This is a genomic window from Cupriavidus sp. 2SB, assembly GCF_005503625.1.
GTDB lineage: Bacteria > Pseudomonadota > Gammaproteobacteria > Burkholderiales > Burkholderiaceae > Cupriavidus.
Genome location: NZ_SCMX01000008.1, coordinates 1 through 51,446, shown reverse-complemented (window position 1 = coordinate 51,446; position 51,446 = coordinate 1). Strand labels below are relative to the sequence as shown.

General features: G+C 62.3%; 68 protein-coding genes, 1 tRNA gene and 1 pseudogene (1 of these 70 running past the window's edge). 25 read left to right on the top strand and 45 right to left on the bottom strand.

The genetic code is table 11. The features are described 5' to 3' along the window. The 38 genes and pseudogenes from FFS21_RS05785 to FFS21_RS05610 form a co-directional block, all read right to left on the bottom strand. Window positions 1-3,122, bottom strand: partial view of a phage tail protein gene (locus FFS21_RS05785; protein WP_137923957.1) — the 5' portion only. The gene continues 52 nt to the left of window position 1, outside the view; the window shows 3,122 of its 3,174 coding nt (coding positions 1-3,122); the start codon lies at window positions 3,120-3,122; its stop codon lies off the left edge, out of view. 9 nt (window positions 3,123-3,131) lie between these two features. Further along, on the bottom strand, window positions 3,132-3,533 hold the full coding sequence (locus FFS21_RS32840; RefSeq protein WP_502705154.1) for a DUF6950 family protein: 402 nt from the start codon (window positions 3,531-3,533) through the stop codon (window positions 3,132-3,134). Further along, window positions 3,533-4,084 carry a hypothetical protein gene (locus tag FFS21_RS05775; protein ID WP_137923955.1) on the bottom strand — a complete coding sequence of 184 codons (552 nt, stop codon included), beginning with the start codon at window positions 4,082-4,084 and terminating at the stop codon, window positions 3,533-3,535. Before FFS21_RS05775 ends, FFS21_RS32840 begins: the two co-directional genes overlap by 1 nt. Next, window positions 4,081-4,674, bottom strand: a complete 594-nt coding sequence (locus FFS21_RS05770) for a hypothetical protein (RefSeq protein ID WP_137923954.1) — start codon at window positions 4,672-4,674, stop codon at window positions 4,081-4,083. Before FFS21_RS05770 ends, FFS21_RS05775 begins: the two co-directional genes overlap by 4 nt. Before the next feature lie 3 nt (window positions 4,675-4,677). Continuing rightward, on the bottom strand, window positions 4,678-7,434 hold the full coding sequence (locus FFS21_RS05765; protein WP_137923953.1) for a phage tail tape measure protein: 2,757 nt from the start codon (window positions 7,432-7,434) through the stop codon (window positions 4,678-4,680). Next, window positions 7,424-7,867, bottom strand: coding sequence for an HK97-gp10 family putative phage morphogenesis protein (locus tag FFS21_RS05760; protein ID WP_137923952.1), 444 nt, complete (start codon window positions 7,865-7,867; stop codon window positions 7,424-7,426). Before FFS21_RS05760 ends, FFS21_RS05765 begins: the two co-directional genes overlap by 11 nt. Beyond that, a pseudogene (locus tag FFS21_RS05755) lies at window positions 7,867-8,124 on the bottom strand (phage tail assembly protein T); the annotation flags it as partial. The gene FFS21_RS05760 and the pseudogene FFS21_RS05755, both read right to left, overlap by 1 nt. Before the next feature lie 32 nt (window positions 8,125-8,156). Beyond that, a complete protein-coding gene (locus tag FFS21_RS05750; protein WP_212745218.1) occupies window positions 8,157-8,561 on the bottom strand; it encodes a hypothetical protein in 405 nt (134 codons plus the stop codon). Window position 8,562: 1 nt separating this feature from the next. Further along, a complete protein-coding gene (locus FFS21_RS05745; RefSeq protein WP_171020328.1) occupies window positions 8,563-9,204 on the bottom strand; it encodes a phage tail tube protein in 642 nt (213 codons plus the stop codon). A gap of 56 nt (window positions 9,205-9,260) precedes the next feature. After that, on the bottom strand, window positions 9,261-9,611 hold the full coding sequence (locus FFS21_RS05740) for a DUF3168 domain-containing protein (RefSeq protein ID WP_137923950.1): 351 nt from the start codon (window positions 9,609-9,611) through the stop codon (window positions 9,261-9,263). Beyond that, complete coding sequence (locus FFS21_RS05735; protein ID WP_137923949.1) at window positions 9,604-9,939, bottom strand: phage head closure protein; 336 nt, start codon at window positions 9,937-9,939, stop codon at window positions 9,604-9,606. Before FFS21_RS05735 ends, FFS21_RS05740 begins: the two co-directional genes overlap by 8 nt. Beyond that, entirely contained in the window at window positions 9,936-10,280 is a 345-nt protein-coding gene (locus FFS21_RS05730) for a head-tail connector protein (RefSeq protein ID WP_137923948.1), read from the bottom strand. Before FFS21_RS05730 ends, FFS21_RS05735 begins: the two co-directional genes overlap by 4 nt. Window position 10,281: 1 nt before the next feature. Continuing rightward, window positions 10,282-10,833, bottom strand: coding sequence for a hypothetical protein (locus FFS21_RS05725; protein WP_137923947.1), 552 nt, complete (start codon window positions 10,831-10,833; stop codon window positions 10,282-10,284). Between the two features lie 63 nt (window positions 10,834-10,896). Then, window positions 10,897-12,090 (bottom strand): phage major capsid protein, encoded by a 1,194-nt coding sequence (locus FFS21_RS05720; RefSeq protein ID WP_137923946.1) that lies wholly within the window; start codon window positions 12,088-12,090, stop codon window positions 10,897-10,899. A gap of 10 nt (window positions 12,091-12,100) precedes the next feature. After that, complete coding sequence (locus tag FFS21_RS05715) at window positions 12,101-12,970, bottom strand: head maturation protease, ClpP-related (RefSeq protein WP_137923945.1); 870 nt, start codon at window positions 12,968-12,970, stop codon at window positions 12,101-12,103. A 4-nt stretch (window positions 12,971-12,974) separates the two neighbouring features. Then, on the bottom strand, window positions 12,975-14,255 hold the full coding sequence (locus tag FFS21_RS05710; protein WP_137923944.1) for a phage portal protein: 1,281 nt from the start codon (window positions 14,253-14,255) through the stop codon (window positions 12,975-12,977). Further along, complete coding sequence (locus FFS21_RS05705; protein WP_137923943.1) at window positions 14,252-15,949, bottom strand: terminase large subunit; 1,698 nt, start codon at window positions 15,947-15,949, stop codon at window positions 14,252-14,254. The genes FFS21_RS05710 and FFS21_RS05705 overlap by 4 nt, the downstream gene beginning before the upstream one ends. 2 nt (window positions 15,950-15,951) lie before the next feature. Beyond that, entirely contained in the window at window positions 15,952-16,467 is a 516-nt protein-coding gene (locus FFS21_RS05700; protein WP_137923942.1) for a terminase small subunit, read from the bottom strand. Window positions 16,468-16,731: 264 nt separating this feature from the next. Continuing rightward, the gene (locus tag FFS21_RS05695) at window positions 16,732-16,986 is read right to left on the bottom strand and encodes a hypothetical protein (protein WP_137923941.1); all 255 of its coding nucleotides are present in this window, start codon (window positions 16,984-16,986) and stop codon (window positions 16,732-16,734) included. Further along, complete coding sequence (locus tag FFS21_RS05690) at window positions 16,983-17,354, bottom strand: HNH endonuclease signature motif containing protein (RefSeq protein ID WP_249359174.1); 372 nt, start codon at window positions 17,352-17,354, stop codon at window positions 16,983-16,985. Before FFS21_RS05690 ends, FFS21_RS05695 begins: the two co-directional genes overlap by 4 nt. A 34-nt stretch (window positions 17,355-17,388) precedes the next feature. Continuing rightward, a complete protein-coding gene (locus tag FFS21_RS05685; protein WP_137923939.1) occupies window positions 17,389-17,769 on the bottom strand; it encodes a hypothetical protein in 381 nt (126 codons plus the stop codon). A gap of 271 nt (window positions 17,770-18,040) precedes the next feature. Beyond that, window positions 18,041-18,340, bottom strand: a complete 300-nt coding sequence (locus tag FFS21_RS05680) for a hypothetical protein (protein WP_137923938.1) — start codon at window positions 18,338-18,340, stop codon at window positions 18,041-18,043. Then, window positions 18,333-18,710 carry a hypothetical protein gene (locus tag FFS21_RS05675; protein WP_137923937.1) on the bottom strand — a complete coding sequence of 126 codons (378 nt, stop codon included), beginning with the start codon at window positions 18,708-18,710 and terminating at the stop codon, window positions 18,333-18,335. The genes FFS21_RS05680 and FFS21_RS05675 overlap by 8 nt, the downstream gene beginning before the upstream one ends. Window positions 18,711-18,759: 49 nt before the next feature. Then, complete coding sequence (locus tag FFS21_RS05670; protein WP_137923936.1) at window positions 18,760-19,092, bottom strand: hypothetical protein; 333 nt, start codon at window positions 19,090-19,092, stop codon at window positions 18,760-18,762. Then, a complete protein-coding gene (locus tag FFS21_RS05665) occupies window positions 19,089-19,283 on the bottom strand; it encodes a hypothetical protein (RefSeq protein ID WP_137923935.1) in 195 nt (64 codons plus the stop codon). The genes FFS21_RS05670 and FFS21_RS05665 overlap by 4 nt, the downstream gene beginning before the upstream one ends. After that, a complete protein-coding gene (locus FFS21_RS05660) occupies window positions 19,280-19,903 on the bottom strand; it encodes a DNA-binding protein (protein ID WP_137923934.1) in 624 nt (207 codons plus the stop codon). Before FFS21_RS05660 ends, FFS21_RS05665 begins: the two co-directional genes overlap by 4 nt. Window positions 19,904-19,918: 15 nt before the next feature. Further along, window positions 19,919-20,188, bottom strand: coding sequence for a hypothetical protein (locus FFS21_RS05655; protein ID WP_137923933.1), 270 nt, complete (start codon window positions 20,186-20,188; stop codon window positions 19,919-19,921). Then, on the bottom strand, window positions 20,185-20,751 hold the full coding sequence (locus FFS21_RS05650; RefSeq protein WP_137923932.1) for a hypothetical protein: 567 nt from the start codon (window positions 20,749-20,751) through the stop codon (window positions 20,185-20,187). Before FFS21_RS05650 ends, FFS21_RS05655 begins: the two co-directional genes overlap by 4 nt. A gap of 79 nt (window positions 20,752-20,830) precedes the next feature. Further along, entirely contained in the window at window positions 20,831-21,088 is a 258-nt protein-coding gene (locus tag FFS21_RS05645; protein WP_137923931.1) for a hypothetical protein, read from the bottom strand. After that, window positions 21,085-21,432, bottom strand: coding sequence for a DUF1064 domain-containing protein (locus FFS21_RS05640; protein WP_137923930.1), 348 nt, complete (start codon window positions 21,430-21,432; stop codon window positions 21,085-21,087). The genes FFS21_RS05645 and FFS21_RS05640 overlap by 4 nt, the downstream gene beginning before the upstream one ends. Further along, the gene (locus tag FFS21_RS32835) at window positions 21,432-21,614 is read right to left on the bottom strand and encodes a DUF7696 family protein (protein WP_502705153.1); all 183 of its coding nucleotides are present in this window, start codon (window positions 21,612-21,614) and stop codon (window positions 21,432-21,434) included. Before FFS21_RS32835 ends, FFS21_RS05640 begins: the two co-directional genes overlap by 1 nt. A 24-nt stretch (window positions 21,615-21,638) precedes the next feature. Continuing rightward, window positions 21,639-22,622, bottom strand: a complete 984-nt coding sequence (locus FFS21_RS05635) for a phage replication initiator YdaU family protein (protein ID WP_137923929.1) — start codon at window positions 22,620-22,622, stop codon at window positions 21,639-21,641. Further along, window positions 22,619-22,978, bottom strand: coding sequence for a nuclease domain-containing protein (locus FFS21_RS05630; RefSeq protein ID WP_137923928.1), 360 nt, complete (start codon window positions 22,976-22,978; stop codon window positions 22,619-22,621). Before FFS21_RS05630 ends, FFS21_RS05635 begins: the two co-directional genes overlap by 4 nt. Beyond that, window positions 22,975-23,847 (bottom strand): DNA adenine methylase, encoded by an 873-nt coding sequence (locus FFS21_RS05625; RefSeq protein ID WP_137923927.1) that lies wholly within the window; start codon window positions 23,845-23,847, stop codon window positions 22,975-22,977. Before FFS21_RS05625 ends, FFS21_RS05630 begins: the two co-directional genes overlap by 4 nt. Then, complete coding sequence (locus tag FFS21_RS05620; RefSeq protein ID WP_137923926.1) at window positions 23,847-24,143, bottom strand: hypothetical protein; 297 nt, start codon at window positions 24,141-24,143, stop codon at window positions 23,847-23,849. Before FFS21_RS05620 ends, FFS21_RS05625 begins: the two co-directional genes overlap by 1 nt. 10 nt (window positions 24,144-24,153) lie before the next feature. Next, entirely contained in the window at window positions 24,154-24,321 is a 168-nt protein-coding gene (locus FFS21_RS31940) for a hypothetical protein (protein WP_171020327.1), read from the bottom strand. A gap of 12 nt (window positions 24,322-24,333) precedes the next feature. After that, entirely contained in the window at window positions 24,334-24,522 is a 189-nt protein-coding gene (locus tag FFS21_RS05615; RefSeq protein ID WP_137923925.1) for a hypothetical protein, read from the bottom strand. Continuing rightward, window positions 24,515-24,913, bottom strand: a complete 399-nt coding sequence (locus FFS21_RS05610; protein ID WP_249359172.1) for an XRE family transcriptional regulator — start codon at window positions 24,911-24,913, stop codon at window positions 24,515-24,517. Before FFS21_RS05610 ends, FFS21_RS05615 begins: the two co-directional genes overlap by 8 nt. Before the next feature lie 197 nt (window positions 24,914-25,110). On the opposite strand from FFS21_RS05610, the gene FFS21_RS05605 reads away from it, so the two are divergent. From FFS21_RS05605 to FFS21_RS05510, 20 genes are all read left to right on the top strand, one after another. After that, window positions 25,111-25,422 carry a helix-turn-helix domain-containing protein gene (locus FFS21_RS05605; protein WP_137923924.1) on the top strand — a complete coding sequence of 104 codons (312 nt, stop codon included), beginning with the start codon at window positions 25,111-25,113 and terminating at the stop codon, window positions 25,420-25,422. Window positions 25,423-25,695: 273 nt separating this feature from the next. Then, on the top strand, window positions 25,696-26,121 hold the full coding sequence (locus FFS21_RS05595; protein WP_137923922.1) for a helix-turn-helix domain-containing protein: 426 nt from the start codon (window positions 25,696-25,698) through the stop codon (window positions 26,119-26,121). A gap of 160 nt (window positions 26,122-26,281) precedes the next feature. Continuing rightward, on the top strand, window positions 26,282-26,746 hold the full coding sequence (locus tag FFS21_RS05590; protein WP_137923921.1) for a hypothetical protein: 465 nt from the start codon (window positions 26,282-26,284) through the stop codon (window positions 26,744-26,746). Window positions 26,747-26,956: 210 nt separating this feature from the next. Further along, window positions 26,957-27,163: a hypothetical protein gene (locus FFS21_RS05585; RefSeq protein ID WP_137923920.1), complete on the top strand. Its 207-nt coding sequence runs from the start codon at window positions 26,957-26,959 to the stop codon at window positions 27,161-27,163. Between the two features lie 178 nt (window positions 27,164-27,341). Continuing rightward, window positions 27,342-27,791: a hypothetical protein gene (locus FFS21_RS05580; RefSeq protein WP_137923919.1), complete on the top strand. Its 450-nt coding sequence runs from the start codon at window positions 27,342-27,344 to the stop codon at window positions 27,789-27,791. Then, window positions 27,788-28,021 (top strand): hypothetical protein, encoded by a 234-nt coding sequence (locus tag FFS21_RS05575; protein ID WP_137923918.1) that lies wholly within the window; start codon window positions 27,788-27,790, stop codon window positions 28,019-28,021. The genes FFS21_RS05580 and FFS21_RS05575 overlap by 4 nt, the downstream gene beginning before the upstream one ends. A gap of 97 nt (window positions 28,022-28,118) precedes the next feature. Next, window positions 28,119-28,700: a hypothetical protein gene (locus FFS21_RS05570; protein ID WP_137923917.1), complete on the top strand. Its 582-nt coding sequence runs from the start codon at window positions 28,119-28,121 to the stop codon at window positions 28,698-28,700. Then, window positions 28,697-28,909, top strand: a complete 213-nt coding sequence (locus FFS21_RS05565) for a hypothetical protein (RefSeq protein ID WP_137923916.1) — start codon at window positions 28,697-28,699, stop codon at window positions 28,907-28,909. The genes FFS21_RS05570 and FFS21_RS05565 overlap by 4 nt, the downstream gene beginning before the upstream one ends. Continuing rightward, window positions 28,906-29,034, top strand: coding sequence for a hypothetical protein (locus FFS21_RS32670; protein WP_283205136.1), 129 nt, complete (start codon window positions 28,906-28,908; stop codon window positions 29,032-29,034). Before FFS21_RS05565 ends, FFS21_RS32670 begins: the two co-directional genes overlap by 4 nt. A gap of 133 nt (window positions 29,035-29,167) precedes the next feature. Next, entirely contained in the window at window positions 29,168-30,262 is a 1,095-nt protein-coding gene (locus tag FFS21_RS05560) for a beta clamp domain-containing protein (protein ID WP_137923915.1), read from the top strand. 13 nt (window positions 30,263-30,275) lie between these two features. After that, the gene (locus FFS21_RS05555; protein WP_137923914.1) at window positions 30,276-30,590 is read left to right on the top strand and encodes a hypothetical protein; all 315 of its coding nucleotides are present in this window, start codon (window positions 30,276-30,278) and stop codon (window positions 30,588-30,590) included. Between the two features lie 9 nt (window positions 30,591-30,599). Continuing rightward, window positions 30,600-30,911: a hypothetical protein gene (locus FFS21_RS05550; RefSeq protein ID WP_137923913.1), complete on the top strand. Its 312-nt coding sequence runs from the start codon at window positions 30,600-30,602 to the stop codon at window positions 30,909-30,911. Then, window positions 30,908-31,603 (top strand): hypothetical protein, encoded by a 696-nt coding sequence (locus tag FFS21_RS05545; RefSeq protein WP_137923912.1) that lies wholly within the window; start codon window positions 30,908-30,910, stop codon window positions 31,601-31,603. Before FFS21_RS05550 ends, FFS21_RS05545 begins: the two co-directional genes overlap by 4 nt. Beyond that, complete coding sequence (locus tag FFS21_RS05540) at window positions 31,600-32,115, top strand: hypothetical protein (RefSeq protein WP_137923911.1); 516 nt, start codon at window positions 31,600-31,602, stop codon at window positions 32,113-32,115. The genes FFS21_RS05545 and FFS21_RS05540 overlap by 4 nt, the downstream gene beginning before the upstream one ends. Then, window positions 32,112-33,080 (top strand): hypothetical protein, encoded by a 969-nt coding sequence (locus FFS21_RS05535; RefSeq protein WP_137923910.1) that lies wholly within the window; start codon window positions 32,112-32,114, stop codon window positions 33,078-33,080. Before FFS21_RS05540 ends, FFS21_RS05535 begins: the two co-directional genes overlap by 4 nt. A gap of 189 nt (window positions 33,081-33,269) precedes the next feature. Continuing rightward, entirely contained in the window at window positions 33,270-33,770 is a 501-nt protein-coding gene (locus tag FFS21_RS05530) for a hypothetical protein (RefSeq protein WP_137923909.1), read from the top strand. Window position 33,771: 1 nt separating this feature from the next. Beyond that, window positions 33,772-34,281, top strand: coding sequence for a hypothetical protein (locus FFS21_RS05525; protein WP_137923908.1), 510 nt, complete (start codon window positions 33,772-33,774; stop codon window positions 34,279-34,281). 376 nt (window positions 34,282-34,657) lie between these two features. Beyond that, window positions 34,658-35,041, top strand: coding sequence for a hypothetical protein (locus FFS21_RS05520; protein WP_137923907.1), 384 nt, complete (start codon window positions 34,658-34,660; stop codon window positions 35,039-35,041). Between the two features lie 295 nt (window positions 35,042-35,336). Continuing rightward, window positions 35,337-35,549: a DUF4224 domain-containing protein gene (locus tag FFS21_RS05515; protein WP_171020326.1), complete on the top strand. Its 213-nt coding sequence runs from the start codon at window positions 35,337-35,339 to the stop codon at window positions 35,547-35,549. After that, on the top strand, window positions 35,546-36,595 hold the full coding sequence (locus FFS21_RS05510; protein ID WP_137923905.1) for a site-specific integrase: 1,050 nt from the start codon (window positions 35,546-35,548) through the stop codon (window positions 36,593-36,595). Before FFS21_RS05515 ends, FFS21_RS05510 begins: the two co-directional genes overlap by 4 nt. Before the next feature lie 107 nt (window positions 36,596-36,702). On the opposite strand, the gene FFS21_RS05505 is transcribed toward FFS21_RS05510, so the two are convergent. From FFS21_RS05505 to FFS21_RS05480, 6 genes are all read right to left on the bottom strand, one after another. Further along, a tRNA-His gene (locus FFS21_RS05505) sits at window positions 36,703-36,778 on the bottom strand. Window positions 36,779-36,882: 104 nt separating this feature from the next. Then, window positions 36,883-37,143 (bottom strand): hypothetical protein, encoded by a 261-nt coding sequence (locus FFS21_RS05500; RefSeq protein ID WP_137923904.1) that lies wholly within the window; start codon window positions 37,141-37,143, stop codon window positions 36,883-36,885. 784 nt (window positions 37,144-37,927) lie between these two features. Further along, entirely contained in the window at window positions 37,928-38,995 is a 1,068-nt protein-coding gene (gene dusA, locus FFS21_RS05495; RefSeq protein ID WP_137923903.1) for a tRNA dihydrouridine(20/20a) synthase DusA, read from the bottom strand. Between the two features lie 604 nt (window positions 38,996-39,599). Then, window positions 39,600-40,157 carry an NADPH-dependent FMN reductase gene (locus tag FFS21_RS05490; protein ID WP_137923902.1) on the bottom strand — a complete coding sequence of 186 codons (558 nt, stop codon included), beginning with the start codon at window positions 40,155-40,157 and terminating at the stop codon, window positions 39,600-39,602. Between the two features lie 156 nt (window positions 40,158-40,313). Then, complete coding sequence (locus FFS21_RS05485; RefSeq protein WP_137923901.1) at window positions 40,314-41,435, bottom strand: enoyl-CoA hydratase/isomerase family protein; 1,122 nt, start codon at window positions 41,433-41,435, stop codon at window positions 40,314-40,316. A gap of 161 nt (window positions 41,436-41,596) precedes the next feature. Further along, on the bottom strand, window positions 41,597-43,165 hold the full coding sequence (locus tag FFS21_RS05480; protein ID WP_137923900.1) for a methyl-accepting chemotaxis protein: 1,569 nt from the start codon (window positions 43,163-43,165) through the stop codon (window positions 41,597-41,599). Between the two features lie 242 nt (window positions 43,166-43,407). Here FFS21_RS05480 and FFS21_RS05475 point away from each other — a divergent pair, with 242 nt between their 5' ends. Then, window positions 43,408-44,337, top strand: coding sequence for a sterol desaturase family protein (locus FFS21_RS05475; protein WP_137923899.1), 930 nt, complete (start codon window positions 43,408-43,410; stop codon window positions 44,335-44,337). A 65-nt stretch (window positions 44,338-44,402) separates the two neighbouring features. On the opposite strand, the gene typA is transcribed toward FFS21_RS05475, so the two are convergent. Next, entirely contained in the window at window positions 44,403-46,223 is a 1,821-nt protein-coding gene (gene typA / locus FFS21_RS05470) for a translational GTPase TypA (RefSeq protein WP_137923898.1), read from the bottom strand. Between the two features lie 195 nt (window positions 46,224-46,418). Between typA and FFS21_RS05465 the strand changes: the two genes are divergently transcribed. From FFS21_RS05465 to FFS21_RS05450, 4 genes are all read left to right on the top strand, one after another. Beyond that, on the top strand, window positions 46,419-46,922 hold the full coding sequence (locus tag FFS21_RS05465; RefSeq protein WP_137923897.1) for a MarR family winged helix-turn-helix transcriptional regulator: 504 nt from the start codon (window positions 46,419-46,421) through the stop codon (window positions 46,920-46,922). Window positions 46,923-47,027: 105 nt separating this feature from the next. After that, window positions 47,028-48,551: an AdeC/AdeK/OprM family multidrug efflux complex outer membrane factor gene (locus FFS21_RS05460; RefSeq protein WP_137923896.1), complete on the top strand. Its 1,524-nt coding sequence runs from the start codon at window positions 47,028-47,030 to the stop codon at window positions 48,549-48,551. Window positions 48,552-48,614: 63 nt separating this feature from the next. Then, window positions 48,615-49,847 (top strand): HlyD family secretion protein, encoded by a 1,233-nt coding sequence (locus tag FFS21_RS05455; protein WP_137923895.1) that lies wholly within the window; start codon window positions 48,615-48,617, stop codon window positions 49,845-49,847. Window positions 49,848-49,869: 22 nt separating this feature from the next. Next, on the top strand, window positions 49,870-51,446 hold a 1,577-nt coding region (locus FFS21_RS05450; RefSeq protein ID WP_137923894.1), incomplete at its 3' end, for a DHA2 family efflux MFS transporter permease subunit.

Genomic DNA, 51,446 nt, shown 5'->3' with positions numbered 1-51,446 from the left:
GCGTTGTAAAAGGTGACGGTAAATCCGGATTCGGTCTTCGGCGTCAAGACGAAGTAGTCGCCCTGTGCCATGTTTTGAGCAGTGATGCCCATCACGGGGACTACGCGGAACGGCTTGTTGAAGGTGATCGACTTCGCGCCCGCGCCGGAGATCACGTCGCGACCGGACTCCCTTCTGTCCGGCATGTCAACACCGACGCTCAAGCCCGTGACCACCAGGTTGTGCGTAGCCGATCCACTTTCCAGAACTACCTTCCATTGGAAGGCGCGGGCTTCGTAATCCCCCATGGCGAACCGCTGCCAGTCGGACCAGACCGGCGCGCCGGCCGGGTTGTCGTTGGTCGCGCGCACGTACAACGACACCGCTGTATCGCTGATCCTGTCGCCATCGATGGATTCCCAACCGTCGATCAGGTCATACCGATAGTCGATCATGTCGCCCGTGTCGAACGACAAAGCGTCGATCGTGGCAGTCAGCCGCGACTTCTCGACCGTCCCGAGGTCGAGCGCACCGGCGAACGTATAGGTCCCGCTGCCGACGATCCCGCCAAGCGAATCGATCAGTCCCCACCCCCCTGCGCCGACAACGGCATCGATCGGCCCAAGGCTGTCGATCGCACCCTGCGCATCCCACAAGCCACTGGCATCGATCAGCCCCTGGTCGTCAATCAGCCCGGCACCGATCAACTTGATGCCATTCAGTGCTGGGTCAAAAACAACATTCGATTTTGCCCCTGAGAAAGCCGGCTGCTCCGTGATGGTGGCCACCACGTTTAGGGTCTCCAGAGACGGCGCAGTCGTGATGACCATCGCGGCGGCGGCCGACTCGTGGCCGGTGGAGTCGATCCACTTCCCCAAGTAGACGCCAGCCAGCAGCGGCAACTGCGCGGAGTTTGCGGCGCCGGAGATCAGGCCCCCAATGTCGATGGCGCTGCCCCAGCTCGGTTGCACTAGATCCGTGGTGTGACGGATGCGAGCCTGCCCCCCATTCCGAACGTCCAGATCGGTGGCCGCATCCCACGTCATGTTCGCGAAACCATTCAGCACTGTCATGGACAGCCCAGTCATGTTCGCCGGCGGAGCAAGCTTGCCCACTACGACATGCACTGGCGAGTATGACCAGGCGCGGCTTCGCACACCTAGCGCCGAGACCAGCCGGCCCCGCACGACGTACGGCATGCCGTCCTCGACCGGGGAAAGATAGAAGCTCGTCGTGTCACCCTGTACCGGCGCGAGGCTCTGCCAGTCGACGGCGTCCGCGCGCTTGTACTGCAATTCGATCTTTCCGGTGACCGAGATCGCGGCATCTGTAACAGCCGGCCAAGTCGCCAGGACGCGCGTTACGATCTGACCGTTTCCGTTGAGGATCAGGTGCTGCTCTCCCGAGTCCAGGGCGATTGCGCCCAGCTCCGGCACAACATAAGGGCTCGGCAGGTTCGTATCCGGAGCCGGATCGAGAGTGGTGGCGTTGCCATAGTTCCAGTCGTAGACGGCCGCCGCTTCCTCATTGAGGACCAAGTCGACACCGCCGTCCTCGCTCATCTTCCACGACATGACGCGGAAGACCTTGTTCGTCCAGCCAAACTTTGCCAGCGTGAGATAGACGGTGCTGTAGGCAGTCAGCTGGAAGGCCGTCATCTTCGCCGGGACGTCGACCACGATTCCCTGGCGCGACCTTTCAAGGATGATCTTCGCCAAGCGCTGCGCCTGAACTGCATCTGTCGTGAACGGCAGCTCGATGTCGCGGTCGATGACTTCCCCGTCCTGACCCGAGTACAGAGAGTTGCCAACGGCCGGAAAATCGCTGGGTTGCCAACTATTGGCCGGGCTCACATACGTGCCCTTTACCCGATTGAACAGATCCTTTCGGGAAGTCCTAGCCTGCACCTTTACCGGCCCGCGCAGGTCGCTTTCCGTAAGCGTGACGGTCGGAATGTCGTAGGCGCCCGCAAAGAGCCGGAACACCCCTCCCGTGATCGTGACGGTCCCGCCACCGGCCGTGATCAGCTCGGCCAAATTGTCGCGCGGCGACTTGTCCAGCATGACGATGCCGTTGCACAGATACCGCTGGTCAAACTGGCCAGGCGCCACCTCGATGTACTCACTGCAGATGTTCGCGGCATTGATCACGGACGGGATGTCGATGTCCGAGTCATCGCAACCGAATCCGCGCGTATCGCGGAGGTAGTCGTACGTGCAAATTGCCCAGTTCGCCGACCAGGCAGTGATGCCGTGCCGAGGGTCATATACCGGCTTCCCACGAACGAGCGCCTTGATGTTTGGCAGGCCGTTGGGGTACAGATCCGCGTCGTACTCGAGCCGCACATAGATGTAGCAGACACCGCGCAGCCGGTGATCCCATGTCCAACCGGCACCGGCCAGTTCCGCGACCATATCGCTGTCTGCAGACTGATTCTCCCCCCCCAGATGCTTCTTGATCCGCACCAACGAGCGACCGACCTTCGCCTCGAACTCCAAATCGAGCCACGTGGTATTCGGGTCCATGTTGGTGATCGTCACCAACGACGCGCCCGGTGTGAACGTATAGGTTGGATAGGGATTTTCGACGAGACCACCGCCGCTGGTGGCAATCAGCGAAATGATGCGAGTAATGGGAACGCCCGGGTCCAGCGCGAAGGTAGTCTGGCCGGGCGCCACCGCAGATGAAAAGCGCCGCGTGTCGCTCCAAGACTTCGAATAGCGTCCGCTTGTCGCGTTGCCATTGGCATCAAGCGGGCCAACTGCGTCCTCCCCGAGATACACCTCCTCGATCGCGTCGCACTCGTGGTCAGCCAAGACCACAACCAGGTGCATGAACTGGTTTTTCTTCTCCCCGTCTGTGCTACCGGCGAACACGAGCGGGCCCGACGTCATGGCGCGCCCGTAGATCATGTTGCGGGGTTGCACGTTGGAGCGGACGATCTGCGTCCGACCTTGAGCCTCCGAGGCGAAGCCATTGTTGGTGCGAGGCTTGAAGATCGCACCCATCAGGGAGCCGATGGCGAAAGAGATCCCGATAGCGGTGACGGCGTAGACGGCAGCTCCGATGAGGTTCGCAACGAGAACCGACGAGCCAGCGCCCAGAATCCACGCGCCAACTGCGGCTGCGGCTGCTGCGGGCATGCGCTTCTCCTATACCTTCCAAGCGGCCTTTGCTACCGCCATTTCCATGTATTCGATGCCACCGACTGCCTGCGCTGCAATGGCGGCACCTACGCACAGCGCAAGGGCTTCCCCCGCCGGCGTGTCGATCAGCACGACGTCCCCGCGCCCCGCCGTGGCCGGCGGCACAGGCGGCCCAAGCACCAGGGCGGCGATGCCGACCACCCCCCCGTTGTCGCGCAACACGCGACGGGCGCCCTTCTCGGTTGCGTACAGGCCTCGCCAACGAGCCCCGGGATCGGTGCCAGTGATTGCCTCAATGGCATCGCAGACGAAAAGGCAACAGTCGGACTCGCCCCATGAAAAAGCCCGCTCTCGGCGGGCTTCGATGAATGCGGCCAGGCGACTCGGCCAATCAGGAAATCGCTGCATCATCGCCCCCAAAGCAGTTGCTTCTCGACCATCTGCGGCACGAACTCGAACCCCCGATCTCCCGGGTATCGAGTTTGCTGGTCGTCGTTGTTGTAGCGCCTTGTGCGTGCGCGATCCCACGACACCATGCGGGACTCCGCTGAAACAGAGATGGTGGCGGTGTCGCCAACCTCGGTGTCCATTGTGTCCATGCGCCCGGAAAACAGCCGAACCGGCTGCACGACCAGTTGCATATCGTCGCGCAGCGGGGCAAACCAGATTTGGCAAGGCCGGCCCTGATATTGCTCGCCCAGGGAAATTGCGATCATTTCCGTGGGAACCCCCGTCAGGGTTAGACGGACGCCGGTGGCCTCCAGCGCCGCCTGTTCCTGGATTGGCTCAAGGGATCCCAGCGTTCCGAGTCCCAACCATGTGTATCCATTCCATACGATGTCGTAGGCCGCGCTACTGACCCTGAGGGGGCTAGTGAACGACAATTCCACCAAGAATAGATATGGCACATGGGCCGCCCGCAGTGCGGCGACTGTGCCGCTGTCAATGCCTCGGCTCATGCGAACGCCTCCACAGCGTTAATGACAACCGAGTCTGCGATCCGACCCGGCAGCATCCTGACCGCAAACTTGTCAGTCGCCAGCATCATGATCGCGCGCGGCCTGTCCAAGGTGATCGCGGCGTTGTTCGCAGGCGCGTTCCGGAAGGCGGGGGCCACCGGAACGCTCGCCAGCCCTGCCCCGTCGCTGGTCACATCGGCCGTAACCATCTTCAGCTCGCCACCCACGGCCAGGTAGTCCCCTGCCCGCAGCACCTTCGTGCTGGCAGGCCATGACTTGGTCGGAAGCGACTTGAAATTGCTCATCGCTCCGTTCACCTGAGGCGCGTACGTAGCGCTGCCGGGCCTCGCGTGCGGCCATAGGGTGAAACGTCCCGCCATGCCGCCAAGCGACGCGAGGAAGCCCTGCAGCCTCCCCGTCATGATCGAATCCATCGGCGGGAACTCCAGCGTTACTTCCCACCTGGCGCCCGGCCGCTCCACCGTTTGCGTGGACCGGTTAAGGGGCGACGTGAAGGTCTCCGTATTCGATTGGATACCCCATGTCACGTTGGATGGAATCAGGTCGTCTGGCCAGTCCAGCGTTGCCATGTGTTATCTCCCGCTGCTCGCCAATCTGCTGATGTCGCCGCCGCGCGCGAAGTTCTTCTTCACCTCGGCCACGGCGGCATCTTTCGCCTGCTTCATGGCCTGGAGGATCGAAGCCTGATCCGAACGACTGTCGACGTTGATGTTCTGAATGATCGTCACATCCCCGCCACCGGCCGCCCCGGCGCCGCCCAGCGCACTGTTCGGCACGATGTTTCCCGACGCCGGGGGCACGAACAGTTCCGGACCGACCTCGCCGACGATGTACGGCTGTCCGGCACTCACCGGCCCGCCCGCCGCACGCAGCCCAATGCCAGTTACGGTGCTCATATCGACGGGCGAGGTGGTGGAAATGCCCGGAGTACCGGTATCCATCCCGCCGCCTCCACCCAGGGCACCGGTGGCAAGCCCAACGATCTGGCCGAACAGCCCAGACAGCGCCGATCGCGCCTGAATCCGGATCAGGTCTGCGATCACCGCCTGGGCAAAGTCGCCGAACTTGAACTTGCCCGTGGTGGCGAATGCCACAATGCCGTCCTCCATCCGTTTGAACGCATTGGTTGCAGCACCGCTGGCCTGCGCCATGGCGTTACGCGACGAATCCGCGTAGTTGGCCATGGCTTCGGTCGCACCATTCACCCAGTCCGACTGCTTCTCCCGGAGCGTGGCGTAGTAGGTGTCATAGTCCGCCAGCGATTGCTGGAGACCGTCCCGGATGTCCTGCTGCGCTTTCATGTACGCCTCAGAACCGCGCGCGGCCTCCGGCGTGGCCTTCTCCAGCTGCAACTGCAGGTTCTGATACTGGGTGTAGATCGACTTGACCTGCTCCGCCTGGCGCTGCGCATCGCTGCCGCGCCCGATGGCGTCGAGCTGGCGCTGGTACTGCTCGGCCTGCGACTTTTGGTAGTTGCCGATCTGGGCGTTCACCGCGGCGGACCGCTCTTCCAGCTTGGCGATCTCTTCCTTGTACTTCAGCGCCTTCTCGTGCTCGACGTTCTGCGCGAGCTGGACCTTGATGGCGTCCTGGTTGGCCAACAGACTCTTCTGGTCCGCCGTCAGGATGTCCTTGCCCTTCAGGTCGGCGATCTTCTGCAGGAATTCAGCCTGCTGCTTCTCGGCGCCCGTCAGCTTCTCCGATGAGTCTAGGGCGGCGCGCGTGGCGGCATCCTGGTCACGCAGCTGCTGCAGGAACCGGGTGGCGGCGTCGTCCTGGTACGCCTTTTCCTTCTTAGGCTTGGCGACCTTGGGGTCCTTGTACTTGTCGTTGATGCCACTGACCAGCTTGGCATAGTCCTCGTCCGAGAACTTGCCGCCCGCCGCCAGAATGTCCTGGCGGTCCTTCTGCAGCTTTTCCAGCTCCTTCTGGCGCCGCTGTGCGTTCGACATGACCGTGTCGGCCATCTTGTCGATGCGCTGCTGCGCGGAGATCGCCGCTTCCTGCCGGCGAGCATTGGCCGCCGATGTCTCGGCCGCGCGCTGCTCCATGCGCTGCTGTTCCTGCAGCAGGGCCACCTGCTGGTCGATCTGGGCGACACGGCCAGACGCCAGCGGGTTGTGCTGGATTCCGCCGCGCTCGCCCATCAGCGTGTCGATGCGGTCCTGCAGCGTCGGGCCGGTCGAAAGACCCTTCTTCGTCTCTTCCCAGAAGCGCGAGACCGTCTGCGTCAGGTCGCGCCAGGCCTGCCCGGCGACCGACAGGTTCTTGACCGACGCGTTCGCCACCTGAGCGGTCGCCGCCTCGATTACCGCCTGGATGGCAGCATGCTTGTCGCCGGCTTCCTGCAGCGCGGTGATGTGCTGGTAGGTGGCCACGTCCATGAAGTGCATGGACTGGTTGTGCTCTGCCGCCCACTTCGCCGGGTCTTCGGCCAGCTTGGCGTAATCCTTGCTGACGTTCTCCAGAGACTCGCCGCTCAGCTTCGACGTGCGGATGATGACGTTGCCCAGGCCCTCGATCTCGCTGGCGGTGTAGCGCCCGCTCTTCGAGAGGTCCATCAGCACGTCGCGCGCGTCGCCGAAGGACGAGTTGGCGTCGACGGAGACCTGCTGCGCAAGCGCCTGGAACGACGAGGCCGTCTGGCCGGCGTAGTTGCCCGTCAGCGCCAGGGTGTTGTTGAACTCCTTGGCTTCCTTGTTCCCCGCGTAGAAGGCATAGCCCAGCGCAGCTGCTGCCGCGGCGGTCAGCGTGAACGGATTGATCAGACCGACGACATACGTGCCAAGCGCGCGCACGGCCGGCACGACGCCGCCGAACATGTCTTTCAGCTGACCGCCCTGCTGCGTCAGGATCAGCAGCGGGCTCTGGCCACCGGCGAGCTGCGTCACGATGTCGGTCATCTGGGCCGGCACCATCCGCATGGCAGCGGCGGTCTGGCGCGCGGACGCGCCGACGTTGTCCAGAGCTTCCTGCACCTTTTTGCCGCCGGCGGCGTTTCGGTCGATCTCCTTCAGCTTGTTCAGGTAATCGGCCACCGCTTCGGTAACGCCGAGCTGCGCGGCCTTCTGCTCGAGCAACTGGGTGCGCGTCTTGCCTGCGGCGTCGGAGATACCGGCCACCTTCTGCACGAATGCATTGATCGCGCGCGCGCTGGCCTCGGAGCCGTTGCGCGCCGCCTCTGCAATGGCGTTCTGTGCTGCCTGGGTGCGGCGATTCGCCTCTTCCTGCTTTGCCATGAAGGCGTCGGCGCTGCTGCGCGCCTTGTCGAGCGCGGCCGTATAGCCACTGGCGTCGGCGGTGACGCGGACAACGGTTTCATCTGCCACCGGTAAGCTCCTTCGCCTTTTTCTGGATTACTTCGCCAACCGCTGCGGCGGCGGCCTTGCGCTTTGCCTCGAACCCGGGGCGCAGAAACGGCTGTGCCGCCATCTTCGAGGTGCCGTATTCGAGGTAGCGCCCATAGAACGCCTCCTTCGACCAGGTCACGAGATAGGAAGCCAGCCGGCCGGGGACGGACTGCTCGTCGTCATACGCGACGATGATGTGCTCGCGTAGGAAGCCGAACGGGCGCTTTCCCTGTTTGCCCTCGTAGACGCCTTTGGCCACCGGCGCGCGAAGCTTCACCTCGGCGTGGATGACGCGCGCGCCGGCGACAGCGGCCTGTCGGAGCACCGATTCGCTGGCGACTTCGTCCAGCGCATTCAGCGCAGCCTTCAGGCCGCCCGGGTTCTCCACGGTCACTGATCGGGGCTTGGCCATCACGTCCTCGTCGGGAACATCACGCGGGCAATCAGGTCCGACTGCGCATCCGCATCTTCCAAAAGGACCGGTTCAGCCGCGCGGCCGGCCCGAGAATGCTCATTCCACGGGGTGAAGTCGAGGTCGCCGAACGGCTGCGGGTGCTTCTGGCGGTCGCGGTGCACATTGCCGATCATCGACGCCACTGCGCCGGCCCGGAGGTCGTCGTAGTGGCTGCCCCATGGTTCGAGCCGGTAGAACGCCATCCACTCGTTGAACTCCGCCGCTGAGACGGTCGCCTGCGCTTCGGCTACTGACTTTCCGAGGGCGAGGGCGAGGCGGAACCAGAATCGCCGCTCGGGGCGGCGCCGGAGTTTTTTTCCGCTTCCTCGGTGGCCTTCGGACCGATTCCGTTCAGCCGCATAGCCACGGTCAGAACGCGATCGAGCGCGTCAGGGCTCTTGGCGCGCAGGGCGTCGATGTCGGACTCGTCGAACACGGTCTTGCCGGACTCGTCGACAATCGTGGCCACGAGCACCGTCGCCGAGAACTGGCTGATCGGCAGACCGCCCTCGCCTTGGCGCGCGAAGAACTCGTCGCGCGCCTTGCCGGACATCATGGCGACACGCACGGTGCCGCCCCATTCCGCAACCTCGACGTCTTCTGTCTTGAGGTCCAGCGCGCCCAGGATTGCTGCTTTCGACAGGAGCGTCATGTTATGCGTCCACCACGTCGCCGGTGATGCGCAGCGTCACGCCGGACGTCTTCAGCACCTGATCGACACCGCCTTCCAGCGGGCTGTTTTTGACGTAGCCGTTGAAGGTCTTCGTCTTGAGGTTCGGCAGCGTCAGCTTGAACGACTTCTGCGAACCCGCGCGCTTGGCCGCATCGACCGCCTGCTGGCCGGCATCGTTGAAGTCGCGGTTCACGTCGAAACTGAAGGTGCCCCAGTCCTGCAGGCCCAGCATGAATTCCTTGGCCGTCGAGTCTAGGTCGGTGACGTCCAGTTCGCTGGCCTGGCCGTCGAAGCCGTTGAACGAGACCAGGTTCTCGATCTTCGTCCAGTTCAGCGGCGTGGCCGAGCCGGCTGCCGTGATCGTCTTGCCCACCGTGTTGATGTCCACGGCGAACGTGTTGGTGGTGACGTTCTTGATGGCCACCGTCTGGCCGTTCAGCGTCGCCGCATCGGCGCCAGTCAGGCCGGCGAGGGTCACGACGTCACCGTTCGCCAGGCCGTGGGCGGCGGACGTCAGGATCGTCGGAAAGCCCAGCGCGATGGCGGTGAGCGTCTTCGCCGAGCCTGCGGTGCTGGAGATTTCCAGTTTCGAGCCCTGCGCGGAGATTGCGGTAGATGGCATGTTGACCTCTTCAGATGAAAAAGCCCGCGCAGGGCGGGCGAGGGAAAATCAGTGAATCAGGGCCGGAACCAGACCGAGAAATCCAGCCGGCTACCGTACAGCTTGGTGTCTTCCTCGTACTGGCTTACGGCGGCGCCGATCGGAATGCCGTCGGCCTCGACCAGCGCCGTACGTGCGGCCCGCATGGTCTGCGAGGTCTCCAGGCGCGTGCCAGACCACACGTTGATCTGCATGCGCTGGTTCTCCAAGTCGGCTGGGCCGTCCAGTCCGTTCACATCCTGACCGCCGACGGCCTGATAGGTGACGTACGGCCCGGCCGCGCCGCTCGGCGCCACGTCGGGGTAAATCTTGAGCCCGGTGATGGTCTTCAGGGCGGCCACCACGACCTTCTCTGCGGAGTTAGCCATCAGACGCCCCTGTCTCGCACACCAGATCCACGAATTGGCGCTTCACGCGGTCCGGCAGAATGGCCTTGATGCCGTACGCCGTGCCGTCGGCGCACAGCACGCGCATCGCAGTGGTCACGCCCTCGGCTGCCCGCCATGGAATCCTGACGCTGGCCTGCACGATCGAGGTCGGCGCGTCCGCGCGAATGGCTTCTATCCCGCTTCGGTGCAGGATGTTGGCCCACGCCGGCCGAACTGTCTCCCAGCCCGGGAGAGGACCGCCGAGTTCGTCCTGCCCGTCAATCGGCCGCTGGATTTGAACCAGCTCGCTGCGCTGGCCGGTCCTCATACGCCCAGCCCCACGCGGTATGGCTGCAGCAGATCGCGCGCGCCGCGTGGCAGTTCGGCTACCGTGGCGCCCACCACGACGTCTTCGCGGTTGCTGTACAGGTGGCCAGTAGTCAGCAGGACGGCGGCCTGAATCTCGGCGTTGGCCACCATCGGGTCGTCGCCAGCCGTGCCCGCCAGGACGGCCGCGGCCATTTCCTCGGTAGTCTTGTAGAACTGACGGTTCAGGAACGACGCGGCGGCGCCTTCAGCCGCTGCCAGGTAGAGGCCGATCAGCTGATCCTCGTCCGACCACGTCACCCGCAGGTGCGACTTCACCATGTCGAGAGCGAGGATCGGCATGTCAGGCTCCCTTGCCCTTGGCCTTGGTCTTTGCCTCGGCCGCAGCCTTTTCCTTCTCGGCGGCAGCTGCTGCTTCGGCTGCAGCACGCTCTTCGGCTTCGCGACGCGATGCCTCCTCGGCGGCGAGACGCGCTTCCTCGTCCTTCGTGGCCTGCGCTTCCGCAGCAGCCTTGTCGCGCGCCGCCTGTTCCTCGGCTTCCTGCTTTGCCTTCGCATCGGCGGCGGCGCGCTCTTCGGCCTCCTGCTTCGCCCTTGCTTCGGCCTGCGCAGCGGCATTGGCGGCCACCGCCTCTCTCACCTTCGCCTCGTCGGCATCGGTGAAGGCGCCCTTAAAGTGCGCGCGCATCGCGCCCACAAGGTAGTCGGCATCCGTTTCGTCGTGCGGGATGCTGGCCAGCGCCTTGTCCAATTCGGCGCGCGCCACGGCTGAGCGGTGATCGTCTTCCTTCACCAGCACGGCAGCGCCCGTGTCGATGAAATGCTGTGCGCGGCTGCTGTCCAACTGGACGACCGCGCCGGCGCGCGGGTCCGGCGCCTTGAACTTAATCTTCATGATGATCTCCAGGGGGTGACAAAAGCCCGCCGAAGCGGGCCCCTTCTGGTCGGCTGACGCCGATCAGGTCACGTTGCCGAAGTCGCCGTAGATGAACGCCTCGGGGCGGTACACCGCCAGCGCCAGACGCTCTTCCGCCAGGATGGTGACCATGTTCTTCACGAAGTCGTCTTCGTTCTCGGTGGCCACCTCGACGCGAGCCAGCCAGCGGTCGAAGACTTGGGCACCCAGCTTGAAAGCGCCGGTGAGGAACTTGTCCACCGGGATCGCCTGCGTCTCGACAACCGGCAGATTCCACAGCGTGGCGCCGATGCTGCCCTGCGGGTTGCCGATGATGTAGCGGCCCGTGGTGTCCTTCAGCAGCTCGATGCGCGCCCAGTCGATGGGGTTCATGACGTGGCCGGTGGCCGGGTATTCGGCGAGGAACGCCTGCAGCATCGCCAGACGGATGTTGTCGATGTTCGTCTCGGTGCCCGCCGGATCGAACGGCGCGACGAAGGCGGACGCCTGCGGGATGATGCCCAGCAGGTTCTGGCCTGTGCCATCGCCATTCAGCAGCTGCTGCTCTTCCTTGAAGGCCAGGCCGTAGCGCAGGCGGCCATCGATGATGCTACCCAGCTGCGAGGCATCGCTCAGGATCTGGCGCGATGCCTTCACGAAGTGCGCGATGACCTTCGCCGACGTACTGACCAGATCGAACTTGATCGAGGACTCGGGCTTCTTCGCGCCTTCTGCCACCATCCCAGCGTTGTTCGTGAAGCCCGTTTCCTTCACGTATTCCAGCGTGTTGCCGTCCATCGTGCCCGGGGTGATCAGGTCGCGCACCGTCATGCGACGCTGGGGCAGCGGCAGCACACCCGGCAGACGCGTCGGGCGAACCAGATCACCCGCCGAGCCGTCGGCGTCCGTCGTAAGACTGGTGATCGCCGCGTTGAAGGTCATGTCCACGCGACCGCGCGGCGTTGCTTGAGCAGCGAAATCCTTGAACTTCTCGCCCTCGACGAACTGAGCGCCGAACGACAAGTGCTGGACGTCACCGCCCGCGCCGTTGGCTTCCAGCTTTGCCAGTGCCTGCTGCGTTGCCGTCAGGCTGTTCTGCAGCTCACCGTGCTTGTTCAGCAGATCGTCGACCTTGGCGACGGCGTCTTCGCTCTGCTTCGCATTCTTGGCGAACGCTTCGGCCTGGGTCTTGATCTGGTCGCTGACCTTGGTCAGGCTGGCGTTGATGGACTCGATGTCCTTTTCGATTTGCGACATATTGTGCCTTTCAAGCGTTGATAGAGATGAGGGATGCGGCGAGAGCCGCGGCACTGCTGAGGGAATCGGGCCGAGGCTCGACTCGTTCGGTGGGATCTCCCTCACCGCTGCCAGCCGGATCGCCCGAACTGGACTTAAATTCGCTGATGAGGCGCAGGGCCTCCGACTTCGGCATGCCGCTGGTGCGAAGCGCGGCCTCGATGCGGCGGATTGCCGAGGCGCTGGCTTTGCCTTCGCCTTTCTTGACTTGGTCGGACGGCAAAAGCTCGTCGGCGAAGCCGTCGTCGACTGCCGCCTGCCCACCGATCCACGTCTCGGCGTCCATGAGCTTGGCCATGGCCTTGATGTCCTGACCGGTGCGAGCCGAATAGATGCTGGCCATCGCATCATCGAAAGGCTGCAGCGTCGCGGCCACTTCGATCAGATCATTCCGGTTGCCGATCGCCATTACCCAGGCGTTGTGGATCATCAGAAAGCCAGCGCGGGCAATCTGCACGGTGTCACCGGCCATCGCGATGATCGATGCAGCCGAAGCGGCCAGGCCGAGCACCTTCACGGTGACTTCGCCGTCGTGCTCGCGCAGCAGGTTGTAGATGGCCAGGCCTTCGAACATGTCGCCACCCGGCGAGTTGACATTGACCGTCACCGGGCCAGCACCCATGCCACGCAAAGCGCCGGCAATGCGTTTTGCCGTCACCCCATCACCTGACCAGTAGTCGTAGCCGATGACGTCGTAGACGCTGATCGTCCGGTCGGCGTCGTTGTCGGATGCGGCGCGTACATTGGCGTGCCAGCGATCAAGCGCACGCGGTTGCAGTTGGCTCGAAATTCCGGCGCAGGGGCGCCCCTCCGGCGCACCCGGAAGCGTCTTCTTGCTCATGGGATCAGTCCCTCTTTTGGTCGTCGAGGCCGAGAAAGGCCCGAATGGATGCGCGCGCCTGGTTAGCGTCGGTCTGCGTGCCCAAGGCGTCCAGGGTGGTCATGGCCGACTGCACGGTCAGCACCGCCGCGTTGCCGCCCATCGGCTCCCGATCTTCCAACTCCCGCACCTCATCGCGGGTCAGGATGCCGTTGTTCACCATCGCACCGTAGAACGCCGAACGGCCCGCGCTATCGGCGCGGAGCAAGCCCTCAACGGCAAACTTGGGGTAGTACCGAACCCTCTCGCCAGGCTTCAACAGGTCTTTGCTGATCGCCTGCTCGATGCGGCGCAGCCAAGGGCCGAGCGTGAACGTCAGGAATCCGATCATTTGCTGCTCGATGCCAGTCCCCCAACTGGTGGACTTCTCGGTGTGCCCCACCATCCACGGCGGCACACGAAACCAGCGGCATACTGCTTCGACTGAGAACGCGCGAGATTCCAGCAACTGCGCGTCCGATGGCTTGATGCCAAGCGTGTTGGCTTCCGTGCCACCTTCCAGCAGCGGAGCCTCTCCACGCTCGATAGTACCGGCCAAGTTTTTCTTGAACTCGGCGCGCTGCCCCGGCTTAAGGAAGCCCGCCATCTTGTAGTAGATGGTCTGCAACAGACCGTTCTTGAAGGTCTGCGCCGCCGCCTTGTCGGCTGCGATCGCGGTACCGAAAACCTTGGCGCCGTACTCGATCACTGATACGCCATTCACGCCATCGAGGGTGAATCCAGGCACCGTCCAAATGCGAGACTCTGGGATGTCTCTCATCTCGCCGTTGGGCTTGGGGTAGCTGAATCGCTTTTTCCCGGACGCGTCGCGGTAGCAGCGCAGCTTGCATGGATCCAGAAACGCAAGGCCGACCAACTGATCGCCCACATACTGCTTTTCTGCTCGTCCGGCGCCGCGCAGCAACATCGCCGCCACCATCGCCTCCCAGAACACTGAAGCGGTCGAGTCCGCGTTCGGCTGATCGTGAATAACGAAGTGCAGCCGGTGCTGCGGCGAAACGCGCTTGCCGCTTGCCGCACGCTCATACATCGAGAGCGGAAGCGTGGCGATCGTCTCGGAGATCAACCGCACGCAGCTCCAGGCTGCATCCAACTGCATCACCGCCTTGGGCGTCACCTCCACACCAGCCTCGCTTGCCGGCACGCGGTCGTACAAGTCGCGATCCGTTAGTGAGAAGGATCGGACCCAACCGTCGATCGCTGCGCGCACGCGGCCCGCGATACTTTTTGGTGTTTGATTTTTCATGCGTGGGCCGCCACTACGGGATTGCTCAGCCAGTCATCCAGCGAGCCTCTCCCTTCAGGGTTTAGCGCCATGAGCGTCACGGCGTTGAAAAGGGCCATCAGCGGATCGATCTTCGCGGTACCGCTGGCCTGCTTTGTGATCAGGATTGCGTTGCCGCGCGGCTCGACTTTGGCATTGCCGACGCACCAGTTCATCATCGCGGTACCGCCATGCCAAAGCGTTCCTTCGGCAAGCTTCCGCTCCGTGGTCTTAATGGAACCACCCAGTTTCCAACCCTGCGAGATGCCCACGATCATGGGATCGCCGTTGTCGTTCTTCTCGGGAATCTCCGCCTCGACCAGCGCGTCGAGCACTGCGCCAATGCCGCTGGGATCCACACCGATTTTGTCCAATAGGCCAGCGTCGTAGATCCGCTTTACGTCAGAAGCAAGCTCGGAAACGTCCTGACCAATTTGCTTGACGATTACTAGCTCGCGAGCTTCTTGCAGGTCCAACAGGCGGGGAGCGACCTCCTTGCGCCGGGCCAGCACGGTTGGATGCGCCCACGCCTTGGTCCAGCACAGCCACTCACCCGTCTCCCGATCTCGTCCCACTGCGGCGAGGCCCAGCAAGTCGTCAAGGCCACCGCCGTCGATCCCAACATCAACGACTTCGCAACGTCGGATCAGCGACGAGAGGGTCAGCCCCGGCTTGGCCTGCTGCTCCCAGAAAAGCGCCCCGGCCCAGTTATCCGAGCGTAGCGCCAGGCCAATTTCCACGTTCAGATGCTTTGCCAGGAACTGCTGGAACGTGCCGTCTGTCTTTGCCTCGTTCTTCCGAAGCTCGTCTTCCAACCACTCCGCGCTGACCGAACGCCCGATGTTGGGGTTCGTGATATAGAAATTGGACGGGTCCACATAGGACTTCGCCATGAGTACCCTTTCGGGAAACTCATAGAGCACGGGAAGCGTCTTTCGATCGACCAGCTTTCCGTCGCGAACCTTTCGCCAGTAGTCCAGCTTTTCCTTAAACACGCCGGCGGGAGGCTCGTCCGACTGGGTGGTGAGGTAGATTACCCACCCCTCATCGCGAGAAACCTGGCCACCCAACGCTTCCATGAACATCGCGCTGGCGTTCGATCGCTTGCCGAACAGCCACAACTCATCGACAAGCACCTTTCCGGACTTCTTGCCGGACACTGTATCGGTGTCGGCAGCCACCACCTTCAGGCTGTTTCGGTTGACGCGGTGGGAAATCGTCCGGATATGGTCTTGGATGTGAAACTTCGCCGCCAGCTCGTCATCCTCACGAATCATGCTCGCCGCCGGCTTAAAGCTGTTGTCCGCTACCTCCTTCGTGGGGGCAAGGATGAGATGCTCCTCCTCCTCGCGCCAGCACAGAATCAGCGCGGTAAGCATGATTCCGGCGGCGATGGTCGACTTCGAGTTCTTTTTGCTGATCAGCAGTCCGTATTCGCGGATGAGCTGCTTACCGGTCTCGGAATCGTAGCCACCGAAGATGGCCCGAACGAAATCAAATACCCATTCTTCGCTGCACTCCCCAAAGGTTGGCTTTCCGGGGAGATCGACAACGTGCAGCTCCTTGAAGATCGCTAGCGCCCTTTCCGCCTCATCAACAAAGATCGGCGGCGGAATGATTGACCGCCGCTCCACAAGCCTGGCCTCCCAGTCTCGACATGCGGTAGACCATTCCATAATCAGACCTTTTTGCCGCCCGCCGCGACCAACTTAGGCGGCGCGGAGGGCTCGAACCTGCCAGGCTTCTTGGCATCAGCGGCCGCCTGCTCCTTCTTGCCCGTATCACCCAGCTTCCGGTGGAAGTAAGGCATCAGCGCATTCGCAGCGAACACCCGAAGCTTCGGCTCCGTCGAGTCGTCATTCATCGCCGCCTTTAGAAAGGCCTTGGGATCGGAAAACTGGGTCGAGCGCTCCCATATTGAAGAGAACTCCTCGGCCTCATCGCCCAACGCCTCCGTCTCGCGGGGCGCTACAGGCTCCTTCGACGCGGCCTTTGCCGCAGGCGGCGGCTTCTTCGGCGCCTTCGCCTTCGTCTTGCGCTCCAAGTACGCGAGAACGTCCGGGTCCTTGGCCAGTCGCGACCCTGCCGACGCCGCGGAGGCTGCGCTGTACCCGGCCTCGACCGCAGCGTCCTTGTTGGACGCGCCCTTGCCCTTGGCCACGGCAAACTTCTGCTTTTTGCCGGTAAGTGCCATGTCAAGACCCGCTCAGAGCGGCCCAAATGTTAAACAGAAGGCAGGACGTTTACCGTTCTCGGTCAACGGGTTGCGCGTTGTTGTTAATGCGGTCAACGTGTTAAACCGATTAACAAATTCCGTAGAGGGGAAATTTTCTGCGCGTGAGGGAACGGGCGGTCTAGGCCGTAGAGATCACCTAGACTTTCACCCCACCCCTCCCACTCGCGATGCGTGGCGTACGATCCACTTTTATCGCCCATCGAGAGGCTAATTCACCACTTTTCAGCCGTCGACGCCGCCCGTGACCGAGATCGCGACGGGGGGATGGCCGGAACTGCAGATCGACAGCCGAATGGGTAGCCCTGCCAAGATGTTCGCGATGTCCTGCTCCGTTGGCTGGTACCACGAGAGCCAGCGTCCATTCGCCTCGTCCCGATGCACAGGCAGGCCAATGCATTCACCATGCTTGGTGCGGTCCCAGTCGGCGGGCGCACCCAGCACCATCGTCGTGTGGTCCGTCAGAATGGGCTGCATCATGTCGCGTTCTCCTGCCGCTGCTTGTCGCGGGTGTGGTGCGTCTGGCACAGCGTCTGCCAATTCGATTCATCCCAGAACCGCGCTTGATCGCCACGGTGCGCAACGATGTGGTCAACCACGTTCCCATAGGGCACGGGCAGCGCACGCTCCGCGCATTCGAGTATCACTTCGGCCAGACCGGTGGCCTGTATGCGAGCCTCGCGCATGCAGTACACGCAGTACGGATGCAGCCGCAGATACGCGGCCCGCGCCTTCTGCCAGCGGTAGTCATAGCCGCGCTGGCCGCTGGTCTGGGCACTCGTGCGCCATGAGCCAGGCTGCACTGTCTGAGTACGCGCACCAGCTAAGGCAACGCGCCCGCCAAGCATGGCGAGCCTCCGAGGCTTCTGCCCTTCCATGGCCTCAGCCCTTGACGCTCACCTTGACCGCACGCCGCGCGAGCCAAGGCATGAGCGCCATCAACGGACGCACCCACCACCGCACCTTCACAGCCAGCTTGACGGACAACGAGCTAGGCGCGCTGGCCTCCTCATCGGCGAATGCTTCAGCAGGATCGCCCTGCGTGGTGGCGCTGGTGGGGACCAGTCTGTAATCGGCCAGAAGTGGCCGCGCATCGAAGCCTTCCACGTCGTCAGCCCGAGGCAGATACGCACACCGAACCACCACAGCCTCGTTGAACGCACAGCGCAGCTCGAACCATTGCGTCGTCGCCGGTAGCCCCAGCGCATCGCGCAGCGCCAGCACGAAAGGATTGCCGTTGGCGATCATGACTTTCGAGACCATGGGAGGCTCCGACGACAGGAAGAAGAAACGGGTACGGCGGCCAGCGGCCGGCATACCCAAACCCGAGGCAACTACCGGGAGGAGACAGACGGGACAGCGGAATTGAGGGACTACAAACCCGATGCACCAATGCAAAAAGCCCGCTGGCTTTTTGCTTAGCGGGCTTTAGAGGCAGTTCTGCGGTGTATCAGAATGAGGCCTATTTTCGACACAAAATGTCGAAAGGTCAAGTAGTAGGTTCAGTTGACCAGCAAACAGAGCGAGCGAAGGATCAACTTACGATCTTCTTCCAGTTCTTTTTTATCCATTCGAAACGTCCGGTTAGCCCGAAACCAGCCCAAGTCTTGGGTTCAACCTCAAGAACCATCACCATCGGGTCTCCGCCAGTGAGGTCCCTTATCGAATCTCGCAACGTCGACGCAGTCAAGTCGTCCGAAGACGACGTAAGAAGCCAAACGTTTCCGACCCAATGCCAGAACCCAAGGCCTTTTGACTTCACGAAGGCCGTGACTTGGTCGCGCTGTTCTTTGGTCACTTCCTCGCCGACCATCGCAATGAATCGCTTAGCCATTGACATTCTCTTGAGTGATGACCCGCGGCGAACGGGGTTCATTGCTCAAAGCATTTACGTCAACCAGCCCAACGATGCTATCGCCCATCATGCCCTTCTCCAAGGCCATCTTAGACAACTTGAAGCTTTCCGAGCGCAGAGCGTCGGGATCATTAACCATGAAATAGAAATACGCGGAGAGAATGGAGATCAGAAGGATCGCGGCGCCAACCAGCATCGATCCCCAAATCCAGGGATTTGGGGTAGCCCATGCGACAACAGGAACTCCACCGACACAAATGCCGAACGCCCAAAGCAGCGGGTGCAACGCCGAGGACTTTGAATTTTTGGCCGTTGCCTGGCTCAGGAACTGGTGAAGGATTGCCGACATAGTCAGGTCGCGCGGTAGGAATGCGCCACTTTACTACATTGGAGAAACTCTAATGCTCTGGTCCCCCTCGGCCCGGAGAAGCAAGCAGCTCACGTATGTGACTCTCGACGATGTCGCAGTCCACCTTTCGTTCATCGCCCAAGAGCAATCGGGCGATATTCCTGGCCGCCGCTGATACCTGGCCGTTCGATGGCCGCTCTTCCTCCGGCTCTGCACGCCGGGCCGCGAGCCATCCCTCCCAGCGATGGCAATGGGTCTGGGCGTCCCAGGCGTTGTAGCCGGTGGCCGCATACCCATTTCCGACCCAGACGCATTGAGCGGGCACCGGATAGACAGCCTCGAAAGCTACTCGCGCCGCCTGGATGTCCTTGTCCTGGCTCATGCCGCCTCCTTCCTGAGACTCCAGTGGGTGATCATGCAACGCTCGGTGCTGACGCTAATCGCCCCCTCCTGCATCTGCCGTCGCAATGTGTCCGGCAACTGGTTGAGCGTCTCCCAGGCTTTTCGGTATCGGCAGTCATCGCAGGGCTTCATTGCGGTGCCCAGGCAGTAGATCAGTCGTGCGGCGCTCATGCGGCCTCCTCCATCCCCACCAAGCCGATCTCGCGCAGCAGCTCGTCCGCGCGCTGCAACGCCACCGACTGGACGCCCACCGATCCGTTCACGCCCTTCGTCCCCCGCAGCCATGCCATCAGCTTCTGGTGGTGAGTGGAAACGGTCTGCCGGTGGATGTCGCACTGCTGGGCCAAGCGCTCCAGCGTGATCTTCTTCCCGTGAATGTCCCGGTGCGCGCCAAAATGCCGCTCGATCAACGTCCGTCTGAGGCGGTAATGCGTCAGGCCGCCCGCGAACAGGTGCGTCGTATGATCGGTCAGGAAGGTAATCGCGTCCGCCCACTCCCGGTTCGGCCTGTTGCCCGAGCAGCACGGCGCCGTACACGGGCACGGCAATTCAGACGGGGCGAACTGGGCGATCAGGAGCGACCGGTGCAGGTCGTTGAATTCCTTCACCTCCGCGCGCACCATGCCCGCCTGGGCTGCGCCGTCCAGCCCCACCAGACCCTTCCCGGTACCAACGTTGCCGCCGCGCATCGCGCGCGCCATCGGTGTCGGGCTGTACTGCTGCGTCGAGTACGAGAACGCAAAGCGGAGTGCGCTGTCCGCGCTGGTGAATAGGATCTCGGTCTCGGTCATCTGTCTGCTCCCCGGTTATCTGGTCTGGTTCTGTTGTCTTGCGCCCTGCTGCCACCGCATCCACGGCAGTCGGAATGCGGCATGGAATTCCGCCTCGGCCTTCGGGACGTGATCGAGGTCCGCCCGGGACGTGATGTCGCAGCGCTTCAAGATGAGGGCTCGCGCGTCGGCTGGCGTGTCGCACGGCAACCCAGTCTTGACCGCCACCATCCGGCGGAACTCCGGGTTGTTGCAGAGAATCCCGGCCAGACGGGCCAGCGCACCGCCCTTCTGTTTCTCGGTCATGCGGCCACCCCCATGCCAAAGAGCGCCTGCACCACGGGATGCTGCTGCGCCACGACGCCGCGCTTCAGCTTCCGACGCAGCGTGCAGCGGTCGATGATTGCCTTGTAGCGGAGCGGGTCTTCCTCCTTCATTCGGCGCATGCGGGCGCACTGGCGCTCGGACGCGGTCGGCACATAGGGCTTCGGCGCGTCCGTTCCGGGCACCGGCAGCCACAGCGGCTTCGGTGGGCCGCGGCGGCTTTTCAGCCAGCCCGCCGTGTGTGCTTCCCCATCCGCGTGGCCTTCCTTCATGAGTCGGTCGATGCAGACGCGGCTGGCTCCGGTCAAGGCGACCAACTCATGCACCGTGCGAGGCCGCCCATCCGCGCAGATCCGGACCATCAGCCGCCATACCGCCGAGCGTTTTCCCTTGAACGGTTTCGGACCCAGCTTCATGCTGCCCGCCATCATCTGCACGGCATCCCCCGTCCTGCCCAGCTGAAAGCCGATGTCCCACCACTTCAGCCCTTGACCGACCAGCACGACCAGCTTCGCCTTCTCCTCATCCGTCCACTGCCGGCTCATCGCTTTGCTCCCCACAGAATCGACAGGACCACGCCAGTCATCACCAGCGCGGCGAACGCGTCGCAGATGTCAGCGGCGCTCATGTTGCAGCGCCCTGGGGTTGCTGCCGCTGGTCAATCACAATCTCAACAACGGCCTCGTACTTGTTGGTAGTGCTCAGGCTGCCAACGCGAGAGCTGATGTGCACCGTGCGCAGAGAAACATTCTTTGCTTCGAGATCCACCCCGGCCTGGGCGGCCACCACCGCAGCGAGGACACTGAGAATCTGCTCTTCATCCAACACCGCGCGGTACCGCTTTTCGTCCACCGAGGACTCGTGCACCTTGATCTCGCTCATTTCGTCTCCTTGATCTCAAACCCCATGACTGCCATCAGGTGGCGCTTGATCCGGTATTCCTTGGTGATGACGCCCTTCACGTCCTCCACCGTCTTCTGCGTGGCGCCGCGCTCCACGTAGGTAAAGTCCGCCACGTACTTCAACGGGGGGCGCTTCCGGCCGCCGATCACCACGGACGGCGCAAGGATGAAAACCACCTGGCGCTCCAACTGCTGGATGTGGCCAGCCCGCTGGAGAATCAGGAGGTGGTAATACCGCTCCATCTCCCGTCGGCTGTCGAACGTTTCCTCGCCCACCGTCACCCGCTCGTTGCCGTACTTGCGAGGCGGCGGCGGCGGTGGCATCAACCCGCCTTCCGGCTGGTAACCTTTGACCGTAGCTCCCTGACGTCCTCCAGCAGCTTTTCCGCCGCTGGTCGCCCTCGCTGTTTCTCCACCACCTTCAGGTACTCGGCTATCCGCTGCCCGGGCTTTGCCGCCAGCCACCGCACCTCGCACTCGTGCCGCCAAGCCTCGTCCGTTCGCATTGCCCCACCGCCCCCACAAGCTCGTCATGCCTCGCCTCCCTGCTCCGCCGCGCGCTGGGCCAGCTGCTGCTGCGACACGGGCTTCTCGCCCATGAAGTAGGCGAATACGCGCTCGTACTCGAATTCGTTCATCCGGGACGCTGCGGTCAGTTCTCGCTCCACCCAAGCACCTGGGCCCGCTGCTTTGAAGACACGGAACATGTACCGGCGGGCGTTCTCCTGACCGTCGTACGTCAAACCCAGCGCTGCACCCATCTGCCGGACACCCTCGGAGGTTTCCCACCATGTGCCCGAGGGGGCCGTGCCGCTCTGGGCAGGGGCACCACCCGTGGTCGCTTGGCGCAGAGGGAACAAACCCGTCCAGCCGCGCAGGACGCTCTCGTTGATCACGGCCACCGGGTCATGACCTTCGCCGCGCAGGCGGTCCAGTACGCTGATCGACAACTCGGCAGCACGCTGGGTGAACGGCGCCTTCATGGCTTTCCGATGCGCCAGCCAGTCATCCCATGAGCCTTGAGGAAGCCAATCGGGTAGTTGGACACACACACTCGCGCGCTTGCCGCGCGTTTGCGTTCCCTTAGTTCCTTTAGTTCCTTTTGTTCCGTGTACCGTTTTCGGGACCGTTTCCGACCGTTTTTGGGACTGTTTGCCGCCGTTTTTGGTACCGTTAGAATCCGTTTTCGGAACAGTTCCGTTTTCGGAATGGTTCCGTTTTTCCTCGCCGTCATCCTCAAGGGCATCAATCATGTTCAGCTGATAGACCGGAATCTGCCCCGTCTTGCCGATGCGGTCTCCGGTATCGGAAATGAATCCCAATCCTTGAAGCTTCTCGATCGCCGCGATGATGGTCTTACGGTCCATTTCAGTGGACTCGGCCAGATATGCGATCGAGGTGTAGATGCGGTTCAGGGGTGCCGTGGTGCAGTTGGCCAGCAGCATGAGGACATGCTTGGTCGACGAGCGGCCAACCTTCTGCTTCAGCGCCCAGGTAATCGCTTCAACGCTCATGCGGCCTCCACACGCGCCGCTGGCACGCCATAGTGATGCAGGCGGTACGGCCCCCAGCGGTCATAGCCGAGGTCCCACCGAGCGGTCTTCTGCTCCTTGGTGAAGCGGTTGCCCTGGTCGAGCTCGTAGTGACACTGGAAACAAGCCGGCACCGTCATGAGGTCGTTCGCCTTCAGCCCCTTCCCCTTGCCGTGCTTCAGCTGGTTGGAATGGGCGGGCACCACGGTGTCGGGATTGTTCCGGCAGATGCCGGGGAAGCGGAGATAGCACTGCTGGCCGTGACACAGGAGGTCCGGGTGCAGCAGCGGATTGACGCGGATGGCCTTGCCATTCGCAATGATGATCACCTGGCTCATGCTGCCACCTCGAACAGTCCGCCCTGCAGAAGCAAGCCCTCTTGCTCAACCAAGGCGGCGTCACATGCCGGGTTCAGCCAGACGACCTCCGTTCGCAGCGCGGTACCACGACCAGCACTGATGCGGGCAGCCTTCTCATGGCGAGCCCATCCAGGCAATGCCGTGTCATAGAGATCTGATGGATAGCCACAGAGGACAACCATGCCCTCCAGATCGAGTAACGCCGACAGCAGCTCGACGTGTTGGTCTTCCGTCATTTCATGCTGGTAATAGCGCTCGCCCCGGTTCATCACGCGGGTTGAGTGTAGGTACGGCGGATCCACGAAGTGCAGCGTGGCAGGGCCGTCGTGCTGGCGCATCACGTCGATGGCCGGTCGGTTCTCGATCAGAACCGATTGCATACGCTCGCCAGCTGCGGAGATGGCTGCCGGATACAAGGCCCATATCTGCTGGGCGGTTCCGTAGTCGCGTTTGGTATCGATACGGAAGCCGGTGACTCCCTTCGTGGCGCCGGCAGAGCCAAATCCCATCTGTGCCCTGACCGCAATGCGCCTGGCCCTTTCAACCGGCTCCGATGCCGGTTCCCAGGCAAGTTCAAAGTCCTCTCGGGAGTACGGCGTGAAGACGCATGCCTCAATCAGTTGGCCTCGGGTGACGGGGTCTCGGAGTACTTGGAAGAAATTGACCATCTCGCCGTCGAGGTCGTTGTAGACCTCGGCATACGCGCGATCCTTTTGCAGCAGAACGCCTGCAGCGCCGCCAAACGGCTCGACATAGCAGGTATGGGCAGGAAAGAAGCCCATCACCCACGCGGCGAGCCGAAACTTCGCTCCGTGGTAGCGGAGCGCGGGTCGGATAATAGTGGACATCAGAACAGCCCCATCTGCGGATGCGGCCGGCGTACCGGGCGAATCGTGCGGCCGGTGATGCGGCACGTGCGCGACGGACCGTGCTGCAGCTCGCCCAGCTTCTCGAGCAGCTCATTGACACGGCCACTGACGATGTTGACCGGCAGGCCCGTCAGTTCGCAAAGCTCCTGCAGCGAATAGTCCGCCGGGTACGGCTCGATGACCGCCATGATCTGGCGCTGTCTGCTGGAGACCGTGCCGTCCTTCTTGATGTCCCGGTAGGTCCGGATACTGGTGTGCGCGACTTGCGTGTGCATGCCCTCTCCCCTACGCCTGCGGCTTGGTCGGCTTGTACTGCTCATTCTTGAAACCGGCGTTCCACTCCAGGTGGGCGTCGGTACCGGGTAGATAGGGGTTGTGCTCCACCTTGCCGCCCCGCTTGAACGCTTCCGCGCCCTGATCTCTCACCGCGGTGCGGCTCATGATTTCGTACATCCCCTGCCCCCCCTAGTGCTTCACCGACTGCTCGGACTCGAGGTCCAGATACCCAGCCTTGGTGAATGCCTCGTTCAATTGCGGATCCTTCTTGGCCATCTCCTGCAGCTCTCGGATCGCGCGTTGCTTGTCGTCTCCGTTTTGCTTCATCGCCTGCCGGACCGCGTTTCTGGCGATCCGCAGCGCTACCCCTTCATCCATGAGCCCTCGCTGCGATGACTTCTTCCATCAGGGTCAGCATCGCTCGGCGTGCCAGGTACTGGCTGATTGCCCGGTTGCCAAGGACGCGTTCCACATCCGCGATCTTTTCCGCCGGCAGGTCGCGACGCGGCTTTCCGTTCGCGTTGTTCTTTTCCCGGTGGAAGTAGTCGCTCGAGTGCGACGGGTACAGGTCAGCCATGGCCGCAAGGATCTGCTTCGTCAGCCCCTGATTCGCCCGGTGTTCCCAGGCGAGCGCGCAGGCGTCGCGGAAGGTCCGGCACTCCGCGATCACGTGGGGTGAGAGAAACGGGCCTTGCGCACCCGGATGCTGCTCGCTGACTGGCTGCAAGCCAGTACTGGGGCCGCATTCAAGCTGGTTCGCTGTCCGCATCGTTCTTGTCCTTATAGAAAGATTTCATCGGTTCCACGGTTGAATCCACAGTTGCGCGGGACCGAAAATTTTTTTGCCAGGCGATCACTCCGCCCAGCCCGGCAGAAGCTTCTACCGGCAAAACACAGACACATCTGCACAGAGGCAATGACACACTCAACCGCATGTACACGTACGCCGAACGCCTCCGATGGGCCATGCAGCAGACCGAGCCGCCGACCTCCCGGCGCGCTCTGGCTCAGCGTGTCGGCGTCGAGTACCAATCCATCCAGTACCTGGCCGATCCGAATCGCAACGCGACCGGCAGCCGCCACACCGAAGCCATCGCGCGCACCCTCGGCGTTTCCGCCCAATGGCTCGCTACTGGCAAGGGCAAACCCAACCGAGGCCGAAAACAGCCTCCCGACCAGCGCCCTGCACTACAGGACTGCATCCGCGCGACGCGCGAACTCCTTGCGCGACTGGAACGCATCGCACAAACACTGGAAGACGGCCAGAGCGGGAACTAGTGGCCCGCTACGGCTGGCGAGGGGTCAGCGCCGAGTAGATCGGGAGGCAGGTGACGCCGGGCGATCGCAGCGACGACCCGATCAGACAGCCGTTTGGGCAGTTGATCCGGCCACTGCGAATAGGCTTGAGGCGAAATGCCTATGGCATTCGCTGCCGCCGACGTCGTGCCCCCTAAGAGCTCGGTTGCTTTGGACTTTTCCATGCAGTGGATTTAAGCATTCTTAAATACAAAATGCAACCATGATCCTCATTCCTGTAAGTATGCTTTCGTCATGAAGACCACAACCTACGGCGAGCGACTCGAGGAAGCCCTTCGACTGTCCGGCAAAGACAGGCAGCACCTGGCCGATGCGATAGGCGTCACGGTGCAGGCCATCTCATTGGTCATTGGCGGCAAAACAAAGGCGCTCAACGCCGAAAATTCCGCCCGTGCGGCCAGATTTACCGGCGTTGACGCGTTCTGGCTTGCCACGGGCGTAGGTAGTCCAGAGAGCGCGGGAATGCCAGAAGACCGTTGGCCATTTCGAGCAAGCTATAAGCAATACGATCGACTTACCGAAGCCCAGAAGAAGTCACTCGAAGTCATCCTTTCCGAGTTCATCAAGTCGAGCCTGGCGGATCGAGACGATTGGGGTGCGCCCAAACCCGTTGGCGTCATCGCGACTGCCAACCCCACCAAACGACAGAAGCATGGCTAAGGCCGAATCTGGTATCCACCCACAGAGAACATGAGAAACAGTATCGACGCCTCTGGCGACAGCCTTCGCGGCTCCGCTCACCTTTTTATCGAGAAGCGTGGGTACGTACCACCCAAGCCACCTCCACCACGGCCGTCTAAATAACGCTTAGACTTGCGTCATGAATCGAGACGACCTTCTTTTCGGCATCAGATACAGCGCACGCCTTATGGAGCGGCAAGGTAGGTTTTGGAAAAAAGTCGATGGAACGATTCGACTTTGCTCGCTGTTGTCAGGTATGGCGGCCCTTTCGTTTTTGATGAAAGAAGGGACCACTACGGCCACGGTTTTCGGGTTGTTTTTCGCCTTCTGCCAAGCGATCGAGTACGGCCTGCAGCCATCGGAAAAGGCTGCCAAGGCCGGCACCCAGCGCCGAAGGTTCACCGATCTTCTCGGCCGTGCCCCTGGCCTGAGCGATCTAGAATTGTCTGCGGCGTTCCATTCCCTTCCCGCTGATGAAGAGGTCCCTGCGATTGAATCATTGCGCGCCGTTGCGTATAACGATGTCCTCGACGAGCGCGGGGACGACCCAACACACAAGATGCCGTTGACTTTCCCCAATCGTCTTTTCGCTGTCATCGGTTAGCGCCGTTCCACTTTCTCTCCCCGCATCTAGATAGCCCGCCACTTCGGCGGGCTTTTGCATTTCTCCGTCCGACAAATATCTCTGCCACTCACCCCACAGAGGGTCTTGCATCCGACCAATCGGGGGTGTGGCCGCAATCCCAAACGAGTTAAAGCATTGTGCTCATCTGATCACCGCCGGGTACATGGCGGGCAGCGGAGATACAGCCCAATGGGTGAAGTACTGGATTTGCTTGCGTTCAGGGAAAGGAAGGGTCGACAAAGCAGTGGAACGGGTGACGCAGCACACGACACGATCGTCATCGAAAGGCTTCCGACTGGAGAGCTCGCCTACGCATTGAACGGAATTTTCACGACATCCCGGCGGCTGTCCGCCCAGGCGATGACCAAGGTCCTGGACCGTGTTCTGGAGGATTGACGTGCCCCTCAATTAAGCTTTCTTGCTTTTTTGTTTTAAGCATGCTTAACTACCACCCATGCAATCACTTTGCTGGAGACATGGGATGGACCTGCTCGTACCTATCGGAATCATGGCTTGGATGCTGCTGGTGGTGGTCGTCATGCAGCTTTTCTGGGTTGGCGGGAGAGCCTGAGCCATGGCGAAGACCCTCACCAACATCGAGCTCCTCGCTCTGCCGCTTTGCCAGCAGGCTCTGGCGATGGAAGAGCGCCGACATAAGGCCCGTATCCAAGAGCTGAAGGACATGGCCGCCTCGCTCGCCGCATTGGAAGCCATGCAGGCAGCGATCAAGGCCGCCGGTCACACGCTCTACGCAGACACGATCGCCCCCGTGTATGGCAAGCGGCAAACGCTGCGCATCACCACCCACTTCACGTCCGCCGAGGTCTCGCTTACCAAGGCATTGCTCACGGTCGGGTTCGCGATCGTCGAGCGCGGCGAAGGCCTTCTGCGTTCGGTGCTGCTCAAGAAGGGCCGCCTGAGCATTCAGGTCTTCACGTCCGAGGAGAACCTGGCACGCGCCGAGGGCGAGTTTGAAACCGCTCTGATCGCGGCCGCCGCGCCTCTCGCTAAGGAGGCAGCATGACACCCGACCAAGCCGCCCAGCGCCAAGCCGCCGTGGTTAACGACCACGAGAAGCTACTGCGTGAACTGCAGATCGCTCAAATCATCATTGGGAACGCCTCGCAGCTGATGACCATCAGCCAGCGCCTGGTATGGGGCGAGCGAAACGCCAACTCCGCCGCCCGCCTCAGCGCCGCGCACAAGGAAGTAGGCGCAGCGGTCCTCGCCGCAGCGATAGGGAGCGCAGCATGAACGCCCGCGCCTTCCTCGTCGCCGCCCTGCTCTATTTCGTCCTGCCGCCGCTCGTGCTAGCCGGGACGCTGCTGGTCAAGTCCTGCGGAGGTGCAGCATGAACGCGCCCACCCAGTACCAGATCGGCCTGCTTCAGCACACGCTGGGCATCAGCGAGCGTCACCGTGATCCACATCGCAACCACTTTGTCGCTGGCCCGGGTCACGACGACATGGCGGACTTGGAACAGTTGGAAGCGGCTGGCCTGATGATTCGCGGCCATCGCCCGGGTTTCCTGCCTGGCGACTCGATCGTCTTCTACACGACAGAAGCGGGGCGCTATCTGGCGCTCACGTCCCTGCCTGAGCCGAAAAAGCCGTCGCGCTACGAGGAATATCTGCGCGCCGACGGCTGCGCTGGCGATTCGTTCGGCGAGTTCCTGTGCGGCGGTCGGCTCCCGAAATTCGAGTATCACGATTGCGCCCGGTACTACGGCTACGGCTGGTACCTGGCCCAGCAGCGATCAGACCTGAAGGACTGGCGCGGTTACGTCTATCGCATGTACCGCGCGGACGCCTATGGCCGGCACGAGATCGAGGGCGAGTGGTGCAAGACCAAGAAGGAAGCCAAGGCCAGCTACAAGGCCGCATTGAAGAAGCACCAGGAGAATCAACAAGCCGAGCGGAGGGCCTACGCATGATCTCCGTAACCGCCGAGTATCTGATGGGCATCAAAGAAGGCCGCGAGATCCTCGCCAACCACGGCACTTCCGACATCTCTATTGACGACCGCATTGCGAACCTGCGCTCCACGATCGAGGGCTTCGCCGCTTCCACACCGGTCGGCCAGATGCTGCGTGGCGAGCGTGACTTCTGGCTGCATCAACAGAAACTCGGAGCGTCCGCATGAAGTTCCTCCGCGCCCTCGCCTTCTGGTTCGGTACCGCCATCGGCGTGATCGCCCTCTCTGCCCTATACGCCTCGCTCAACACGGACGCGGCCACCGCCACCCCTATCTGGAGGCAGCAAGCATGAACAACGACACCTTCATGGTCGACCACGTACGCGAGATGCGCGCCAAGGGCTGGAAGCTGAGCGGCCGTCTGCTGCCGAATGGCGACCTCGAATACGTCCGCCTCCACTGAAATTCACTCTCACGGATACACCGATGTTCTCCATCTCTGGAAAAGCGCTGAGCGACGCGTTCAAGATCGCCAGCCAGGCAGTCCTTCCCCGGTCACCGTTCCCGGCCTTCACGCACATCCGCGTCATGGCCCGCGCCGATGCTGAATCGCTGAGCTTCACTGGTTCGTCTGGTCATGTGACGGTCACCGTCAACGCCGAGGCAGAGCTGGTCGACGACCTCGACGTCTGCCTCCCTGCGGACAAGCTGAACGCCGTCTGTGGAATGGGTGCGGAGCGCGTGACCTTCACCGCCGACGGAGCGAAGGTTGTGGCGCGTGCGGGTAAGTGCCGCCTCACCATGCTGTCGCTCCCTGGGCAGGACTTCGCGCTGCCGAACCTTGAGGGTTCGCCTGAGGTGGTGTTCGACGCTCCGGGGCTGACTGATCTCATTCCAAGCGTCTCATTCGCTGCGGCTGGGCCGAAGTATCACGACAGGCCCATTCTCAGAAACCTCTGGGTGGAGTGCGACGGCACTTCCATTCACCTGGTGGCATCGGACAACCTGATGCTGGCAGTCAATGCGGTACCGGCAGCCTCAGGTGAATTCGGCAGGGATATACCCTCGTTCGGGTTCGCTCTTCCGGATGCTGCTGCGGATCTACTTAGCACCATTGGCGCCGATCACTTCGAGGTATTTCCGGGCCACGTCCTGGCCAGCCGGCGAGGCGTGAAGATCGTATGCAGCCGCACGCCGGGACAGTATGGGCAGTGGCGCCGAATCATTCCCAACCCCGATCAGTTTGTGACCTTCAGCCGCGAGGATCTGGCGAAGGTCTGCCCGTTGCATCGCATTTTCGACACCGTCGGCGCAATTCGATTGGAGCAGGACGGCAACTACTGCTCGCTCACTATCGCCGATGGCTCCCAAGCCGTGGAGGCCGAACTTGAGCTGACGCAGTTCAGTGAGGAATCGCATCTGGAGGCCACCTTCGTTGGCGCGCAGCTGATGCGCATGCTCGGCCAAGTCAAGACTGACGACGTGTCCCTCTCGTGGGCCACCCCAAAAGATAAAGCACCCACGGTCTTCCTACTGCAAGACGGTAGCTGGCGCGGCGTGCTCAGCACCCTTCGCACCTAACCGGAGCCTCATCATGACCATCGACGAAATCAAGCGCAAAGCCGCGCGTGCGGCGCGCAAGGGCGACGTCCAAGAAATGGACCGCCTCGAACTCGAGTACATCAAGAAAGCTGTGCCGCTGAGCGTGGAGAGCCCCGAAGACCCGGACGAGCGGTCCCGCATCATGGCTCAACCCACGCACCTCTTCCGTGGTGCTGGCCCCAACGGCGAAACCCGGATTCGCTGGATGCGCTGCGATGGCGTAATCGTTCACTCCGACATCAACGGCCACCAGGTGGAAGAGCACGACGACGTGCCGACGCTCTTCCCGCTGGCCGAGGCTGCCTGACCGCGCGCCATGCCGACCCTCACAACCGCCCTCGCCACCGTCCCGGCCCTGATCGCGCCCTTCGTTGCGCTCGGCGTGGGCGCCTATAAAAACCACCGCTGGATGCAGCGGACCGCAGAAGGAGCTCCACCGATGGCAATCGTCAGCACCGCGACGATGATCGACCGCCTCGTCGCAATCATCGACACGCGAAAACTGCGCATCGACGAGATCGGCTTCGTCAACCAGCTGAAAGAGAAGGTGAAGCGCTCCCGCATCGTCGACCTCACCGCCGATGAGGTGGAGCGCCTGGACGAGATCCACGGGAGGCTCTTTCGATGACCTGCACTCAAGCCACATTCGAGCGCGACGTTGCCCAACACGCGATGACCGTACTGCACGAGGACGGCGTGTACCGCCATGTCCGCTTCCGCAGGCCCGATTCATCGAGTATGCACTTCGACCTCGTCACTTACCCGGGATACCTGGTCTATTCAGGCGATATGGGTTGCTACGTGTTCTCGCGCTTGACGGACATGTTCGAGTTCTTCCGCACCGATCGCCTGCACGGGAAAGACCCAAGCAAGCTGTATATCAACCGCGGGTACTGGTCCGAAAAGTTGCAGGCGGTGGACGGCAATCGCCGCGGCGGGGGCGCCACCGAGTTCGATCAGGAGAAGTTCCGGCAGATCATCAACCAGTACCGGATGCGCTGGGTTCGTGAGCACCGCGACGTGCTCGACAAGGAGCAGCGCCGCGCGTTATGGGAAGCGGTCGACGACGAGGTGCTGCGCTACCTCGATGACGGCGAGCATGCTGCCTACCAGCACGCTCACGACTTCTCCTGGTCGGCCAATCCGACAAGCCACCACCGACACGGATACGATCGTCGGCACCGCACCTTCGCATTCGAAGACCTGTGGGAGCACGACTTCACCGACTACACCTTCCACTTCACCTGGTGCTGCTTCGCTATCGCGTGGGCAATCCTCCAGTATGACGCTGCGAAGCTGCCGGCGAAGGAGGCCGCATGATTCGCCGCCTGCTGCTCGCCTACTCGGCATCCCGCCCGTGCAAGATCATCAGCGAGGCCGGCCGCCCCTATCTGGAGCGCTACTTCGTGTGCGCGCTCTTCGGCATCCGCGTCTACCTGCACCGCTTTGTCGGCTCCGACCCTGATCGTGGCCTGCACGACCACCCGTGGCGCTGGGCCGTGTCCATCATCTTGCGCGGCTGGTACTACGAAGCCACGCGTATGGGCACGCGCAAAGTCCGCTGGCTCAACTTCCTGACCGGAGACTCGTTCCACCGCGTGATTCTGTCGCCTGGTCCGTTGCCCGACGTGCATACGCCGCCGGAGGTCTGGTCGCTCTTCATCGTGCCGGCCAAGGACGTCAAGGTCTGGGGATTCCTGCGCGACAAGGGGCAGATGGGCCAAGTGTTCACGCCGTTCGACTACGGATCAGGCGGCAAACCCGCTAAGTGGTGGATGCACGCGCCCAAAGGCCGCGATGCCGCTGGCCGGCAGACTGAGGGGCAAGCATGAGCACCAACACCACCGCATGCCAAGCGGAGGCGCTTCACTCCGCAGTTGCTGCGATCTACTTCGCTGATTCAAGTGACTACCTGTCAGCGCTGTGGAGCGTGGTGCAGAACCTTGCCCCGGATCTGGTCCATGAACTTCGGGAGTATCCGAAGCGCGCGTTCGATCAATCCATGTCTCGAGTCGAGGCCGCAGCCCTCGCCCCCCATTCTGCGGATGCCCGCAATGGGGGCGCGCTGCAAGACATCGTAGATCGCATCAAAGCCTATGGCGACGCACTGTATTGCAAGGCATCCGCCACTTCACCCGTGGACAAGAATAGCTGGAACAGGTCTGCGGAAGGCGTTCTCGCAGGTATCGCCGACCAACTCCGCGTACTACTCGCCGCGCCCGCCGCACCAGCGCCGGCTCTCAGCCGAAGCGATATGCAAGAGTTCGCGCTGTTCCGCGCCTCACTGAAGGATGCTGTTCGCACTGGCAAGCCGATGACTGTGGTGGGTTCCGACGCAGAATTTATGGAGCGCCTCCTTTCAGCGTTGGAGGCCGCACCAGCGCCGGCACCCACTGCGCAGGCGGATGCGTTGCAGGGCTGGCGATTCACGAATCGCGAGCCGGGTGCCTGGCTCGTGCGCCCGCCTAAAGGCGAACAATGGGTGGTCTTCAAAGATACGCCAGCCTATGCACTGATCGAGACGATCCACGCCGCCCACCAGCAATTCGCCACTCCGGCAGACGCGGCGAGCGAGGGGGATAAGAGCGGCGATGCATGCCGACTCGATTTCATGGCTTCTCATGAGGCGTGGATTGCGTGGAGCAAGGACGGCGAATCTTGTCGTGTGTTCCACCGTGACGAGGAAGGCGACCTGGTTCCGGTCATGGGCTGGAAGTGTCCGTGGTTCGGCAACGCTCGCGAAGCAATCGACGCCGCCATGGCCGATCAGGCACAGAAGGGAGGGGAGCATGGCTGATGTCAACAACACGAAAGCCTACCCAGGCGACATCGCCATCGAATGTTCGAAGGTGCGCAAGTGCGGCTGGAAAGGAATGGAGTCCGACATGGCTTCCGTCCCACACAAGACTATGAAAGGCGCTATGCAGCGCATCTGCCCCAAGTGCGGATGCGACTCCTACTATCGCCGCGACACAGGATGTGCGACATGAGCCGAAGCGGATACACCGACGATTGCGAAAACCTTGGGCTGTGGCGCGGCGCGGTCGAGCGCGCTATTCGCGGGAAGCGCGGCCAGCAAGCTCTCAAAGAAATCGCGACGGCCATGGATGCGATGCCGAACAAGGTCCTCGTGGCGCACGAGCTCGTCACGCCCACAGGCCAGTACTGCACGCTGGGCGTGTTGGGAGCGGCGCGTGGCCTCGATCTCTCCGATACGGATCCAGAAGACTACGACATAGTGGCTGAGACCTTCAAGCTGGCCCCGTCAATGGTGCGGGAGATCGTCTACGAGAACGATGAGGCCATGGCCACCTGGCGATACGTCGATGTCGAAATTTGCGGCCCGGTGCGCCCGTACTATCCGGAATACGGCAATCACATCGTGCGGACCCTGGTGGATATTCCGGAAGGCGAGCTTGGCCCCATGCGTTGGAAGCGCATGCGTGAGTGGGTGGCGCGCAACCTGCTGAATGAAAGGAGCAACTGATATGGCATACGCACTCGGTCAAATCGTTCGGCTGACCAGGGACATCATCGAAGATGCCTGCGGCGAGCATCCGTCACTGCTGCTGGGCGCGAAGGGCGATCTGTGCAAGATCACGATTCGGGGCACCACGAAGCCAGCCTTCGACTTTGTCGTCGATCGCATCAAGGGCGGCTCCTTCGCCGTCCGGGCTGTAGAGATCGAAGACGCTCCAGCGAATATCTGGCTGTTCTCCTACGGGGACGACTACTGGCTGACCCGTGAAACGGATCCGGCGAAGGTGCTGGCCGAATACCTGGAATGCTTTGGCCCCATGGATCCCAGTGAGGTTGGCTGCGCGACCATGGATGGCGAGCCGGCAGCCGTGCCGTGCATCCTCCCGCCCGACAAACTGGCGCTCTGCACCTTCACCAATGAGGACGGCACCAAGGAGCCGTTCATCGAAGCCATCGCGAAGCAACTGGCAATGCCGGATACGGTCCTGCCGTATCTGTTCGCGAGTGCCAACTGCTAACGGGGGAGGTGCACCATGAAATTACCCGTTGTTGACAAAGCCTCCACCGTCCACGTAGTTCGTGGAGTCCACGACGAACCGATAGGTTTTCGGATCAGGGGCACCAAGAACACGCCATTGCTCCATGGCGCGAAACGCGATTCGAGCCCGATTGGAATCGAAAATATCCCTGAACGATTGGGACTTATCCCCCATGAGGGTAAGCGCCGTCGTGCCTGCAAATGCACGGTAATCCCATTCTATGCCGCCACTAACAATGCGGACGGCGAACTCACGCCCAAGGCGTCGCTCACGACTTCGCTATGCACCGTGCAGAAGTACTCGAGGCTCATGATAGGGCTCCGACCGAATCGATGTTATTGACGGGCATCCTAGCATGACGACTGATCTGTACTACCTCCAAGACAGCCGCAGCCATGTCGGAAACGACATGCTGTGGTGGTGCCCCAATGGCGCTGGCTACACGACGGATCTGAGGAAGGCTGCCGTCTACACGCGGGAAGAAGCCCAGGCCAAGCACGACAGCCGGGCGACTGACATTCCCTGGCCGAAGGCATACATCGATGGCAAGACCCGCCCCGCAGTCGACATGCAGTACGTCAGGCGCGCCGAGGCCTTGGCCAACACCGGAATCGTGCTCAAAAAGCCCGAGCCGATCTGGCGGGAAGTCATCAACTGCCAAGGTTGCGGCCGCTTCATGAACGAGCGGGTCCGCTATTCCGGTCCTTGCGACCACTGCGGGACGGACAACAGGCCATGACCACGATCACCCTGACGAAGCTTGTGGCCGACGCTCGTGCGCTGGCCAACGACCACCCGTGCAAATCCGTGGGCCACTCGTGGGAGACAGACGGCGGCCGCAGCTGTCCCAGCTTCGACTGGGTCAACTGCTCTCAGCCGGTCTACCGCTGCACACGGTGCGGTGAACACGACTACGGAGACAGCGGCGGCCCCGGTCACCGCCATTGCACCACCGAGTGCCCGCATCGGCCCTAAGCATGCAGGACATCGCAGCCCGTATCATCGAAACAACCCGGAAACACTGGGAGCACTGTATGGCAACCCTGACGAACGAAGAACTCAAAGACATCACCGGCGGCCTGGTGCAAGGGGCGGCGCAGCGCCGCTGGATCCGCAAGCAACTCGGCTTCGAGCCGCCGATGAAGGTAGACGGCCATCCCATGATCACCTGGGAGCAGGTCAATCGCGGCAAGGTCGGCGGTTCCGTCAGGCCGACCAGCGGCCCGCGCTGGAGCGTGGCAGCATGAACCGTCCCCGCAAGGTCAAGGAAGGAAAGGGCCTGCTGGATCGCATGGAGGCCCGGCCACGCAAGGACGGACTGGTGACTTACCGATACCGGCCTGTGGGGGCGAAGCCCATCAACCTCGGGACGGATCGCCTGAAGGCCATCCAGCACGTTCTGGACATGCTCGGCATGGGCGACAACATCGGCATGATCGGTCGGCTCTGGGAGCAGTATCAGGAGACGAACGACTGGCGCAAGCTCTCCGATGGCACGAGGACCGACTACACCCAGTGCAGCACGCCGCTCCTGAAGGTGTTTTCCGAGACCAAGGCCAGCGAGATCCGCGCGACTGATGTGGCCCGGTATCTCCGCGTCGAGCGCAAGGATGCCCCTGTGCGCGCCAACCGCGAGGTCGCCCTGCTCTCCAACCTGATCAACCTGGCGATCGAGCGCGGCGAGGCCGAGGCAAACCCATGCCGGCAGGTGAGGCGGAACACGGAGCAGCCGCGATCAAAGGCGCCGGACCCCGCCGCGCTGGCGGCATTCTTGGAATGGCTGTCGAAGCAGGGAGCGCAGCGGCGCATTATCGGCCTGGCCGCCGAGTATGCCGCCGTGGCCGGCAGCCGGAAGGTGGAGTTCCTGGACATCGTTCGTCCGCAGGTCGACCGAAAGGCGATGGTGATTCGGACCAAGCGCGCCAAGCAACGTGGCACGAAGCGCGGTGAGATCATCGAAGAGGTCGAGATCACGCCAAAGCTTCTCGACCTTCTGAACCGGATCGACGCCCTGCATCTCGCGCAAGATCGCGGAGACTGCTTGTACCTGTTCCCGAACCGGCACGACAGCCATTACACGTCTGCCGGCTTCAAGGCGATGTGGGGGAAGGTAATGAATGCGGCGCTGGCCGACAAGGTCATCGAGGAGCGTTTCACCTTCCATGACTTGCGAGCCTACTACGCCACGACGCACAAGGCTGAGAGGGGAAGCCTGCCCGATTTACACGCAAACCCGGCCATTACCGCACGCGTGTACGATCGGAATCGAGTGGTCAAACGGAAGGCGCTTTAGTGGCGAGTATTCCCACGGTGGGAATACTGTGGGAATAAAGCACTGGATGGATATACAGAAAACAAAAAAGCCGCTTTTGTAAGCGGCTGATTTGCAAAGAAATTCTTTGGGGTGGCTGACGGGACTCGAACCCGCGACAACAGGAATCACAATCCTGGACTCTACCAACTGAGCTACAGCCACCGTAGAACTTGTTTCGTTGATCGTTGCGCGATCAGCGAAGAACAAGACTATACAAGGATTCCGGGCGGATGGCTAGTATTCCGCACAAATAAATTACGTGTGGGTCAGCGGCCGCCAACCCACTTCGACTCTAGCAGCACAGCCTCCTTGATGGCGGCGATGGTCTCTGTCTCGCTCTCGAAGAGACCGAGCAGGCGTTTCGACTTGCCATTCAGCACATCGCGATGCAAGGCGTCGCCGGCTTCGACGGACGTACCCGGGTGCCAGCAATAGCGGGCGGTCCATTTGCCGTCCTGCAACTGCTCTGCTACCCAGATCACCCGGCAATCTTCAAATACTTCGCCGAAGGGCTCTTCCGCGTTCATTCCTAGTCCTCAGGGCTTGCTTCCGGTCGGTCGACCGGCCAGCCTCTCTATTCTTATCCCCCACAGAACCACGCGGACTCCTCCGCAGGTTCACCAGACGGCATCTGATCCCAGCGCCGGCGCGAATCCTAGCATGCTGCTTTCTACACTTTGCGTCGCCATCCCTGGGTCGACCGGCGTCGCCTTATAGAGATTGGGACATTTAGCAAGGATTCGCCACACAAACGAGTATCGGCATATCCACCAGAAAGCGGAGTGTTTGCCCTACCAATGAAGGGTTCTTCCGTGCGTGGTGATGTTGGATACTCTTCCCCGAGGGACATTGACCCCCCTCGACATTCCCGACAGGCGATCACTCCCGACGAGCATCGCCTGCTTTTTTTTGATGCGCGCGTTCTTGCATCGCTCCCCGTCCTAACCCTCCGGACAAAAAAAGAGCCCGCCGAAGCGGACTCTAAATTTTGCGATCTCAATGCCCTGAAGGCCGTTTCAATGTAGACGTCGCACACCACTCGTACCATCCGGGCAAACCCACGGTCGGTGTCGTGCTTCCCGTCTTGTGAAAAAAACAGCCCGCACACGGCGGGCTGAATAATCAGTTGAAGAAAGCCCTGTATTCGAGGGCAGGCACAGTGTAAGAACATGAAGCGGCCCTGGCGAATTAGGGGAATCCCTTTGCCGAGGCGGCTCTCCAGTCGGTTCATCTGCCGCAAACGCCGCTGGTGCATACATTTGAGGCAATGGCACACGGCCGCCGTTCGAAATTAGAGCTTTTCCTCGGGGCCTATGCGGCTTCCTGCAGGTCGGGTCGAAGGTGGCTGCGAGCTTCAACGAAAAGCGCATCAACTTCCGCGCGAGAGCGAGCCGCGCTCATCCTGCGGGCATCCGACAGCACGCGTCGCCAGCCTCGCCCACCGTACACACCACGATGCAGGCCCAGCATATGGCGGGTGACCGAACCCATATAGCCACCCTGCTCCACCAGGTTGCCGATATACGCCTGCATCGCCAATTCCGCGTCCTCGCGTGTCGGGATGGGAGTGCCGGCGCCATAGAATCGATTATCCATCTCCGCAAGAATATACGGATCGTGATAAGCCTGGCGCCCGAGCATGACGCCGTCTACATATTGGAGATGATTTTCGATTTCGTCGTAGGTCGTAATACCGCCATTAATCAGAATTTCCAGATTTGGAAACTCTTTTTTCAAGCGGTAGGCTACCTCATAGCGGAGCGGCGGAATCTCACGGTTTTCCTTGGGACTTAGTCCCTTGAGAATCGCGTTACGCGCATGGACGATAAACGTTTCGCAACCAGCTTCGGCCACAATTCCGACAAAATCGCGCACGAAGTCATAGTGCTCGATGGTATCGATGCCGATCCGGTGCTTCACGGTCACCGGCACCGCCACCGCGTCGCGCATGGCTTTCACGCAGTCCGCCACCAATTGTGGCTCCGCCATCAGGCAAGCGCCGAATGCACCGCGCTGCACACGCTCGGACGGGCAGCCACAGTTCAGGTTGATTTCCTTGTAGCCCCACTGTTCGCCCAGCTTCGCGGCCTTTGCCAGATCGTCCGGCTCGCTACCGCCCAGCTGGAGCGCCACGGGATGCTCGATCTCATCGAAATCGAGGTGGCGCGGCACGTCTCCATGCAGCAACGCACCTGTCGTCACCATCTCGGTATAGAGCCACGTGTGGCGGCTCAGCGAACGGTGAAATGTGCGACAGCGGCGATCCGTCCAATCCATCATGGGTGCCACGGATATCCGGCGAGGCCGCACACCGGCTGGGCTGCCTTGGGTGCCTTCGATGCCGACTTCGGGTTGCGGGGTACTGCGGGTCTGTTCCATCACCTACTACCAGATGCGAAAGCACGGAAGTATACGGCAGCCAGTTCAAACGAGCGCGACGTCCTCACTGGCTCCGGTATGGAAACAGGGCAGTAGATACGAGACTTGTTGGCAAAGCTGGCCACGTTACCGCCCGCACCTGCAAAGCGAGAACCCCAAGCACTGAGGTGTTGTCGGCCACACTGCTCAAGTTCATGCTGCGCGACGCACGCGTTGCCCTGGGATTTGCATGACCGCGAAACTGGTGGATCAATGACGATTCCAGCACGCTTGCTGGGCGCACCAATGAAAACGGCGCCCATAAGGGCGCCGTCGCAGGAGAGGCAGCTTGCGGGGCCGGTACAGCGTGCCCCAAGGCAAGTGCCGATCCATGCATGATCAGTGCATGAACAGCCAGATCAGGATCAGAACGAAGGCCGGTACGCCGAGGAGCCACGCGAGGATATACGGCATGATTTGTTTCCTCCTTGTCTATATGTGGTGAGCACGACTCCACTATAGAAAGGCGATTCAAACGCCGGTGTCGGGTCCGTTCCGCTTCGCGTTGTAGGACGGAACTGACCCAAGACAATCGCTCCCGTAGCGCCTGTGACGCCGGTGAATCTCAGCCGCCCGTCTTCTCGATCCAGGCCGCGAAGGTGGTCAGGTACTTGCTCAGGAAACCGCGCGTGGATTCGTTGGCAATCCCTCCTTGTTCGTCGAACAGCTTGTCGGCACCGGCCAGATAGGCCTCGGGTTGCTGCAGCACCGGCACGTTCAGGAAGACCAGCGACTGTCGCAGATGGTGATTGGCACCAAACCCGCCGATATTGCCCGGCGATGCGCTGATCACGCCGCCCGGCTTGCCATCCCATGCGCTCTGACCATAGGGCCGCGAACCAATGTCGATAGCGTTCTTCAGTACCGCAGGCACCGAGCGGTTGTACTCGGGCGTAACAAACAGCACGGCGTCCGCACGGCGGATGCGATCGCGGAACGCCACCCACTCGGCTGGCGGGTTGTCGTCCAGATCCTGGTTGTACATGGACAGCTGGCGGATCTCGACAATGTCGAGTTTCAACTGGGGCGGCGCGAGCGCGGCAAGGGCCTTGGCCAGTTTCAGGTTCAGGGAGTCCTTGCGCAGGCTACCCACCACTACGGCGACATCACGAGGATTGCTCATACGGTTCCTTTCACTGTTCAGCGAATGTAGAGACGTTCAGGGAGATCGAGGGCGTGACCGCCCTGCCCAGGTCATGCCAAACGCACGACCGTGCAGGGCAGCCATCACTCTACTAGAGCCTGCGTGGTTCTGCTCCGCGGGTCAGGCCAGCGACAACTATCGGCCCAGCGCGGCCAGCGGGTGATCCTCGGCTTTCCACTTGCTGTCGAAGAACGCACGAACACGGCCCGGCGTCACCTCGTCGAGTCGCACCGGATTCCAGCGGGGCTGATGATCCTTGTCGATTGCCAGCGCGCGGATACCTTCCACGCCGTCGCCATGGCGGAACACGTCATGCATCATGTCCAGCTCCATGCGCAGTTCGTCGGCCAGCGACATCGACCGTGCACGGCGCACCTGCTCCAGCGTGACACAAAGCATCATCGGCGAACGGCTGCGCAGCATCGCCGCGGTCTGCGCCGCCCAGTCGCCAGCGGCATCGCTAACCCCGTCGAGGATGTCCCGCACCGTCGCGCGGCCAAAGAGGCTGTCGATGGCTTCGGCCTGATGTGCCAGTTGGCTCTCCGCCGGCACGCAGGCCCCTGCATGCTGCTGCGTGAACGTGGAAACATGTGCCAGCACCGCATCGCCACTGTTGAACGACTGCGCCTGCAGCGACGCCACCAGTTCGGCCAGTGCATTCGTTGGCAGGAAAGCATCTGCCAGCTTCGCGTACAACGCATCTGCCGCAGCAATCACGACGCCGGTGAGTCCGAGGTACTCGCCAATGTGCCCCGGCGTGCGCGCCAGGAACCAGCCGCCGCCTACATCGGGAAACAATCCGATATTGGTCTCCGGCATCGCCATCTTCGTGCGATCGGTAACGATCCGCAGCTTCGCGCCTTGCGAGATGCCCATGCCGCCGCCCATGACCACGCCATCCATCAGCGCGATGTAAGGCTTGGTGTAACGATGGATCAGGTAGTTGAGCGCGTATTCCTCGACGAAGAACTGGTCGAGCAGCGGATCACCCTCGTGGTACGCCTTGTGGAACCAGCGGATATCACCGCCCGCGCAAAACGCCTTGCCTCCTGCACCGGCCACTACCACCGCATGCACTGCCGGGTCGGCTTCCCAGCGCGTCAGCGCCGCCGTCATCGCTCGGATCATCTCCAGCGACAACGCATTGAGGGCCTGCGGGCGGGTCAGCGTCAGGTACGCCACACCGCCCTGCAGTCCGGTCGATACAAACTCGGTGAAACCCGGTTCCGTTGCTACGTTCGATACGACATCCGTCATGTGCAGTCTCTTCCGTCTTCGTTCTGATCGTCAGCGATTCTACGCCAGACATCCCGCGAAACAACGCTGACGGGACCGCTTCGCCCCGATTCGGAAGCGAATGAGAAATGCCTCAGTCTCGCATCGCGGTTTCACGAAGACGGCCTTTTGACCCATCGTTCTCAGGCCAGCCGGAACGTTCCCATCAGCCCCTTGAGCCGCTGCGCCTGATCCTCCAGCGAACCGGCCGCCGCTGCAGCTTCCTCCACCAGCGCGGCATTCTGCTGCGTCATGCCATCCATATGCGACACGGCCACGTTCACCTGCTCGATGCCGCGCGACTGCTCGTCGGACGCTGCGCTGATATCGCCAATGATGTCGGTCACCCGCCGCACAGCGCCGACGATGTCCTGCATGGCGCGCTCCGCACCATTGACCAGAGCCGTCCCTTCGCGCACATTCGCCACCGATGCGCCGATCAGCGCACGAATTTCCTTCGACGCCGACGCACAGCGTTGCGACAGGTCGCGCACATCGCCGGCCACCACGGCAAAGCCACGTCCGTGTTCGCCGGCCCTTGCCGCTTCCACCGCCGCGTTCAATGCGAGGATGTTTGTCTGGAACGCAATTTTCTCGATCACCTCGATGATGTCGACGATCTTGTTGGCGCCCGTGTCGATCTGCTGCATCGTGGTCTGCACGCGCGCCACAGCCTCGCTGCCATGCTCGGCCAGCGAGCGGGCATCCACAGCCAGCGTGCTCGCTTCGCGCGCGCTATCGGCGTTCAGGCGCACCGTGCTCGTCAGTTCCTCCATGCTCGACGCGGTCTCTTCGAGCGACGCGGCCTGCTGCTCCGTGCGTTGCGACAGGTTGGCATTGCCGCTGGCAATCTGCTGGCTGGCCGCCGCGATCGAGTCCGCACCACCGCGCACCTCGCCCACCATCTGCGCAAGCTTCTGCTGCATGCGGCCCAGCATGCCGAGCATGCGCGTGGTTTCGCTCTTCGCGTGCTCGTCGGCGTCCACGCCCAGATGGCGATCCGTCGATGCGCTCAGGTCACCATCGGCCATCCGCGCAAAACGTGCGATAGCGATATCGAGCGGCTGCACGATCGACGCACGCAGACGCCACGCCACCACCGTACTGAACACCAGCCCCACCAGCAGCACGCCGATGGAAATCGTCAGCAGCCAGTCATAGCGCTGCTGCGACGATTCGTAGACGGCCTTTGCACTGGCAACCTGCAGCTTGGCGAGTTCGGTATTGACGGCCGTGAAGGCGATGTCGAGTTTCGGAATTTCCTCCATGACGTAACGCATCACGGCATCGCGATCACCGCGATGCAACGCGGCGATCATCGGCGCCACACCCTGCTCGAACAGTGCGCGGCGCTTGGCCGAGACGTCGTCGGTGGCACGCGCCTGCTCAGGCGTACGCGGAATCGCCATGTAGCCCTGCCACGCGGCATCGGAGAGCCGCGCGAAATCCTGCGCCGTCGCGGCGCGCGCCTTGCCATCTTCTGCTTTCGTGGCGAACGCTGCCTGATCCAGCAGCACGCGCACGAGTAACTGGTTGGAACGGGCTTCGGCAAGGAACGATGCTGCCGACAATTGCTGTTGATAGATTTGCCGCGTGGCATCGTTGCTGCGCGACATGCCGATGCAACCAACGGCACCGACAATCAGCAGCAACAAGTTGGTGACAATCGTCAGGAGCCACAGTCGGGCTCCGATCGTAGTGTTGCGAAACATGGGGGCGTTCTCTCCGTGACGTGAATGACGGCCACTCCTCCATGGCCGACGATCCCAATGACGGCATTGCCACGACTGACTTGATTGCATTCGCGTGATGTTCAGCCGTGCATTTTTGTGATGACGCCGAAAGAGTTGCGCACACATCACCTGTCGTGACGCAAGTCCGGACAAGCGCGCACAAGCCCGCGTATGGAGGAAATCCTCAGTGCGGTTTTCGTTGGAATAGGCACACTGGCGGGATGACCGCCCCTGCTTCCACGGCCACTGCCGCCACATTCGATCCCGGCCTCATCCTGATGGCCTTCGCGCCGGTATTCCTGCTGACCATCGGATGGGAAGCGTGGTACTGGTCGAAGCGCGATCGCTCGATCTACAGTTGGCGCGACACACTGTCGAACGCCACGCTGGCGTTGCTGCATCAGGCGTCCGACGCCTTCTTCCTCTGGTTGATGATTCGCACCGTCTACACCTGGTGCTATGCGCAGGGTCTGCGCGCGGTGCCTGAGACGTGGTGGTCCTTCGCGCTGCTATTGCTGCTGCAGGATTTTCTCTACTACTGGTTTCACCGCGCGAGCCACCGCGTGCGATGGATGTGGGCCTCGCATGTGGCCCACCATTCGTCCGAAGGAATGAATTTCTCCACGGCGTTCCGGCAAAGCCTGACCTATCCGATTTCCGGCATGTGGCTGTTCTGGATTCCGCTGGCGTGGATCGGATTCTCGCCAGACTGGGTGATCCTGGCCGTGGGCCTGAACCTCGCATTCCAGTTCTTCGTGCATACGCGACTCGGGCAGCGCTGGCCCCTCGTCGAGAAACTCGTGAACACACCGAGCGTCCACCGCGTGCATCACGCGAAGAATCCGCAATACATCGATCGAAACTACGCGGGCGTGCTGACGATCTGGGATCGGATGTTCGGCACGTTCGTGCCCGAGGAAGACGCGCCGCAGTACGGCATCACGCGGCAGATCCGCACGCACAATCCGCTGACGCTGACCTTCCACGAATGGCGCGACATGTTCGCGGATGTCTGGCGGGATCGGGATCTGCGGTATTTGTGGAAGCCGCCGGAGTGGCGGGCGAAGGCTGATGCTGAAGCGGTTGATGCGCTGGCCCTCTCCCCCGGCCCCCCTCCCGGAGGAAGAGGGGAGCAAACCCCTGGTATGTGATAGCGTCTCGACAATAAAAAAACCGCGCCACCAGGGCGCGGTTTTTTACCTTGCGATGCGGAGATTTACACCGCTTCGCGCGAAGCACGCTTGCGCTCGTGCTCCTTCAGGTGGCGCTTGCGCAGACGAATGCTCTTCGGCGTGATCTCGACCAGTTCGTCGTCAGCGATGAATTCCACCGCGTATTCGAGCGACATCTGGATCGGCGGCACCAGGCGCACGGCTTCGTCAGTACCCGAGGCGCGCACGTTGGTCAGCTGCTTGCCCTTGATCGGGTTCACGACGAGGTCGTTGTCGCGGCTGTGAATGCCGATGATCATGCCTTCGTACAGTGCATCGCCCGGCTTCACGAACATGCGGCCGCGATCCTGCAGCTTCCACAGTGCGTAGGCCACGGCGTCGCCGTCGTCCTGCGAGATCAGCACGCCGTTGTGGCGCTCACCCAGGCCGCCTTCGCGCAGCGGCGCGTAGTCGTCGAAGATGTGGCTGATCAGGCCGGTACCGCGCGTCAGCGTCAGGAACTCGCCCTGGAAGCCGATCAGGCCACGTGCCGGAATACGGTATTCCAGACGTGTGCGGCCCTTGCCGTCCGATGCCATGTCGAGCAGTTCGCCCTTGCGGCGACCCAGTTCTTCCATGACCGAACCCTGATGGCCGTCTTCGACGTCCACGGTCAGCAGTTCGAACGGCTCGTGCTTGACGCCGCCGATGTCCTTGAACACCACGCGCGGACGCGACACGGCCAGCTCGTAGCCTTCACGGCGCATGTTTTCCAGCAGAATCGTCAGGTGCAGTTCGCCACGGCCCGAGACTTCGAAGATCGTGTCGTCGCCGGTGTCCTGCACGCGCAGTGCCACGTTTGCCTTCAGTTCGCGGTCCAGACGCTCGCGCAGCTGGCGGCTCGTGACGAACTTGCCTTCACGGCCGGCCAGCGGGGACGTGTTCACGCAGAAGTTCATCGTCAGCGTGGGCTCGTCCACCTTCAGCATCGGCAGTGCGTCCAGGGCTTCGGGAGCGCACACGGTGCAGCCAATGCCCAGTTCCTCGATACCGTTGATCAGCACGATGTCGCCGGCTTCGGCTTCGGGCACGATCTCGCGCTCCAGGCCACGGAACTTCAGCACCTGGTTGATACGGCCCTTGATCGGGTTGCCTTCCGGACCGAACTTGACCACCACGTCCTGCAGCGCACGGGCGCGGCCACGCGAGATGCGGCCAACGCCGATCTTGCCGACGTAGCTGGAGTAGTCCAGCGAGATGATCTGCATCTGCAGGGGACCATCCGGATCGTCGTTACGGACCGGCACCTTGGTCAGCACGGTCTCGAACAACGGCTTCATGTCGCCATCGCGCACGTCTTCGGTCAGGCCGGCATAGCCGTTCAGGCCCGATGCGTAGATGACGGGGAAGTCGAGCTGTTCGTCGTTGGCGCCCAGCTTGTCGAACAGGTCGAACGTCTGGTTGATCACCCAGTCAGGACGTGCGCCCGGGCGGTCGATCTTGTTGATCACGACGATCGGCTTCAGGCCCAGGGCCAGCGCCTTGCGCGTCACGAAACGCGTCTGCGGCATCGGGCCTTCCACGGCATCGACCAGCAGCAGCACGCCGTCGACCATCGACAGTACGCGCTCCACTTCACCGCCGAAGTCGGCGTGGCCCGGGGTGTCCACGATGTTGATGTGCGTGCCGTTGTACTCCACGGCACAGTTCTTCGCGAGAATCGTGATCCCGCGCTCCTTTTCCAGGTCGTTGGAGTCCATCACGCGCTCAACCATTTGCTGGTTGTCGCGGAAGGTGCCTGCCTGACGCAGGAGTTGGTCGACCAGAGTGGTCTTGCCATGATCGACGTGAGCGATGATGGCGATATTACGGATGGCGCGGGTCATTCGGTCCCCTGAAATCGGGCAATCGGAAGAAAAATTAACCCGACATTCTAGCATGTTGCAGCGCGGAACGCGCTATGGTTCTTCAGCATAGATCAAGGGCAGCCATTGCGTAAATTGCAATAACCAATTGTGACGCTTGCGAGTGGCATAGCCGATTAGCTATATTTGCTCAGACAAATATTGCCGCGCCAAGAGATGACTTCTCATTCACCTGCCGATCTGTTCGATCCTGCCGACTATCAAATCGGCAAAAGCGTGGGCTATTTGCTCGCGCGCGCCAAGAACGTGCTGTCGCTAGGGGTGGAACAGGAAGTCAGCGGCCTGGACATGACGCACGCGCAGGCCATCTGCCTGATGATGCTCGCCGAGGGCGAGGCCACCACCGTCACGGATCTGGCGCGCGCGCTCAACACGGACGCAGGTTCGGTCACCCGCCTGCTGAGCCGTATGGAAAAGCGCGGGCTGATTGCCCGCACGCGGCGTGACGACGACCGCCGCGTGGTGGATTTGTCGATCACGGCCGAAGGCGATGCACTGGTGGAGAAGTTGCCTGTCGCGTTGTGTAACGTCATGCGCCGTGGCTTCGATGGCTTCTCGCAACAAGAGATCGATGTGCTGTGCGGCATGCTGCAGCGGATCATCACCAATACCTGCCCTGCCGGCGAAGCCGGATGTCCGCAGGACCGCAATTCCGAATAGCCCTTCCGATAGTGCCCAGATGGCGCACCAGTCCTTGCAGTGAACCCAAACGGCCGGATGCCCGTTGTTTCCGGCCCCGAGAGTCAGCGTCAACGCACCTGTTCCATGACACCCATTCATTCTTCCGCCCCGACGCATCCGCACCGGGAATGGCACCGGACCGGCGCCCTTGCCCTGACGCTGCTCGCTGCGGCCGTACTGGCCGGCTGTGCCGCGTTCGGCAATTCGCAGAGCACGCAGCATGTGGCCGATCCCGCCACGCTGACCTCGCCGCAGACGTTCACCAACGACCACGGCCAATGGCCGTCGCAGGATTGGGTCGACCAGTTCCACGATGCGCAATTGCGCAAGCTCGTCGACGAAGCCATCCTGGACAATCCGAACCTGCAAGTGGCGATCGCGCGCCTGCAAGCGTCGCGCGCCATGGCCGATGCCACGCGTGCCGCGCTGTACCCGGGTGTCGATTTCGAAGGCAGCCTGGTGCGCCAGCGCTTCTCCGAAACCGATCTGTTCGAAGGTACGCCGCTCGCCGGCTCGTGGCAGAACCAGACGCGCCTGCAGCTTGGACTGTCGTGGGATCTCGACTTCTGGGGCAAGAACCGCGACGCACTGGAAGCCGCGCTCTCCGAAGACCGCTCCATGGAAGCCGAAAGCCAGGCGGCACGGCTGATGCTGACCACGTCGATCGCACGCGGCTACAACCGTCTGGCTGCACTCTATGCGCAGCGCGACGTGGCCGAACGCGCCATCGCCCAGCGCCGCGACCTGACCGACCTGTCGCGCCAGCGCCTGGCCGCCGGCCTCGACACCCAGGTGGAAACCACGCAGGCACGCGGCACCGTGGCTGCCGCTCAGACCGATCTGCAGCGCGTGGATGAGGAAATTGCCCTCGCCCGCAACCAGATCGCCGCGCTGCTCGGCAAGGGCCCGGACCGTGGCCTGCAGATCGCCAAGCCGACGCTGCTCGCCAACGCCACGCCACAACTGCCCGACGACCTGACCATCGGCCTGATAGGACGCCGCCCCGACCTCGTGGCTGCGCGCTGGCGCGTGGAAGCCGCGTCGCAGGACATCAGCGTGGCGAAGAAGGAATTCCTGCCCGATCTCACGCTGACCGCGTTCGCAGGCTACGCATCGCTCGATCCGTCGAACCTGCTGATGGGGATCAGCCGCACGTTCGGCGTGGGTCCCACGCTGAAGCTGCCAATCTTCGCAGGCGGACGCTTGCGCGCGAACCTCAAGGGCAAGTACGCGCAGTACGACATCGCTGCGGCCAGCTACAACCAGACGCTGGTCGATGCCCTGCGCGAGACTGCCGATACGGTGACGAGCATCCGCAGCGTCGATCAGCAAATCCGCACTCAACGCGAAGCGCTCGATCTGGCGGAACACGCCTACTCGCTTTCCATCACGCGCTACAAGGCCGGCCTCGGCACGCAACTGACCGTGCTCAACACCGAGAGCAACGTGCTGCAGCAACGACGCCTGTCCACCGACCTGCAGGCGCGCCGGCTCGATCTGCAGATCGGACTGATGAAAGCACTGGGTGGCGGTTACGAGGAACCCGTCGGGGCCACGGGCAAGGCCGAACAAACCGAAAAGACCAAGACCTCGGGCGCACACGGCTGACGCTGCATCGCCAAGACCCGGGCAAACGCAAGATACGACGACATTACGGACGAGAATTCGATCATGAGCTCCAACCAACAAGCAGCCGCCGCGGCTGAAAACAACGGCAAGCGCCGCCGCCTGCTGATCTCGCTGACCGCCGCCGTGGTGGTGGCAGGCATCGGCTATGGCCTCTACTGGGGTCTGTACGCGCGCCACTTCGAGAACACCGACGATGCCTACGTGGCCGGCAACGTTGTGCAGGTCACCCCGCTCGTGGGCGGCACCGTGGTATCGATTGCAGCCGACGACACGCAACTCGTCACCGCCGGCCAGCCGCTGATCCAGCTCGACCGCGCCGACTCGCAGGTCACCATGGAACAGGCCGAGGCCCAGCTCGCGCAAGCCGTGCGCGAAGTACGCACGCTGTACGTCAACAATGGGTCGCTGGCCGCCAACGTGGCGCTGCGCGAAGCCGATGTGGCCAAGGCGCGAGACGACCTTCGCCGCCGCCAGGCCATCGCCGGCTCGGGCGCCGTGTCGAGCGAGGAAATCGCCCACGCACAGACCTCGCTGAAGGCCGCCGAATCGGCACTGCTGGCCGCGCAGGAACAACTGGCCTCGAACAAGGTGCTGACCGACCAGACCACGGTCGAGAAGCACCCGAGCGTCCAGCGCGCCGCCGCCAACCTGCGCTCGGCCTACCTGGCGTTCGCACGATCGACAATTCCCGCGCCGGTCACAGGCTACGTGGCCAAGCGCTCGGTGCAGGTTGGCCAGCGCGTGCAGCCTGGCGCGCCGCTGATGGCCGTGGTGCCGCTCGACCAGGTCTGGGTGGACGCCAACTTCAAGGAAGTGCAGATCACGCATATGCGCATCGGGCAGCCCGTCGAGCTAGAAGCCGATGTCTACGGCTCGAAGGTCAAGTACACGGGCCACGTCGAAGGCTTCTCGGCCGGCACGGGTGCGGCCTTCTCGCTGCTGCCGGCGCAGAACGCCACCGGCAACTGGATCAAGGTGGTGCAGCGCCTGCCGGTGCGTATCGCGCTCGATGCCAAGCAATTGAAGGATCATCCGCTGCGCGTGGGTCTGTCGATGAATGTCACGGTCGATGTGCGCAACGAGGAAGGCGCGGCCATGGTCAACGCTACGAAGGGCCGCCCAATGCAGACCAATGTCTACGACAAGGTGGCAGAAGATGCCGACGCGCTGATCGCTCGCATTATCGCCCTGAACAACGGCGGACGCACGGCAGCGCCGGCGGCCACGGGTGCGCCACGCGCCATGGCTCCGAAGTTTCCCGCGGCCCATAGCTGAACCGACGAACCGCTGACTGCCAATGGCTAATTCCATCACCGCTACGCCGGACGACAGCGCGGCGCCGGCACCCAAGCCGGCGCCCCCCGCTCGCCCCGCGCAGCATCCGCCACTCACGGGCGGCAAACTCGTGTTGGGCACCATCGCGCTGTCGCTGGCCACGTTCATGAACGTGCTCGACTCGTCGATCGCCAACGTGTCCATCCCGGCCATCTCGGGCGACCTTGGCGTGTCGCCGAACCAGGGCACCTGGGTCATCACGTCGTTCGCGGTAGCCAACGCCATCTCGGTGCCGTTGACCGGATGGCTGACCCAGCGCTTCGGTGCCGTACGCCTGTTCGTGCTGTCGATCCTGCTGTTCGTGGTGTCGTCGTGGCTTTGCGGCGTGGCGCCGAACCTGGAGACCCTGCTTGCCGCACGCGTCCTGCAAGGTGCCGTGGCGGGCCCGATGATTCCGCTCTCACAGGCGCTGCTGCTGGCCAGCTATCCACCGGCCAAAAGCTCCATGGCACTCGCGTTATGGGGCATGACCACGCTCGTTGCCCCAATCATGGGGCCGCTGCTCGGCGGCTGGATCTCGGACAACATGACGTGGCCGTGGATCTTCTACATCAACATCCCCATCGGCATCCTGACGGCCTATGTAACCTGGGTCATCTACAAGGACCGCGAAACACCAACCAAGTCGCTGCCCATCGACCGCATCGGCCTGGCACTGCTGGTCATCTGGGTAGGGTCGATGCAGTTGATGCTCGACAAGGGCAAGGAACTCGACTGGTTCCACTCCGGCGTGATCGTCGCACTAACCGTGATCGCCATCGTGGGCTTCCTGTTCTTCCTGATCTGGGAACTGTACGAGAAGCACCCGATCGTCGATATCCACCTGTTCCGCGGCCGCAATTTCGCCGCGGGCGTGGTAGCCATCTCGGTGGCTTACGGGCTGTTCTTTGGCAACCTGGTGATCCTGCCGCTATGGCTGCAGACCATCGTGGGCTACACGGCAACCGACGCCGGTCTGGTCACCGCGCCAGTGGGGATTTTTGCAATCATTCTGTCCCCGATCATCGGCCGGGTGCTGCCCAAGGTAGACGCACGGTGGATCGCCACTACGGCGTTCATCACATTCGGCGCGGTCAGCTTCATGCGGGCGGGCTTCACGACCGGGGTAGATACGCGGGCGCTGGTGATTCCGACGTTGATTCAGGGCGCGGCCATGGCGATGTTCTTCATCCCGCTGACCTCGATCATCCTGTCAGGCCAGCCGCCTGAGAAGATTCCGGCTGCTTCCGGGCTGTCGAACTTCGTGCGAATCACGTTCGGCGCCATCGGCGCATCGATCTCGACTACGCTCTGGGAAAACCGCTCGGCGCTGCATCATGCGCAACTCGTCGAACAGATCAATCCGTACAATCCGATCTACCAGCAGCAGCTGGATCACCTGATGAGTATGGGCATGTCGAAGATGCAGGCCATCGGCTCCATCGAACGAAATATCTCGCTCCAGGCATCGATGCTGGGGGCAAACGATATCTTCTGGATTTCCGGCGTGCTGTTCTTCGTGCTGATCGTGTTCGTCTGGCTGACGAAGCGTGCGCAAGG

What these genes read in the sequence shown, in the direction of transcription:
- FFS21_RS32840 (WP_502705154.1), bottom strand. Translation starts at nt 3,533, where the DNA reads ATGCAGCGATTTCCTGATTGGCCGAGTCGCCTGGCCGCATTCATCGAA.
- FFS21_RS05775 (WP_137923955.1), bottom strand. Translation starts at nt 4,084, where the DNA reads ATGAGCCGAGGCATTGACAGCGGCACAGTCGCCGCACTGCGGGCGGCC.
- FFS21_RS05770 (WP_137923954.1), bottom strand. Translation starts at nt 4,674, where the DNA reads ATGGCAACGCTGGACTGGCCAGACGACCTGATTCCATCCAACGTGACA.
- FFS21_RS05760 (WP_137923952.1), bottom strand. Translation starts at nt 7,867, where the DNA reads ATGGCCAAGCCCCGATCAGTGACCGTGGAGAACCCGGGCGGCCTGAAG.
- FFS21_RS05750 (WP_212745218.1), bottom strand. Translation starts at nt 8,561, where the DNA reads ATGACGCTCCTGTCGAAAGCAGCAATCCTGGGCGCGCTGGACCTCAAG.
- FFS21_RS05745 (WP_171020328.1), bottom strand. Translation starts at nt 9,204, where the DNA reads ATGCCATCTACCGCAATCTCCGCGCAGGGCTCGAAACTGGAAATCTCC.
- FFS21_RS05740 (WP_137923950.1), bottom strand. Translation starts at nt 9,611, where the DNA reads ATGGCTAACTCCGCAGAGAAGGTCGTGGTGGCCGCCCTGAAGACCATC.
- FFS21_RS05735 (WP_137923949.1), bottom strand. Translation starts at nt 9,939, where the DNA reads ATGAGGACCGGCCAGCGCAGCGAGCTGGTTCAAATCCAGCGGCCGATT.
- FFS21_RS05730 (WP_137923948.1), bottom strand. Translation starts at nt 10,280, where the DNA reads ATGCCGATCCTCGCTCTCGACATGGTGAAGTCGCACCTGCGGGTGACG.
- FFS21_RS05725 (WP_137923947.1), bottom strand. Translation starts at nt 10,833, where the DNA reads ATGAAGATTAAGTTCAAGGCGCCGGACCCGCGCGCCGGCGCGGTCGTC.
- FFS21_RS05720 (WP_137923946.1), bottom strand. Translation starts at nt 12,090, where the DNA reads ATGTCGCAAATCGAAAAGGACATCGAGTCCATCAACGCCAGCCTGACC.
- FFS21_RS05715 (WP_137923945.1), bottom strand. Translation starts at nt 12,970, where the DNA reads ATGAGCAAGAAGACGCTTCCGGGTGCGCCGGAGGGGCGCCCCTGCGCC.
- FFS21_RS05710 (WP_137923944.1), bottom strand. Translation starts at nt 14,255, where the DNA reads ATGAAAAATCAAACACCAAAAAGTATCGCGGGCCGCGTGCGCGCAGCG.
- FFS21_RS05705 (WP_137923943.1), bottom strand. Translation starts at nt 15,949, where the DNA reads ATGGAATGGTCTACCGCATGTCGAGACTGGGAGGCCAGGCTTGTGGAG.
- FFS21_RS05700 (WP_137923942.1), bottom strand. Translation starts at nt 16,467, where the DNA reads ATGGCACTTACCGGCAAAAAGCAGAAGTTTGCCGTGGCCAAGGGCAAG.
- FFS21_RS05695 (WP_137923941.1), bottom strand. Translation starts at nt 16,986, where the DNA reads ATGATGCAGCCCATTCTGACGGACCACACGACGATGGTGCTGGGTGCG.
- FFS21_RS05690 (WP_249359174.1), bottom strand. Translation starts at nt 17,354, where the DNA reads ATGCTTGGCGGGCGCGTTGCCTTAGCTGGTGCGCGTACTCAGACAGTG.
- FFS21_RS05685 (WP_137923939.1), bottom strand. Translation starts at nt 17,769, where the DNA reads ATGGTCTCGAAAGTCATGATCGCCAACGGCAATCCTTTCGTGCTGGCG.
- FFS21_RS05680 (WP_137923938.1), bottom strand. Translation starts at nt 18,340, where the DNA reads ATGGCTAAGCGATTCATTGCGATGGTCGGCGAGGAAGTGACCAAAGAA.
- FFS21_RS05675 (WP_137923937.1), bottom strand. Translation starts at nt 18,710, where the DNA reads ATGTCGGCAATCCTTCACCAGTTCCTGAGCCAGGCAACGGCCAAAAAT.
- FFS21_RS05670 (WP_137923936.1), bottom strand. Translation starts at nt 19,092, where the DNA reads ATGAGCCAGGACAAGGACATCCAGGCGGCGCGAGTAGCTTTCGAGGCT.
- FFS21_RS05665 (WP_137923935.1), bottom strand. Translation starts at nt 19,283, where the DNA reads ATGAGCGCCGCACGACTGATCTACTGCCTGGGCACCGCAATGAAGCCC.
- FFS21_RS05660 (WP_137923934.1), bottom strand. Translation starts at nt 19,903, where the DNA reads ATGACCGAGACCGAGATCCTATTCACCAGCGCGGACAGCGCACTCCGC.
- FFS21_RS05655 (WP_137923933.1), bottom strand. Translation starts at nt 20,188, where the DNA reads ATGACCGAGAAACAGAAGGGCGGTGCGCTGGCCCGTCTGGCCGGGATT.
- FFS21_RS05650 (WP_137923932.1), bottom strand. Translation starts at nt 20,751, where the DNA reads ATGAGCCGGCAGTGGACGGATGAGGAGAAGGCGAAGCTGGTCGTGCTG.
- FFS21_RS05645 (WP_137923931.1), bottom strand. Translation starts at nt 21,088, where the DNA reads ATGAGCGAGATCAAGGTGCACGAGTCCTCGGTGGACGAAAAGCGGTAC.
- FFS21_RS05640 (WP_137923930.1), bottom strand. Translation starts at nt 21,432, where the DNA reads ATGCCACCGCCGCCGCCGCCTCGCAAGTACGGCAACGAGCGGGTGACG.
- FFS21_RS32835 (WP_502705153.1), bottom strand. Translation starts at nt 21,614, where the DNA reads ATGCGAACGGACGAGGCTTGGCGGCACGAGTGCGAGGTGCGGTGGCTG.
- FFS21_RS05635 (WP_137923929.1), bottom strand. Translation starts at nt 22,622, where the DNA reads ATGAGCGTTGAAGCGATTACCTGGGCGCTGAAGCAGAAGGTTGGCCGC.
- FFS21_RS05630 (WP_137923928.1), bottom strand. Translation starts at nt 22,978, where the DNA reads ATGAGCCAGGTGATCATCATTGCGAATGGCAAGGCCATCCGCGTCAAT.
- FFS21_RS05625 (WP_137923927.1), bottom strand. Translation starts at nt 23,847, where the DNA reads ATGTCCACTATTATCCGACCCGCGCTCCGCTACCACGGAGCGAAGTTT.
- FFS21_RS05620 (WP_137923926.1), bottom strand. Translation starts at nt 24,143, where the DNA reads ATGCACACGCAAGTCGCGCACACCAGTATCCGGACCTACCGGGACATC.
- FFS21_RS31940 (WP_171020327.1), bottom strand. Translation starts at nt 24,321, where the DNA reads ATGTACGAAATCATGAGCCGCACCGCGGTGAGAGATCAGGGCGCGGAA.
- FFS21_RS05615 (WP_137923925.1), bottom strand. Translation starts at nt 24,522, where the DNA reads ATGGATGAAGGGGTAGCGCTGCGGATCGCCAGAAACGCGGTCCGGCAG.
- FFS21_RS05610 (WP_249359172.1), bottom strand. Translation starts at nt 24,913, where the DNA reads ATGCGGACAGCGAACCAGCTTGAATGCGGCCCCAGTACTGGCTTGCAG.
- FFS21_RS05605 (WP_137923924.1), top strand. Translation starts at nt 25,111, where the DNA reads ATGCAGCAGACCGAGCCGCCGACCTCCCGGCGCGCTCTGGCTCAGCGT.
- FFS21_RS05595 (WP_137923922.1), top strand. Translation starts at nt 25,696, where the DNA reads ATGAAGACCACAACCTACGGCGAGCGACTCGAGGAAGCCCTTCGACTG.
- FFS21_RS05590 (WP_137923921.1), top strand. Translation starts at nt 26,282, where the DNA reads ATGAATCGAGACGACCTTCTTTTCGGCATCAGATACAGCGCACGCCTT.
- FFS21_RS05585 (WP_137923920.1), top strand. Translation starts at nt 26,957, where the DNA reads ATGGGTGAAGTACTGGATTTGCTTGCGTTCAGGGAAAGGAAGGGTCGA.
- FFS21_RS05580 (WP_137923919.1), top strand. Translation starts at nt 27,342, where the DNA reads ATGGCGAAGACCCTCACCAACATCGAGCTCCTCGCTCTGCCGCTTTGC.
- FFS21_RS05575 (WP_137923918.1), top strand. Translation starts at nt 27,788, where the DNA reads ATGACACCCGACCAAGCCGCCCAGCGCCAAGCCGCCGTGGTTAACGAC.
- FFS21_RS05570 (WP_137923917.1), top strand. Translation starts at nt 28,119, where the DNA reads ATGAACGCGCCCACCCAGTACCAGATCGGCCTGCTTCAGCACACGCTG.
- FFS21_RS05565 (WP_137923916.1), top strand. Translation starts at nt 28,697, where the DNA reads ATGATCTCCGTAACCGCCGAGTATCTGATGGGCATCAAAGAAGGCCGC.
- FFS21_RS32670 (WP_283205136.1), top strand. Translation starts at nt 28,906, where the DNA reads ATGAAGTTCCTCCGCGCCCTCGCCTTCTGGTTCGGTACCGCCATCGGC.
- FFS21_RS05560 (WP_137923915.1), top strand. Translation starts at nt 29,168, where the DNA reads ATGTTCTCCATCTCTGGAAAAGCGCTGAGCGACGCGTTCAAGATCGCC.
- FFS21_RS05555 (WP_137923914.1), top strand. Translation starts at nt 30,276, where the DNA reads ATGACCATCGACGAAATCAAGCGCAAAGCCGCGCGTGCGGCGCGCAAG.
- FFS21_RS05550 (WP_137923913.1), top strand. Translation starts at nt 30,600, where the DNA reads ATGCCGACCCTCACAACCGCCCTCGCCACCGTCCCGGCCCTGATCGCG.
- FFS21_RS05545 (WP_137923912.1), top strand. Translation starts at nt 30,908, where the DNA reads ATGACCTGCACTCAAGCCACATTCGAGCGCGACGTTGCCCAACACGCG.
- FFS21_RS05540 (WP_137923911.1), top strand. Translation starts at nt 31,600, where the DNA reads ATGATTCGCCGCCTGCTGCTCGCCTACTCGGCATCCCGCCCGTGCAAG.
- FFS21_RS05535 (WP_137923910.1), top strand. Translation starts at nt 32,112, where the DNA reads ATGAGCACCAACACCACCGCATGCCAAGCGGAGGCGCTTCACTCCGCA.
- FFS21_RS05530 (WP_137923909.1), top strand. Translation starts at nt 33,270, where the DNA reads ATGAGCCGAAGCGGATACACCGACGATTGCGAAAACCTTGGGCTGTGG.
- FFS21_RS05525 (WP_137923908.1), top strand. Translation starts at nt 33,772, where the DNA reads ATGGCATACGCACTCGGTCAAATCGTTCGGCTGACCAGGGACATCATC.
- FFS21_RS05520 (WP_137923907.1), top strand. Translation starts at nt 34,658, where the DNA reads ATGACGACTGATCTGTACTACCTCCAAGACAGCCGCAGCCATGTCGGA.
- FFS21_RS05515 (WP_171020326.1), top strand. Translation starts at nt 35,337, where the DNA reads ATGGCAACCCTGACGAACGAAGAACTCAAAGACATCACCGGCGGCCTG.
- FFS21_RS05510 (WP_137923905.1), top strand. Translation starts at nt 35,546, where the DNA reads ATGAACCGTCCCCGCAAGGTCAAGGAAGGAAAGGGCCTGCTGGATCGC.
- FFS21_RS05500 (WP_137923904.1), bottom strand. Translation starts at nt 37,143, where the DNA reads ATGAACGCGGAAGAGCCCTTCGGCGAAGTATTTGAAGATTGCCGGGTG.
- dusA (WP_137923903.1), bottom strand. Translation starts at nt 38,995, where the DNA reads ATGGAACAGACCCGCAGTACCCCGCAACCCGAAGTCGGCATCGAAGGC.
- FFS21_RS05490 (WP_137923902.1), bottom strand. Translation starts at nt 40,157, where the DNA reads ATGAGCAATCCTCGTGATGTCGCCGTAGTGGTGGGTAGCCTGCGCAAG.
- FFS21_RS05485 (WP_137923901.1), bottom strand. Translation starts at nt 41,435, where the DNA reads ATGACGGATGTCGTATCGAACGTAGCAACGGAACCGGGTTTCACCGAG.
- FFS21_RS05480 (WP_137923900.1), bottom strand. Translation starts at nt 43,165, where the DNA reads ATGTTTCGCAACACTACGATCGGAGCCCGACTGTGGCTCCTGACGATT.
- FFS21_RS05475 (WP_137923899.1), top strand. Translation starts at nt 43,408, where the DNA reads ATGACCGCCCCTGCTTCCACGGCCACTGCCGCCACATTCGATCCCGGC.
- typA (WP_137923898.1), bottom strand. Translation starts at nt 46,223, where the DNA reads ATGACCCGCGCCATCCGTAATATCGCCATCATCGCTCACGTCGATCAT.
- FFS21_RS05465 (WP_137923897.1), top strand. Translation starts at nt 46,419, where the DNA reads ATGACTTCTCATTCACCTGCCGATCTGTTCGATCCTGCCGACTATCAA.
- FFS21_RS05460 (WP_137923896.1), top strand. Translation starts at nt 47,028, where the DNA reads ATGACACCCATTCATTCTTCCGCCCCGACGCATCCGCACCGGGAATGG.
- FFS21_RS05455 (WP_137923895.1), top strand. Translation starts at nt 48,615, where the DNA reads ATGAGCTCCAACCAACAAGCAGCCGCCGCGGCTGAAAACAACGGCAAG.